This is a genomic window from Paenibacillus sp. BJ-4, assembly GCF_020404765.1.
GTDB lineage: Bacteria > Bacillota > Bacilli > Paenibacillales > Paenibacillaceae > Paenibacillus.
The window spans coordinates 1-57,671 of the sequence record NZ_JAIVEM010000014.1; the positions used below are offsets into that span (position 1 = coordinate 1).

At 46.2% G+C, this 57,671-nt stretch carries 46 protein-coding genes, 3 pseudogenes and 1 other annotated feature (1 of these 50 running past the window's edge); of the genes and pseudogenes, 36 read left to right on the plus strand and 13 right to left on the minus strand.

Annotation, left to right across the window (positions count from 1 at the left end):
* Window positions 1-22: 22 nt before the first annotated feature.
* The 5 genes and pseudogenes from LCF57_RS28095 to LCF57_RS04110 form a co-directional block, all read left to right on the plus strand.
* Window positions 23-169: pseudogene (locus tag LCF57_RS28095) on the plus strand (hypothetical protein); the annotation flags it as partial.
* A 141-nt stretch (window positions 170-310) separates the two neighbouring features.
* Window positions 311-6,340, plus strand: a complete 6,030-nt coding sequence (locus LCF57_RS04095) for an SDR family NAD(P)-dependent oxidoreductase (protein ID WP_225999572.1) — start codon at window positions 311-313, stop codon at window positions 6,338-6,340.
* A 533-nt stretch (window positions 6,341-6,873) separates the two neighbouring features.
* The gene (locus LCF57_RS04100) at window positions 6,874-8,334 is read left to right on the plus strand and encodes an MATE family efflux transporter (RefSeq protein ID WP_225999573.1); all 1,461 of its coding nucleotides are present in this window, start codon (window positions 6,874-6,876) and stop codon (window positions 8,332-8,334) included.
* A 251-nt stretch (window positions 8,335-8,585) separates the two neighbouring features.
* A complete protein-coding gene (locus LCF57_RS04105; protein ID WP_225999574.1) occupies window positions 8,586-10,049 on the plus strand; it encodes an FAD-binding protein in 1,464 nt (487 codons plus the stop codon).
* Window positions 10,050-10,064: 15 nt separating this feature from the next.
* Window positions 10,065-10,742: an MBL fold metallo-hydrolase gene (locus LCF57_RS04110; protein ID WP_225999575.1), complete on the plus strand. Its 678-nt coding sequence runs from the start codon at window positions 10,065-10,067 to the stop codon at window positions 10,740-10,742.
* A gap of 595 nt (window positions 10,743-11,337) precedes the next feature.
* Here LCF57_RS04110 and LCF57_RS04115 read toward each other — a convergent pair.
* Window positions 11,338-11,877: a LysR substrate-binding domain-containing protein gene (locus LCF57_RS04115; protein ID WP_225999576.1), complete on the minus strand. Its 540-nt coding sequence runs from the start codon at window positions 11,875-11,877 to the stop codon at window positions 11,338-11,340.
* Window positions 11,878-11,926: 49 nt separating this feature from the next.
* Window positions 11,927-12,010, minus strand: a pseudogene (locus tag LCF57_RS28100) (LysR family transcriptional regulator); the annotation flags it as partial.
* 20 nt (window positions 12,011-12,030) lie between these two features.
* Here LCF57_RS28100 and LCF57_RS04125 point away from each other — a divergent pair.
* A complete protein-coding gene (locus LCF57_RS04125; RefSeq protein WP_225999577.1) occupies window positions 12,031-12,195 on the plus strand; it encodes a hypothetical protein in 165 nt (54 codons plus the stop codon).
* Window positions 12,196-12,316: 121 nt separating this feature from the next.
* A pseudogene (locus LCF57_RS04130) lies at window positions 12,317-12,642 on the plus strand (transposase); the annotation flags it as partial.
* Window positions 12,643-12,967: 325 nt separating this feature from the next.
* Here LCF57_RS04130 and LCF57_RS04135 read toward each other — a convergent pair.
* From LCF57_RS04135 to LCF57_RS04150, 4 genes are all read right to left on the minus strand, one after another.
* Window positions 12,968-13,216, minus strand: coding sequence for a hypothetical protein (locus LCF57_RS04135; protein WP_225999578.1), 249 nt, complete (start codon window positions 13,214-13,216; stop codon window positions 12,968-12,970).
* A 16-nt stretch (window positions 13,217-13,232) separates the two neighbouring features.
* Window positions 13,233-13,436 carry a hypothetical protein gene (locus tag LCF57_RS04140; protein WP_225999579.1) on the minus strand — a complete coding sequence of 68 codons (204 nt, stop codon included), beginning with the start codon at window positions 13,434-13,436 and terminating at the stop codon, window positions 13,233-13,235.
* Window positions 13,433-13,786 carry a transposase gene (locus LCF57_RS04145; RefSeq protein WP_225999636.1) on the minus strand — a complete coding sequence of 118 codons (354 nt, stop codon included), beginning with the start codon at window positions 13,784-13,786 and terminating at the stop codon, window positions 13,433-13,435. Before LCF57_RS04145 ends, LCF57_RS04140 begins: the two co-directional genes overlap by 4 nt.
* 365 nt (window positions 13,787-14,151) lie before the next feature.
* Window positions 14,152-14,457, minus strand: a complete 306-nt coding sequence (locus LCF57_RS04150; RefSeq protein WP_010345522.1) for a rhodanese-like domain-containing protein — start codon at window positions 14,455-14,457, stop codon at window positions 14,152-14,154.
* A gap of 267 nt (window positions 14,458-14,724) precedes the next feature.
* Between LCF57_RS04150 and aroA the strand changes: the two genes are divergently transcribed.
* From aroA to ptsP, 4 genes are all read left to right on the plus strand, one after another.
* Complete coding sequence (aroA, locus tag LCF57_RS04155) at window positions 14,725-16,017, plus strand: 3-phosphoshikimate 1-carboxyvinyltransferase (protein WP_225999580.1); 1,293 nt, start codon at window positions 14,725-14,727, stop codon at window positions 16,015-16,017.
* A 33-nt stretch (window positions 16,018-16,050) separates the two neighbouring features.
* Entirely contained in the window at window positions 16,051-16,485 is a 435-nt protein-coding gene (locus tag LCF57_RS04160; protein WP_225999581.1) for a CoA-binding protein, read from the plus strand.
* A gap of 289 nt (window positions 16,486-16,774) precedes the next feature.
* Window positions 16,775-18,658, plus strand: a complete 1,884-nt coding sequence (locus tag LCF57_RS04165; protein ID WP_225999582.1) for a glucose PTS transporter subunit IIA — start codon at window positions 16,775-16,777, stop codon at window positions 18,656-18,658.
* On the plus strand, window positions 18,655-20,400 hold the full coding sequence (ptsP, locus tag LCF57_RS04170) for a phosphoenolpyruvate--protein phosphotransferase (RefSeq protein WP_225999583.1): 1,746 nt from the start codon (window positions 18,655-18,657) through the stop codon (window positions 20,398-20,400). The genes LCF57_RS04165 and ptsP overlap by 4 nt, the downstream gene beginning before the upstream one ends.
* Before the next feature lie 90 nt (window positions 20,401-20,490).
* Here the strand turns inward: ptsP and LCF57_RS04175 are convergent, their stop codons facing one another.
* Window positions 20,491-21,027, minus strand: a complete 537-nt coding sequence (locus tag LCF57_RS04175; RefSeq protein ID WP_225999584.1) for a type 1 glutamine amidotransferase domain-containing protein — start codon at window positions 21,025-21,027, stop codon at window positions 20,491-20,493.
* A 329-nt stretch (window positions 21,028-21,356) separates the two neighbouring features.
* Here LCF57_RS04175 and LCF57_RS04180 point away from each other — a divergent pair, with 329 nt between their 5' ends.
* The 4 genes from LCF57_RS04180 to LCF57_RS04195 all read left to right on the plus strand — a co-directional run bounded on the left by LCF57_RS04180 (window position 21,357) and on the right by LCF57_RS04195 (window position 24,175).
* Entirely contained in the window at window positions 21,357-21,803 is a 447-nt protein-coding gene (locus LCF57_RS04180; RefSeq protein ID WP_225999585.1) for a hypothetical protein, read from the plus strand.
* 101 nt (window positions 21,804-21,904) lie between these two features.
* Window positions 21,905-22,246: a bacillithiol system redox-active protein YtxJ gene (ytxJ, locus tag LCF57_RS04185; protein ID WP_225999586.1), complete on the plus strand. Its 342-nt coding sequence runs from the start codon at window positions 21,905-21,907 to the stop codon at window positions 22,244-22,246.
* 106 nt (window positions 22,247-22,352) lie between these two features.
* A complete protein-coding gene (ccpA, locus tag LCF57_RS04190; protein WP_025717807.1) occupies window positions 22,353-23,360 on the plus strand; it encodes a catabolite control protein A in 1,008 nt (335 codons plus the stop codon).
* Between the two features lie 116 nt (window positions 23,361-23,476).
* Window positions 23,477-24,175, plus strand: a complete 699-nt coding sequence (locus LCF57_RS04195) for a 5'-methylthioadenosine/adenosylhomocysteine nucleosidase (RefSeq protein ID WP_225999587.1) — start codon at window positions 23,477-23,479, stop codon at window positions 24,173-24,175.
* A 10-nt stretch (window positions 24,176-24,185) separates the two neighbouring features.
* On the opposite strand, the gene LCF57_RS04200 is transcribed toward LCF57_RS04195, so the two are convergent.
* Window positions 24,186-24,818 (minus strand): GNAT family N-acetyltransferase, encoded by a 633-nt coding sequence (locus LCF57_RS04200; RefSeq protein WP_225999588.1) that lies wholly within the window; start codon window positions 24,816-24,818, stop codon window positions 24,186-24,188.
* A 248-nt stretch (window positions 24,819-25,066) separates the two neighbouring features.
* Here LCF57_RS04200 and acsA point away from each other — a divergent pair, with 248 nt between their 5' ends.
* Entirely contained in the window at window positions 25,067-26,782 is a 1,716-nt protein-coding gene (gene acsA, locus LCF57_RS04205; protein ID WP_225999589.1) for an acetate--CoA ligase, read from the plus strand.
* Window positions 26,783-26,873: 91 nt separating this feature from the next.
* Here acsA and LCF57_RS04210 read toward each other — a convergent pair whose 3' ends face one another.
* Window positions 26,874-29,897, minus strand: a complete 3,024-nt coding sequence (locus LCF57_RS04210) for a penicillin-binding protein 1A (RefSeq protein ID WP_225999590.1) — start codon at window positions 29,895-29,897, stop codon at window positions 26,874-26,876.
* 135 nt (window positions 29,898-30,032) lie between these two features.
* Window positions 30,033-30,299: a binding site (T-box leader), on the plus strand.
* Between the two features lie 67 nt (window positions 30,300-30,366).
* On the opposite strand from LCF57_RS04210, the gene tyrS reads away from it, so the two are divergent.
* Both tyrS and LCF57_RS04220 read left to right on the plus strand, forming a co-directional pair.
* Window positions 30,367-31,620 carry a tyrosine--tRNA ligase gene (gene tyrS / locus LCF57_RS04215; RefSeq protein WP_225999591.1) on the plus strand — a complete coding sequence of 418 codons (1,254 nt, stop codon included), beginning with the start codon at window positions 30,367-30,369 and terminating at the stop codon, window positions 31,618-31,620.
* A gap of 205 nt (window positions 31,621-31,825) precedes the next feature.
* Window positions 31,826-32,695, plus strand: a complete 870-nt coding sequence (locus LCF57_RS04220) for an AraC family transcriptional regulator (protein WP_225999592.1) — start codon at window positions 31,826-31,828, stop codon at window positions 32,693-32,695.
* 78 nt (window positions 32,696-32,773) lie between these two features.
* Here the strand turns inward: LCF57_RS04220 and rpsD are convergent, their stop codons facing one another.
* The gene (rpsD, locus tag LCF57_RS04225) at window positions 32,774-33,373 is read right to left on the minus strand and encodes a 30S ribosomal protein S4 (RefSeq protein WP_007431033.1); all 600 of its coding nucleotides are present in this window, start codon (window positions 33,371-33,373) and stop codon (window positions 32,774-32,776) included.
* 436 nt (window positions 33,374-33,809) lie between these two features.
* Here rpsD and LCF57_RS04230 point away from each other — a divergent pair, with 436 nt between their 5' ends.
* The 5 genes from LCF57_RS04230 (at window position 33,810) to LCF57_RS04250 (ending at window position 38,806) form a co-directional block, all read left to right on the plus strand.
* On the plus strand, window positions 33,810-35,780 hold the full coding sequence (locus LCF57_RS04230) for a sensor domain-containing diguanylate cyclase (RefSeq protein WP_225999593.1): 1,971 nt from the start codon (window positions 33,810-33,812) through the stop codon (window positions 35,778-35,780).
* Window positions 35,781-35,995: 215 nt separating this feature from the next.
* On the plus strand, window positions 35,996-36,847 hold the full coding sequence (locus tag LCF57_RS04235) for a hypothetical protein (RefSeq protein ID WP_225999594.1): 852 nt from the start codon (window positions 35,996-35,998) through the stop codon (window positions 36,845-36,847).
* Window positions 36,848-36,923: 76 nt separating this feature from the next.
* Window positions 36,924-38,039, plus strand: coding sequence for an aminopeptidase (locus LCF57_RS04240; protein ID WP_225999595.1), 1,116 nt, complete (start codon window positions 36,924-36,926; stop codon window positions 38,037-38,039).
* Window positions 38,040-38,131: 92 nt separating this feature from the next.
* Window positions 38,132-38,374: an HPr family phosphocarrier protein gene (locus tag LCF57_RS04245; protein ID WP_007431029.1), complete on the plus strand. Its 243-nt coding sequence runs from the start codon at window positions 38,132-38,134 to the stop codon at window positions 38,372-38,374.
* A 141-nt stretch (window positions 38,375-38,515) separates the two neighbouring features.
* Window positions 38,516-38,806: a YlaN family protein gene (locus LCF57_RS04250; RefSeq protein WP_007431028.1), complete on the plus strand. Its 291-nt coding sequence runs from the start codon at window positions 38,516-38,518 to the stop codon at window positions 38,804-38,806.
* 335 nt (window positions 38,807-39,141) lie between these two features.
* Here the strand turns inward: LCF57_RS04250 and cax are convergent, their stop codons facing one another.
* Entirely contained in the window at window positions 39,142-40,212 is a 1,071-nt protein-coding gene (cax, locus tag LCF57_RS04255) for a calcium/proton exchanger (protein WP_225999596.1), read from the minus strand.
* Window positions 40,213-40,405: 193 nt separating this feature from the next.
* On the opposite strand from cax, the gene LCF57_RS04260 reads away from it, so the two are divergent.
* On the plus strand, window positions 40,406-40,771 hold the full coding sequence (locus LCF57_RS04260) for an Asp23/Gls24 family envelope stress response protein (RefSeq protein ID WP_025717795.1): 366 nt from the start codon (window positions 40,406-40,408) through the stop codon (window positions 40,769-40,771).
* Between the two features lie 88 nt (window positions 40,772-40,859).
* Here the strand turns inward: LCF57_RS04260 and ftsW are convergent, their stop codons facing one another.
* Window positions 40,860-42,116: a putative lipid II flippase FtsW gene (ftsW, locus tag LCF57_RS04265; protein ID WP_225999597.1), complete on the minus strand. Its 1,257-nt coding sequence runs from the start codon at window positions 42,114-42,116 to the stop codon at window positions 40,860-40,862.
* 253 nt (window positions 42,117-42,369) lie between these two features.
* Here ftsW and LCF57_RS04270 point away from each other — a divergent pair, with 253 nt between their 5' ends.
* The 9 genes from LCF57_RS04270 to LCF57_RS04310 all read left to right on the plus strand — a co-directional run bounded on the left by LCF57_RS04270 (window position 42,370) and on the right by LCF57_RS04310 (window position 51,623).
* On the plus strand, window positions 42,370-43,596 hold the full coding sequence (locus LCF57_RS04270; RefSeq protein WP_225999598.1) for a M20 family metallopeptidase: 1,227 nt from the start codon (window positions 42,370-42,372) through the stop codon (window positions 43,594-43,596).
* Window positions 43,597-43,670: 74 nt separating this feature from the next.
* Window positions 43,671-44,099: a CBS domain-containing protein gene (locus LCF57_RS04275; RefSeq protein ID WP_225999599.1), complete on the plus strand. Its 429-nt coding sequence runs from the start codon at window positions 43,671-43,673 to the stop codon at window positions 44,097-44,099.
* A 146-nt stretch (window positions 44,100-44,245) separates the two neighbouring features.
* On the plus strand, window positions 44,246-46,027 hold the full coding sequence (locus LCF57_RS04280; RefSeq protein WP_225999600.1) for a DNA repair helicase XPB: 1,782 nt from the start codon (window positions 44,246-44,248) through the stop codon (window positions 46,025-46,027).
* 6 nt (window positions 46,028-46,033) lie between these two features.
* The gene (locus LCF57_RS04285) at window positions 46,034-48,046 is read left to right on the plus strand and encodes a helicase-associated domain-containing protein (RefSeq protein WP_225999601.1); all 2,013 of its coding nucleotides are present in this window, start codon (window positions 46,034-46,036) and stop codon (window positions 48,044-48,046) included.
* Window positions 48,047-48,150: 104 nt separating this feature from the next.
* Window positions 48,151-48,591 carry a YlbF family regulator gene (locus LCF57_RS04290; protein WP_025717789.1) on the plus strand — a complete coding sequence of 147 codons (441 nt, stop codon included), beginning with the start codon at window positions 48,151-48,153 and terminating at the stop codon, window positions 48,589-48,591.
* A gap of 38 nt (window positions 48,592-48,629) precedes the next feature.
* Window positions 48,630-48,890, plus strand: a complete 261-nt coding sequence (locus LCF57_RS04295; protein ID WP_010345550.1) for a YlbG family protein — start codon at window positions 48,630-48,632, stop codon at window positions 48,888-48,890.
* Window positions 48,891-49,120: 230 nt separating this feature from the next.
* Window positions 49,121-49,558: a hypothetical protein gene (locus tag LCF57_RS04300; RefSeq protein WP_025717787.1), complete on the plus strand. Its 438-nt coding sequence runs from the start codon at window positions 49,121-49,123 to the stop codon at window positions 49,556-49,558.
* Window positions 49,559-49,791: 233 nt separating this feature from the next.
* The gene (locus LCF57_RS04305) at window positions 49,792-50,754 is read left to right on the plus strand and encodes a selenium metabolism-associated LysR family transcriptional regulator (RefSeq protein ID WP_225999602.1); all 963 of its coding nucleotides are present in this window, start codon (window positions 49,792-49,794) and stop codon (window positions 50,752-50,754) included.
* On the plus strand, window positions 50,754-51,623 hold the full coding sequence (locus LCF57_RS04310) for a PHP domain-containing protein (RefSeq protein WP_225999603.1): 870 nt from the start codon (window positions 50,754-50,756) through the stop codon (window positions 51,621-51,623). The genes LCF57_RS04305 and LCF57_RS04310 overlap by 1 nt, the downstream gene beginning before the upstream one ends.
* A gap of 89 nt (window positions 51,624-51,712) precedes the next feature.
* Here LCF57_RS04310 and LCF57_RS04315 read toward each other — a convergent pair whose 3' ends face one another.
* A complete protein-coding gene (locus LCF57_RS04315) occupies window positions 51,713-53,458 on the minus strand; it encodes an NFACT family protein (RefSeq protein WP_225999604.1) in 1,746 nt (581 codons plus the stop codon).
* Between the two features lie 229 nt (window positions 53,459-53,687).
* Between LCF57_RS04315 and LCF57_RS04320 the strand changes: the two genes are divergently transcribed.
* The 3 genes from LCF57_RS04320 to LCF57_RS04330 all read left to right on the plus strand — a co-directional run.
* The gene (locus LCF57_RS04320; RefSeq protein WP_225999605.1) at window positions 53,688-56,486 is read left to right on the plus strand and encodes a calcium-translocating P-type ATPase, SERCA-type; all 2,799 of its coding nucleotides are present in this window, start codon (window positions 53,688-53,690) and stop codon (window positions 56,484-56,486) included.
* 107 nt (window positions 56,487-56,593) lie between these two features.
* On the plus strand, window positions 56,594-57,427 hold the full coding sequence (gene dapF, locus LCF57_RS04325; RefSeq protein ID WP_225999606.1) for a diaminopimelate epimerase: 834 nt from the start codon (window positions 56,594-56,596) through the stop codon (window positions 57,425-57,427).
* A gap of 174 nt (window positions 57,428-57,601) precedes the next feature.
* On the plus strand, window positions 57,602-57,671 hold the 5' portion of the coding sequence (locus LCF57_RS04330; RefSeq protein WP_225999607.1) for a hypothetical protein. 956 nt of this gene lie beyond the right edge of the window; the window shows 70 of its 1,026 coding nt (coding positions 1-70); its start codon is at window positions 57,602-57,604; the stop codon falls past the right edge of the window.

Genomic DNA, 57,671 nt, shown 5'->3' on the forward strand with positions numbered 1-57,671 from the left:
CCCGGAGAAGCCGGCCATCATTGTGCTGTCGGCCAAGAATGAGGAAGGGCTGAAGGCGCAGGTCCAGAGATTGCTGGCCGCCATCGAGGAACAGCCATGGACGGATGCAGACCTTGCGGACATAGCTTACACCCTCCAGACAGGGCGCGAGGCCATGGAAGAGCGGCTGGGAGTACTGGCAGACAGCATCGGGCAGCTCAAGGCGAAGCTGTGGGGCTTTGCAGCCGGACAGGATGGAATTGAGAACCTGTACAGAGGGCAGGTAAAACGTAATAAAGATACATTGGCTGCTTTGGCTGTAGATGAAGAGATGCAGGAAACGATTGAGAAATGGATTCAACGTGGAAAGTACGGGAAAATTGCAGATCTATGGACGAAAAGTTTAGCTTTTGATTGGAACAAGCTCTACCGCTCGGCTAAACGCAGAAGAGTCAGCCTTCCCACCTACCCGTTTGCAAAGGAACGCTACTGGATCGATGGAATCGGTGAACATAACGGCAATAACCGGGAGGTCCCTACGGTAGAGACCTCTGTGATTCATCCTCTGCTGCACCGGAATACGTCCGACCTGCTGGAGCAGAGATTTACTTCAACCTTCACGGGCAAGGAGTTTTTCCTGGAAAGCCATGTTGTTAAGGGACAGCGGGTGTTACCCGGAGTCGCCTATCTTGAGATGGCCCGGGCTGCGGTTGAGCATGGGGCAGGGGCATTGATGGAAGAGGATACAGGGATAAGACTAAAGAACATCGTTTGGGTCCGGCCTATTATTGCGGGAGCCCAGCCGGTTCAAATCCACATCGGCCTGTTCCCGGAGAAGGACGGAGAGATTTCCTATGAAATCTATAGTGACTTCAGCGACAAGGAACCGATCATATACAGCCAGGGCCATGCGGTGCTGAATGTGGTTAAAGAAATCACAACCCTGAATTTAACTGCCTTGCAGCAACAGTGCAATCAAGGAACTTTTACATCCGCCCAATGCTATGAAGCTTTCCGCGCTATAGGGTTTGACTATGGTCCGGGGCATCAAGCAATAGAAAATGTATATATGGGATCTGGTCAATTGCTGGCAAAACTATCTTTGCCTCCATCTGTTTCTGCTACGCGAGGTCAGTTTGTCATTCATCCAAGTTTGGCAGATGCTGCTTTACAGACATCAATGTGCTTAATGATGGGTTCACATGAGCTTAAGACAGCGGTACCCTTTGCTTTAGACGAAATCGAAATATTTGGAAGCAATACCGCTTCTATGTGGGCTTTTGTCAGGTACAGCAGGGGCAGCGAAGAAGGAGACAAGATCAGGAAGCTTGATGTTGACTTGTGTGATGATAACGGGAATATTTATATGAAATTGAGAGGATTTACCTCCAGAGTGTTTGAAGGTGATGCGGATTCTGAAGGAGCTTCAGTAAATACCGGTACTTTAATGCTAAAGCCCGGCTGGAATGAACAACAGGTTCTGCAAGGGGGCTTGGCACCTGTTTATGGCCAACATGTAGTTATACTTTGCGGGCAGGATGAAGCAGCCAGGGAAAAAATTGAAGCTCATATAAACGGAGTTCAGTGTATGATTTTGCAGTCTCAACAGAGCAACATAGATGAACTGTTCCAGATATATACTGTAGAGATCTTTGAAAAAATTCAAAGCATTCTGAAAGAAAGACCTAAGGATATGGTGCTGATCCAGGTTGTTGTTCCTGCCAGGGAGGAGCTGCAATTTTTATCCGGTTTAACCGGTCTTCTAAAAACGGCGCAGTTAGAGAATCCGAAGCTTATAGGGCAGTTAATTGAAGTAGAATCATGGGAAGGTTCAGAAGGAATACTTGAGAAACTGAAAGAGAACAGCCGCAGCCCGGTTGATACTCGCATACGATATCAGGAAGGTAAACGGTTCGTTACGGCCTGGAGCGAAATCGAAGCTATCCGCGAAACAGCGGAACTTCCATGGAAGGATAGGGGCATATACCTAGTTACAGGTGGTGCCGGCGGCTTGGGACTTATCTTTGCCAAAGAAATTGCAAACAAAGTAAAGAATCCTACACTGATTCTCACCGGACGATCCCTGCTTGGTGCGATCAAACAGGCTAAGCTTGACGAATTAAAGGCTCTGGATGCCAGAGTTGAATACAGGCAACTGGATGTGACTCAAAGAGAGGATGTTATTGATTTCATACGAAGCGTCCAGGCGGAATTCGGAGGCATCAACGGAATCATACACAGTGCTGGTGTAATCAAAGACAATTTCATACTAAGAAAAAATAAAGCAGATCTGCTAGAGGTTCTGAAGCCTAAAGTTAGCGGGCTGTTGAATCTGGATCACGCGAGCATGGAACTGCCGCTTGATTTCTTCATTCTATTCTCATCGACAGCAGGGTGCTTTGGCAATGTAGGCCAGGCTGACTATGCTGTAGCTAATGCTTTTATGGATGCCTATGCCAGATATCGAAATACTTTAATATTATCGAAGCAACGGCAAGGTCAAACCTTATCTATCAACTGGCCACTGTGGAAAGATGGCGGCATGAGTGTCAACGCAGAAATTGAAAAACGATCGGAACAAAACAAAGGTATAGTTGCCATGCAAACCAAAACCGGAATTCAAGCTTTATATAAAGGCTTAGCTTCGGGCGAACCGCAGGTGATGGTTATTGAAGGTGATATTAGACGTTTTCAGGAAACACTCGAAAGACAGTTGCCTCTAGCGGAGGTTGTAACAACGAAGCCTGCTGTAGAAGCGACAAAAGGAGAACCTGTAATAGAACAACATTTGCTTCATGAGAAAGCTGTAAATTATTTTAAAACCCTGCTTTCATCAGTGATTAAACTGCCTCCTCACCGTATTGAGGCAGATGCCCCTATGGAAAAATACGGCATAGACTCAATCATGGCAATGGAATTGACTAATAAATTGGAAAAGCCTTTTGGTTCATTATCCAGAACATTGTTTTTTGAATATCAAAGCATTCAAGAATTAACCGGGCATTTCCTTGAATCCCATCTGGATAAATTAATAGAACTTTTAGGAATTAAAGAGAATGCCATTGAGGACGGCAAAAATTCAAAGAAAAATGTTGCTGAGCCAGAGCCTGTAAAGCAATTGTTCAATAGTCACAGAAGGCTGAGGTTTACTTCCTCACGTATGAAATCGAAGCCGGAAAAATTACCTGAGGATAATGATATTGCTATCATAGGACTTTCAGGGCGTTATCCCGGAGCAAAAAATATTCAAGAATTCTGGAATAACCTGAGGGACGGGAAGGATTGCATTACAGAAATTCCTGGTGATCGTTGGGACCACAGTCTTTACTTTGATGAGGCTAGGAACACCATTGGAAAAACATACTGTAAATGGGGAGGATTTATTGAAGACATAGATAAATTTGATCCTTTATTCTTCAATATTTCGCCAAGAGAAGCGGAAATTATAGATCCTTTGGACCGCCTGTTTCTGGAGACAGTCTGGAATGCACTGGAAACCTGCGGATATACCCGTGAGAATTTACAACGCCTGTATCAGGCTAACGTCGGAGTTTTTGCCGGTGCGATGTATCATCAATACCATTCTTTTAATTTGGACATTTCCAAAGAATCAGCAATGGCAATATCATCCTACAGCTCCATTGCAAATAGGGTTTCTCACTTTTTCAACTTTCAGGGACCGAGTGTAGCGATTGATACGATGTGTTCTTCTGCCACGATCGCCATTCATATGGCTTGTGAAAGTCTTATAAAAGGTGAATGCCAATTGGCAATAGCCGGAGGTGCTAATCTTTCCATTCACCCTAGGAAATATTTAGGATTGAGCCAGGTGCAAATGCTTGGCAGTCACACAGACAGCAGATCTTTTGGTAAGGGTGATGGTTATCTACCTTCGGAAGGTGTTGGGGTAGTGCTGTTAAAGCCGCTGTCAAAGGCAAGAATGGATGGAGACTCCATTCTGGCTGTGATTAAATCAACATCAACCAATCATGGAGGACATACTAACGGATTCTCAGTTCCTAATCCGAACGCACAGGCTCAGTTGATTGAAAATAACTTTACAAAATCAGGGATTGATCCCCGTACAGTCAGCTATGTTGAAGCTGCGGCCAATGGGTCGGCATTAGGGGATCCTATCGAAATTACTGCCTTAAATAACGCTTTTCGTAAGTTTACAACCGACCAACAGTTTTGTGTAATCGGGTCTGTAAAATCCAATATTGGGCATCCGGAGGCTGTATCGGGAATGGCACAACTGACGAAGGTTATTTTGCAATTGCAGCATAAGAAATTGGTTCCGTCCATTAAGGTAGATCCGTTAAACCCTAATATCAACCTTGATCATACTCCATTTTATCTGCAAAAAGAGTTAATAGATTGGAAAAGACCAGTAATAACGATGGACGGAGTAGAACAGGAGTATCCAAGGCGTGCAACTGTAAGTTCCTTTGGAGCAGGCGGATCGAATGCACATTTAATTATAGAAGAGTATCTGCCCGTACAGGAGGATACAGTTCCAGGCCGGGATTCATCATCCCCTGAGCAGCATTTCATTGTCTTCTCAGCCAAGAATGTGATACGGCTTCAGCTTGTTGTCCGGCAAATGCTGGAGTTCCTGCAGCTTCAAGACGGACATCGCTTATCCGATATTGCCCACACACTTCAAGCAGGCCGGGAAGCAATGGAGTGCCGATTGGCAATGGTAGTAAGCAGCCGGGAAGAGTTGATCGAGGGTATGGAGGCGTATTTGAAATCCAAAACTGAAAATTCAAGAATTGATGCCTCTGTTCCTATGTATACAGGGAATTATGAAGAGAATATTTCAGCAGGAATCAGAAGCCTGCTCTCAGGAAAACTGGAGGAGGTCTTGCTGCAAGAACTTATAGCCGAGAATAACCTTGAGAAGCTGGCACTATGCTGGGTACAAGGAAGTAAAATTCCTTGGGAGCTGTTGCACAGCGGTAAAGGTGCGCGAATAGTAGCATTGCCGACCTATCCCTTTGAGAAACGGCGCTGCTGGGCAGAGCATCAGAAGGCTACAGGGCTGAGCGTTAAGCTTGAAGTGCCTGAAGAAGTCGCGAATGAGGATACCGCAACAGAATTTGAATCTCTTTCAGACCAAGTAATGGATATACTGTCCATTGTCCTGGGAATGAGTCCGTCAGAACTGGATATCAATAAGCCTTTGGAGCAATACGGATTTGATTCGATATTGCTGATGTCATTATTTCAACAACTGCAATCCAGGATGGAATTCTCAGTTACTTTGGACAATTTACGTGAAAGTAGAACGGCTCAGGATATTGTGAACATTTTGAAGGAAAAAAGTGCAGGAGTACATGAGCAGACTTCGATTCCTAAGGTAACAATTATCGTTCCAAAAGATTTATCCGAATATCCGGAAATAATTCACCTCAACGAGAGCGTGCATGGGCAGCCTGTGTTCTGGTTTCACCCGGGATTGGGTGGAGTAGAATCCTATCAGGGCATTGCCCGGAATTCACAAAGGCCATTCTATGGAATTCAGGCGCGTGGGTGGATGTCCGAAAGGGAGCCGCTGCAAGGGATACCCTCTATGGCTGAATACTACATTCAAATCATTCAGGCCGTGCAACCGGAAGGACCCTATGATCTAGGCGGGTATTCGCTGGGGGGAGATATTGCGTATGAAGTTACCCGAAAATTGCAAGAAATGGGACAAAAAGTAAATACTATTGTTATGCTGGACACACTGGATAGCAATGCATTAAATGCGTTAAAAAACAGTGATAAAGATTTAATTCTGCAAACAATAAACGTCGCCCTCATTTCTGCAATGAAGCAAAAATCAGATGAGCCGCCTATGTTAATACATCGCGATGAAACCAATTTAGAATTAAGTGATGAAGTCTATTTAAATGAGCTTATTGAACTTGCAAAGAGCCGCGGATTGAATAAAACTACTGCACAATTACACAAAATGATACAAAAACATTTAGATATTCAAAAATCCTATAAATTGGATAAATTTTCCGTTTTGCCATTATTATATCCGGAAGAAGTGACATGCTACTATTTCCGTAACAAGGGCGGGAAGGTTTATGGTGACCTGGAGCCCTATGCTTCTACAGTGCCTAATTTTTCACAGGCTGTAGATGGCTCAAAATACTGGGGAGACTGGGAACGGGAAATTCCAAAACTTTATATGATTGATGTGGATCCTAGCTGCCATATGACCATTTTTGATGAGCCGAATGTCTATGAAAAGATTCTTAAATTGTGTGAAAAATTATATTTTAAAAAGGTAGTTTCCGATAGGTACCTCAAGAATTTGATTGAAAATTTACAGTTAAGCGGTACTGGAAGTAAAGCTCCAGTATAATCAGTATTTAATGAATGGATTTAAGGTTCCCTGGCGGCAGAACGAGGGCCAGATAGGGTGTACACCGGAGCGGAGCGGGCCTGGAGCCTGCTTCGCCCATTCGGGAACGCCAGGCCTGCCAGAGGCTCTGGGTTAATCCCGGCACAACCGTTTGCGAGATCGACAGGTTAAAGTTTATATTTTTTATTTACAAACAATGAAAAATCTGGTATTGTGAATAAAGGAGCTTCGACGGGAGAATGCCAAGACCGACGTCATCTTCGGCATCGACCGGCCGGACACTACTGGTTTACCCCATCGGAATTTTTGCAAAATACGCCAGTCCCACCCCAGATGACCGCATGATTTAAACTTCAAATACTCATTTGTTAACCAACGCTCAGATTTTAGCAAACGACAACAAAAGCACGGAGCATCCACAGATTTATTTCCATAAGGGCCGCGACCTATGCTATCCACATCTCTTGAAAATCCAAGAAAGCGCGAGCATATGCAAGAAATGCATGGAATATTATACAAGGAGAGAATAGTAAATGGGAGATTTTAACTCAAATCTAAACGACCCTAGCCAAGGGGAAGCTCTGACTACGTCAGACAAAAGCAGGAAAGCAAGGAAATCAGACCCACAGTCACTAGATTTTTTTAATGGGCCCATTGCTCTTACTACGCTGAAACTAGGCATTCCAATATTGATTAGCCAGTCCGTGCTATTTGCCCATATGATGGTGGATACTTTTTTTATATCCCTGATTGACCGGAGTTCAACGGCTTTGCTGAGTGGTACAGGTTTAGTTTATAGCATATACTTGATTATTTATTATATATCCTGTTCCTTATTTATGGCAACAAGCTCCGTTACGGCCAGAGGCCTCGGCCAAAAAAATGAAGTGCTGATTAAAAGAACAGGGGACACCGGACTATTATTGGCATCGGTCATTTCGGTTATTACATTGGTTGTTTGTTCTATATTTGGGCGGAACATCATTGAGCATTTAGCGGGCAGCAAGATGTCAACTGAAGCTATTCAATATGGCGTTGATTATTTGTATTACATGATTCCGGGTATGCTATTCCAACTGTTAATGACAACTATTGGGGGAATACTGCAAGGGGAAGGTAAAGCAAAAGAAATTGGTATAGCTGTAACTGCTTCGACAATTATTAATATTATTTTAAACCCGATTTTGATTTTTGGTTTCAATATGGGAGTTAAGGGTTCGGCGTTGGCGACTTCAATTTCTGTCGGGTTAACTGTTGTATACTATTTATCTTTCTTTGTACGAGGAAAGACAACAATGCAAATTCAAGGGAAAATATTTGCGCCAGACAGTAAAATTATTAAAGAAATTCTGTATATTGGTATTCCTGCTTCCATAGGCTTCTTGCTAATCAATACAGCAACCATGATATTGAATAACGTAGTAGGATCTATAAGTGAAGCATCAATGAATGCCTGGGTTTTGGTCAGCAGAACGGATCAAATGTTTTTAATCCCGGCATTCGCTATTGGTTTGTCTACAATACCTATGATCGGACAAAATTTTGGAGGGGAAAACTTTAAAAGATGTGACAAAATATTCTCCACAAATATCAAAATATGCATGATATCCGGCTTAGTTCTTGCAGCACTGTACATGTTATTTGCGCCTGAGATCTTTCAGCAATTTTCTTCTGTACAGGATGTCATAGATAACAGTGTAAGACAGGTCAGGCTGTTAACATTGACCAGCATTGGGCTTGCCGGAATTATTGTCACTTCTTTCGCTTTTCAGGCAATTGGCAAACCGATGCCCAATTTAGTCAGTGACGCTTTGCGTATGTTAATCACTTCATTTCCGGTGCTGCTGCCATTGCTTCATTTTCCCATCAAGAATATGAATCTTATTTTCATATTCTTTGGAAGCGGAAATCTGATAGCATTTTTGCTTCTGTATTTGTGGGCAAAACGCGAGTTTATAAAACTGAAAAATAAACCAACAGCTACTGAGGCTTAAAACAAGGCGGGAGCGGGGCTTGCAGGCGCACAGTTCTGTTCACGGCTTATTCCTGCCGGAAGCTCGCTTTTTCGGATGAATAACTGCTTGCAGCCCCTGCTTCACATGGATTTTGCGAGTGTTCAAGATCGCATTGACACAAACATGCGAGTGATTGGCAATCTTACCCTCTTTCAATTTTCCACCGGGGCGCTGTTCGTCGGCAATCCTCGTAACTTTTCTACACATTTCCTAAAAGAGGAGATGAAATGATGAAACAAAATATAATATCCGTTGAACACTACACTCCAATTTTGATTGTCGGTACGGGTATCTCGGGGCTTGCTGTTGCTTATTATTTGTCAAAAAACCATATGAAGTACATGATAATAACAAAAAAGAATGCGCCCAAACAAAGCAACTCCTTCCTTTCAGCCGCTAATACGCGTGTTCCATCAGAGAATGAAATTAATGATATTATTAATCTTACTATTGATAAATGTGGGGCAGATCGGCCAGTTATTGAAACGCTATACAGGAATTCCGGTATAATTATAGATTTTTTTGAGGAACTAGGAATTCCTTATGAGAAAACCTCTTTTGGTATCATGCCTGAATGCTTGATTAAATCACATGGGGGAAAGAAATTAATCAATAGCTTGTTGCAGCATATTGAGCAACCGATGTGTAATAAAATTTTGATTCATTTGGAAAAGTCCGATCATGGAGTTATCGCATTATTTTATGACACACAATCAGATCAATTTATCAGAATCTATACTAATTATTTGGTATTGGCTACGGGAGGATATGCGGGACAATTTAGTTACAATGATAATTCGCCGGGTTCAACTGGTGAAGCGCATATTTTAGCTAAAAAAATAGGTGCAAGATTAAAGGGAATGTCAACAGTAATGTGTCATCCTTGGTCAATTTACAACGGAAGGCAAATTTTATTGGGCGGAGTTGTATCTATGAGTCAAGGGAAAATAGTAGATAAGGAAGGAGTTCAATTATTAAAAGATGACCATATCAGTGATGCAATTGCATGTGATGATTATCACGAAATGATTGATGAGATTTTAAAATTTCAACTCGATTGCATCAAACAAAAAAAGGATATGTACCTGGATCTGAGCCATGCTGATGAAAACTTATTGAATGAAAAATTCAAAAAATATGGATCGAGTCCTAATATTGTTAAAAATAAAAGAATCAAAATTACGCCAACGATGCACTATTCTTCAGGAGGAATCGAAATCAATGCTAATGCTGAGGTTATAAACTTAAATCGTGTTTTTGTTACTGGAGAAGCTCAATTTAATGGTGATCTTGGCATGGGAAGAATCCCTGGACAAGCCTTCGCATCGGGTATCGTCTTTGGTAAATTAATTGCCGACAAAATAACTAATGAAGGTGTTTTTAGTACGCAATATCAACCTTCATTTAAAAATCCGCCTGAAACAATGCGGCTGTATTCGAAAGAGAATAATGACTTTCCGATTGAAGAGTTTCAGAAGAAGTTGTCGGCTCTAATGATGGATCTGACCGCTTGCCATTCACCTGTTGTTTCTCTATTATTCCATAAAAAGGAATTACAAGAAAGTCAAAACATAATATTACGCCGAGCAAGAGGATGGGGAAAGCGGTACGAGGATATATTAACTTTATTTTTTGGATATTTTGTGGCAATGGAAATTATAGAAGATCTCGAAGGAAAGAATCAAAATATATGAGTTGGTGGTAGTCATGTGGACATAAGCTATGAAATTTACCAATTAAATACACGTTCCTATCGTTTTTCAAACTTTATATACATCATCATTGATAAGACGACTAGAAATGCATTGATTGTTGACCCGGCATGGGAGCTGAATATAATAGTCGACAAGTTAAATCAGTTGGATGCAGCTTTGCAGGGAATTCTTTTAACGCATTCGCACTATGACCATGTAAATTTGGTTGCTCCTTTAGAAGGGCTGTTTAACCCTTATGTATACATGTCGAAAGCAGAGATCGACTATTATGGATTTAGGTGCAATAATTTACAGGCCATAAATGATCTGGACAAAATCAGCGTTGGAGAAACAATGGTAACCTGCATGCATACTCCGGGGCATACGGCAGGTGGTGTGAGCTATCTCCTGCAGGACAGCATATTTACTGGAGATACAATTTTCATAGAGGGCTGCGGCATTTGTAATTCCTGGGGAGGCCTCCCGGAGCAAATGTTTGAGAGTATTCAGAGGGTTAAATCATCGGTATCTCCCCATGTGCGTGTTTATCCGGGACATTCTTACGGCAAAGCTCCTGGCCATACCCTGCAATACCTGATGAGAGAAAACATATATTTTCAAATAGACAATAAAGAAGATTTTATTAGATGGAGAATGAGAAAAAATCAAACTGGCCTTTTTGACTTTAAGTAAGAATACTCCAAATGTCCAGAAGGAACCGGCCGCGATGGTACCCTCGGCGCTTTTAAACGGAAATATATATAATTCCAAAAATAGGTACAATAAAATAATGTAAAAAAAGGAAGGTGATTCGATGGATGGCGGAACGAACAGAAATATAGCTTTTGAACAGCATCATAAGAGCCGCGTCTCAATTCAATACGATTTGGAGGTCAAGGAATGGTGCCCGTTCTGTGGAGAAGTGATAAGGGGTTATATTAGCTGCGAGCAAGGGATCATCCAACGGGTTCATTTCCGGCCATGCGGGTGCACTCATTCGAGCGAGTTGTTCAAGCTTACGCCATTATTCGAGGGTTAGCCATGCAATGGCTAGGGACGCCCCGTTTCGTATGTTCAATACATAACAGCCCATTTACTGCTTGACTCCATGACAGCATGAATACACGACTCTAATATTCGCAGATTTTCTACATCGCTCGCCCTAGGGTTACGCGGTTGAATCTGATAGCAAACCCGCTCAGGCGGGAGGGATTTCAGATGATAAATAAAGAATTCCCCTGTTTGTTCATACCGGCGTGCCAGAGACATCGGAACAATCGCCCGTTTTTCAGGAATCCATGAATGTTTCTATTAGTGAAGCAGCATCTAAACGGATAGGCGGGTAATTTCTGTCCCCAATCCACCTGTCATACCATGCCCGAAAGGAAGGGTTCCACTCAAAAAACAGCTGATTTGACGTATCCAACTCGTGATCGGTTAAGGTGTTGTTTGCAACCGGTAGTTTTCCTCTGCTTATCACAATCATTCGTTCAGCAAGGAACTTCTTAACAAGCATATTAGGCATAGGCTGTTCCAAATTGGCAAAAGCAATATCGATTTCACCGCGTTCCAACAATTGGTTTAGTTCCGTTGACTGCTGAGTGCGAATGCGTATCTCGATTTGTTTTGAATATTTGCTTAGTTCCTTGTACATGGCAGGGAGGACGTAAGTTTGTATGCTATCTGCCGCTCCGATCGAAAGTGTCAAATTTTTGGTGCGGGTACGGATCTGGCTGGTCTCCTGAACAAGGGCCTCCCATCTTCTGGCCAGCAATAAAAATTCCTGCCCGCTGGAAGTTAACGATAATGTTCGGAGTCCCTCTTCCACGGTCGATTAAGTTCATCCCGACTTCCCGCTCCAGTTGAGCCAAACGGTGACTTAGGCTGGATTGGGAGATAAATAAGGAACTGGCGGCTTCAGTTAAACTACCGTGTCTTACTATAGAAAGAAAAGCTTCGATTCCTAACCCTGTACCGTTGGATGGCCGAGTACAAGAAAGATGGGCAGCAAGCCTTCCTGGGCAGCGGGCAACTGAAGTCGGAGGACAAAGCTATACGCGACCTGCAGAAACGAATCCGGGATCTGGAAGAGGAGAATGACATCTTAAAAAAGACGATGCACTTCTTCGCCAAAGACCGGCGCTGATCTATGCGTTTATCCACGTCACCGCTTCAAGTGCTGGATCTCGAAGATGTGCGGTACTTTTCAAGTATCACAAAGCGGCTACTATAAATGGACCGGGCGGAAACCGAGCCAGCGTGAGCAGCGCCGGCCTCCGAAAGACCAGGTCCTGCACCACTCCGACCGCGGCAGTCAATACGCTTCCCATGACTACCAGAATCGGTTCGCACCTACAGCATTCAAGGAAGCATGAGCCGAAAGGGAAACTGCTACGACAATGCTTGTATTGAATCTTTTCACAGCGTCTTGAAAAAAGAGCTGATTTATCTGAACAAATTCAAGACACGCAAACAGGCAAGAAAGGCCATTTTTGAGTACATTACATGTTTTTACAATGGCAAGCGAATCCATTCCACGCTGGGATGTTTGTCGCCCAATGAGTTCGAACGTATGTACCGAAATGCTGCGTAATTTTCTCGATTCTATGTGTCTACTTTATTGACAGAGGTACAAGGTGTAAGGATGTGATTGAGAAATTCAATGGAGCAGTATCGAATGCCTTCGCCGCAATTGAGTAAATCCTTTAAATCTGTCTGCAAGACCTTGAGGATATATGTTGCACCTTGTTCTGTTTTTTTTATACAGAATATACATTGGCGGAAATACTAACTGTATTATCGTGAATAATACGTATACAAGCCAATTTGCCTGTTAGAGGATTTGTCGATTTCTATGAGCCAATATGGATGCTGTTGAACAAATCCGTACTCTCTTATCATTTTTTATGAGACATAATTCAAATAAAAATAAGAATTTTCAGTCTTTCATTTGGCAGCTTTCGTGATCCATCATAGCCCAGAGCAAATTGGTTTTCCGTTCCGATCTGCACATTGTATCCCGGCTTCAGTTGACCATTTCGCATGTGATCTTCCTTCATCCGCATAAACGTCGCGTCCGGGTCCGTTTTGCTGTAGCTGTTGCGCTCGCCTGCGGTCTGGATCTGATGTTCATACTTTTGGAGCCGAGGCAGCAAGTCCTTACGCAACTGGCGAACCGCTTTCTTAAGGTCTTGTTCTTGGTTTTTCTTGTAACTCCTCCTCCAGTTGCTGGACTGCCTGTTCCAGCCTCTCCGCCGGGAGGGCCGACGCTTCGTCGAGTTCGGGAAGGTCCGCTCCTTTGTGGGCGGCATTCTCTTGCTGTTCCGCTTCCTCGATGGCGGTGAACAGTGCTTTGACCTTCTCTTGAAGCTTGGCCTGGTGCTTCACAACAGCTTTTTTCCAGACGAAGTGTACCGATTGGCATTGGCTTCGAGCTTGGTGCCGTCCAGAAAGTAGTGCTCCAATGACACGTATTGTTCCTCCACAAGCAGTTCCAGGACCGCGGTAAAAATGTGCTCCAGGACGTCCTTCATCCGCTCGGAGCGAAAGCGGTTAATGGTACGAAAATCCGGCTGCTGCCGTGCGGCGAGCCACATGAACATGATATTTTCCCGAACCGCCTTGGAGATTTGACGGGAGGAGTAGATACGCTGGGTGTAGGCGTAAATGATGATTTTGGTGAACATTTTCGGATGATAGCTATGACGGCCGCCGCCAGGGTAAGCTGCGTCGAAGATGGAATCGCTGAGCTAATTCACGGCGTCGTTTACGATTCGCACGAGGTGATTTTCGGGGATCCCTGTTTCCAAATCCATTGGCAAAAAGAGTTGATCCATGGTATATTGAATGTACAAAGAAACTGTTCCTTTCGTAAAAGGTGGTTCGCACTTCCATTTTACCAAGAAACGGTTTCTTTTTGTTGTACATCTTTGAGAAAAGGGATGTCCCGTCATTTTTATACTTATGGGACATCCCCTTTTGATTTGTGTAACCTTTTAACACTGTGGTATGATAAGAACATATTTTAATGCGTTACCGCGTTTAAGCTTTGAGTTAAAATGAAAAAAGACGGGAAGACCCCGCCTCTTTTATTTAGCAGCTTTTACTGCTCTTGTGACCATTGCAGCATGCCGCCGGTCATGTTGGTACAGCCTTCATAACCGAGCTGTTGCAAATATTCGCAGGCCCGTTCGCTGCGATAACCGCTCCGGCAAATAAAGATGATTTCACCGGTACGTTCAATTTCTTCAAGACGGCCCGGAAGCTGTCCGAGCGGAATGTGCTTGGCACCTTCAATCATGCCTTCCGCTACTTCTTCCGCCTCGCGAACGTCGATCAATTGCAGTTGTTCTCCTGCTTGTAGGCGTGCGCGAAGCTCAGAAGGTTCAATCAGGGCGATTTGCGTCATGGCTGGACCTCTTTTCTGATGAAAAATTGTGTTGCTTATGTTATTGAGGTGTGCGAAACATCACACTCTCTATGTATGATAGCGAAGCTATCTCTAAGCTGTCAATTAGGCTATACCTAAAAACAGGTGAAGACTATCAAGCTGCAGGATTAAACTGCGGCAGCTCTAGATGAATATTCTATATTTTTTTGGTGGAGAAATGAACGCTACAACCTGTATAATTAATGTAAACTAGGATGGTTTGAATCGAAAAGGAGCATGTACAATATGGATGTTATCGTTAGACCTACCCCTTCCTTGCAGGGAGAGATTGGGGCCTTGTCCTCCAAAAACTACACGACTCGTTATCTGCTTACAGCGGCACTAGCGGATGGAAAAAGCACTATTTACTATCCAGCCCATAGCGAAGACAGTGATGCTATGCGTCGTTGTATCGCTGATCTGGGTGCAGTGCTGGAAGAGGATGACGAAAAAATAGTTATTAAAGGCTTTGGCAGCCATCCTCGATCCGTGAAGGAATTAAATGTGGGGAATGCCGGAGCGGTGCTCCGTTTTTTGATGGGAATTGCATCCTTATGTCCGGATGTTACTTTCGTTAATACATATCCTGACTCATTGGGCAAACGACCGCATGACGATCTGATCGATGCGTTAGGCCAATTGGGAGTGAGGGTGGAACATCGCGAAGGTAAGTTGCCGATTCGTATCCAGGGCGGTCAAGCTAAGGGCGGCAAAATTCAGGTGTCCGGTTCGGTTAGCTCACAATATTTGAGTGCCTTGCTATTCCTTACACCTCTACTAGAGGAAGACAGCGAAATTGAAGTGCTGCATGATTTGAAATCCAAGGTAGTTATCGGGCAAACGTTGGAGGTATTGCAAGAGGCCGGCATTGTCATTCATGCAAGCGATGATTACATGTCTTTCCGTGTTCCGGGGCGCCAATCCTATCAGCCACGTACGTATACTGTGCAGGGAGATTATCCAGGAAGCGCGGCAGTGCTGGCCGCGGCTGCAGTAACGAATTCCGATGTCACCATCCATCGGCTAAAAGAGCAGAGCAGGCAGGGAGAACGTGCCATTGTAGATGTGCTGCGTATGATGGAAGTACCGTTAACACACGAGAATGATACCGTTATTGTGAAGGGGAATGGCCGATTGAAGGCCATCGAATTTGACGGTGATGCTGCGACAGACGCTGTACTTGCCATGGTGGCTGCGGCTGTATTTGCTGAAGGTACGTCTCGTTTTTATAATGTGGAAAATTTACGGTACAAGGAATGTGACCGTATCACCGATTATTTGAATGAGCTGAGTAAGGCTGGAGCTCGGGTAGAGGAACGTCAAGCGGAGATCATCGTCCATGGCAGACCAGAGGGTGTCGAAGGAGGCGTTGAAATTAACGCGCACTTTGATCACCGTGTTATTATGGCTTTGACGGTTGTAGGCTTACGTGCGCAAAAGCCGTTATTGATCAAGGATGCACATCATGTTGCCAAATCGTATCCACAGTATTTTGACCATCTGACGACGCTTGGTGCTTCAGTAGAATGGGTAAAATAAAAGTAAGCTAAAATGCGAACAGGAGGGGACAGAATGGCTTTTGAAAACCCGTCCAGGGAAGAAATTAAAACCATTTTGGAACAAGTAGGCAATATTGCGGTAGTTGGTTTGTCTGATAAATCAGACCGAACCTCATATATGGTTTCTTATGCGATGCAAAAGCGGGGATACCGGATTATTCCGGTTAATCCTGCCGCTGCAGGGCAAACAATTCTTGGGGAGACTTGCTATGCCAGTCTTGCTGAAGTACCCGAGCCCGTCGAATTGGTCAATGTATTCCGTCGCAGTGAATACTGTGCAGAGGTTGCACGTGAAGCCGTTGCGATTGGAGCCAAGGTTTTGTGGCTTCAACAAGGGATTATCAGCCAGGAAGCTGATGACATTGCACAGGAGCATGGAATGACGGTCATTATGGATCGCTGCATTAAGGTAGAGGACTCAGTGACTCAGGCTGTACGTAAAGGATAATCATAAAGATGCACCAAAAACCTTCGACCCTATGAAGCTGGGGAAGAAGGTTTTTGGTGTGAAATGAGAACTTAATACAGTATATTATACTGACAGGAATCCATATAATGTATGTATGCATTGATTATGAATGATCTGGATGAATCATCAAATTAGTGATACCTGTTGTAGCAATAAAGATATTTTCACCTGTAGAAGCGTAAGTAAATATTTTTTGTCAGGCGGACTCATCGCTTTGACAAAAGTATTTATTCAGCTTACCATCAGGGATAGAAGGGAGAGGAATGCCATGAATTGGCTCGGATCCTTACAACAGCTTGGTCGTGCTGTCATGCTCCCGACGATGGTACTACCGGCAGCTGCTATATTGCTAAGTCTCGGCAGTCTTCCTTGGTCCGCGTGGGGATTCCCGATGGTGTCTGATATGGCTAATGCGGCGGGACACGGGATTTTTTATTTTTTGCCTTACCTGTTTGCGGTTGGTGTTGCACTTGGCATGTCGAATCAGGCAGGTCAGGCGGGACTGGCGGCGCTAGCTGGTATGGCTATATATGATCAGGTCACATTGAGATTTGGAAACGGACTCATTCAACCGGCGACGCTTATCGGTATTATTTTGGGGGTCATTTCAGGTATCGCCTATAATCGTTTTAAAAGTATTAAGTTGCCCGAGGTGCTTCAGTTTTTTGGGGGTACCCGTTTTGTTTTGCTGCTCATTGGCTTGTTCTCCGCTGTGTTTGCAGGACTTATGCTGGTTGTAGCTCCGTTTATTCAGAGGGGACTACAATTTATAGCAGGTCTGGAATCGAGCTTGGGTGGCTTTGGACTGTTTATTTACGGTATTCTGTACCGGCTGCTGGCGGCCTTTGGTCTTCACCATCTGCTCAATAATATATTTTGGTTTCAACTGGGTACATACAAAACGCCGTCAGGTAACGTCGTGCAGGGAGATTTGCCCCGATTTTTTGCCGGTGATCCGACAGCGGGCTATTTTATGTCCGGGTTGTTCCCAATTATGATGTTTGCGATCCCTGCCATTGCGCTGGCGATCATTCAGGAAGCGCGTGAAGATTTGAAGCCAAAGGTGCAAAAAACGTTTTTGACGGCTGCGCTTGTCTGCTTTTTTACCGGAGTATCGGAACAGATCGAGTTTGCCTTTTTGTTTGCAGCTCCTTATTTGTTCCTCGTTCATGCGGTCATGTCTGGGCTGGCTATGTGGCTTACCTTTGAACTGGATATTCATCACGGATTTTCCTATTCGGCGGGTTTTATAGATTATGTGCTTAATTTTCATCTATCACATAACGCCTGGTTGCTGATTCCGGTGGGAGTGGCGTATGGCCTTGTATATTATGTACTGTTTCGGTGGGCCATCCGGCGGTTCCGCATTCCAACTCCTGGCCGTGAGGAAGGTTCGGTTTTGGAGGATTGGGCCGGCAATATTCCTTACAGTGCTCCGCTTATTTTGGAAGCGCTCGGCGGGAAGGAAAATATTGTGCAGGTGGAGGCCTGCATTACACGTTTGCGGCTGACTGTCCACAATGACAGGCTGATTGATACCGGAGCGATGAAGGCTTTGGGATCGGCCGGGCTTATCAATCTGGGCGGGGGAAACTTGCAGGTCGTTTTTGGAACGTATTCAGAGCTGATTCGTGAGGAAATTGCGAAGTTGATGGAGCGTGATCTCCCTCAAATTTTGTTCAATGCTCCTGTACATGGAAAAATGCTGCCGATTCATGAAGTGCCTGACAAAATTTTTGCGACTAAGCTGGTCGGAGACGGTGTTGCTTTTGTTCCTGAACGCGGTGAACTTGTGTCACCGGTGTATGGTACTGTGATGCACCTATATCCGACGATGCACGCTTTAGGCATCTCTACACGAGAGGGACTTGAGGTTCTGCTTCACATCGGGATTGATACTTCACAGCTAAAAGGGAATTTTACTGCTATGGTAGAAGCAGGCGATACGGTGGAACCGGGACAATTGCTGATCAAATTTGATTTGCAGGCGCTGCGAGAGCAAGCTCCATCACTGGTGACTCCTATGGTCATCACGAATCCGGATCGCGTCAAGTCATGGAGCTTTGCTCCGTTTAAAACAGTGAAAAAAGGTCAGGCCTCGGTAATGTCCGTTGTGCTGCATGACAGGAATGTTGGAGGGGTAGAAACATGATAGAAGGCATCGGCGCCGCAGCAGGTGTGGCAATCGGGAAGGCATTTGTCCTGCCGAGCTGGGAGTGGGATTTACCTGAGCAAAAAATGGATGCGGTGGATCTTGCGAAGGAATTTGAACGGTTGTATGAAGGAATACGCACATCCAAAAGTGAGATCCAGTTTATTAAGGATGAGTTTCGAGAAATGGTGGGGCCGGAGGAATCCAGCATTTTTGATGCTCATCTTGCGATATTGGAAGATCCAGAGTTCATGAACGAAATCGGCGGAATAATTGAGCGCCAATACAAGGCAGCCGAGGTGGCTGTAAAGGAAGCTATTGATCATTTTGTGACGATGTTTGATTTATTGGATGATGAATATATGAAGGAGCGGGCGATCGATATTAAGGATGTGGGGAATCGGCTGCTTAAGCATCTACTGGGTGCACCGGAAGTCACTCTGCCGAAGGATACACAGCCTTATATATTGGTAGCCAAGGAGCTCTCCCCCTCTCAATCGGCTCACTTGAATCCTAGCTATGTGTTAGGCATTGTGACCATGAACGGTGGTAAAACGTCGCACTCCGCGATCATGGCCCGTGCACTAGGTATACCGCTCGTTTCGGGCTTGGAGAGCAATCTTAATTTGCCTGTCCAGACCGGAGATATGATGGTAGTCGACGGAGATCTGGGTAAGGTGTATGTGAATCCGGAAAAACCTGTTATTAATCACTATAAGGTATTGCGTGATGAGCAGCGGCGCAGAAAAGAACAGCTACAGGTACTTGCTTCCGTGGAAGCTGTGACCAAAGATGGAACCTCGCTGAGACTGGCGGCCAATATTAGTTCCGTGAAGGAACTGGAGGCAGCCCTGAAGCATGGCGCTCAAGGAGTGGGACTGTTCCGAACGGAATTTTTATATATGGATCGAAAATCTGCTCCAAATGAAGATGAGCAGTATGAAGTATATCGTCTGATCGCGGAAAAGGCAGGGAGCCACGCTGTAGTCATCCGAACATTGGATATCGGCGGAGATAAACCGCTGGATTATCTTCAACTGCCTGAGGAGGAAAATCCTTTTCTAGGCTACCGAGCTATACGGATCAGTCTTGATGCGAAGGAGTTATTCAAAACTCAGCTGACTGCAATTTTGCGGGCCAGTGCAGCAGGAAATATCAAGGTAATGTATCCGATGATCTCATCCGTCGAGGAAATCCGCCAGGCAGATGCTCTCCTGAAGGAAGCTATGGAGGATTTGGATGCGAGAGGGCTTGCCTACAATCCGAACATTCAGCGCGGGATTATGATTGAGGTACCGGCTGCAGCGATGATCGCTGATCTATTGGCGGTTGAAACTGATTTTTTTAGTATCGGAACGAATGATCTGGTTCAATATGTGTTGGCAGTGGACCGCATGAACGAGCAGATTGCACATATGTACCATCCATACCATCCGGCTGTGCTGCGGATGCTCCGTATGACAGCACAAGCGGCACATCAAGCGGGCATTGATGTGAGCGTGTGTGGTGAGATGGCTGGGGATGAACGATCCATTCCTCTGTGGCTGGAATTGGGTATACATCAGCTCAGCATGTCCCCACAATCTTTATTAAGGGTTAAGCATCGTGTGCTGAATACGACCGCATCCGAGGCGAAGAGCGTCGCTCAGGCTTGCTTCGGCATGTCTACTGGTACAGCGATCGAAGACAAGCTGACCGAAGTTAATGTCAACTGTATCCCGGCTGGACCTGGACAGCAGTAATATTGTGTAATGCATCGAGAGCCATAGCCGTCGCTCAGGACGAAAAAGCACCTTCAAACCAATATATTTTTGGCTTTGAAGGTGCTCTTTTTATTTCTGACTGTTGTCTGCTAACAGATCACAGAACGCTTTTCCGTAAGGTGGAAGGTCGGGTGGACGACGAGCAGATACAATATGTCCGTCTGTCACAACAGCCTCGTCCTTCCAGATAGCCCCTGCATTCTCCATATCATCACGGATACCTGGTGTGGAGGTTACCGTAATGCCGTCCAAAATTTTGGCAGAAATCAGTACCCAGCCTGCATGGCAGATTTGTCCGATCGGTTTACGCGCGGCGTGAAATTCTTGTACGAGTTGAATTACCTTGGGATAGCGGCGTAGTTTATCAGGTGCCCAACCGCCAGGGACAAGAATCCCATCGTAATCACTGCTGTTCAGTTCTTCAAAGGCATATTCTGCTTCAGCAGGTACACCATATTTTCCAATATATTTTTTACCCTTTTCAGCACCGGCTAAATGCACTTCTGCGCCTTCTTCACGAACGCGGTAAACCGGGTACCATAGCTCCAGATCCTCGAATTCCTCATCCACCAGGGCGATAATCTTTTTTCCGGCAAGTCTCGACATCTAACCATCCTTTCGCGCGTCATATGATGACACTGCTGTTTTTGTAGCTGCCTTTATATCTTAAGAAAAAGAACGCCCGAAGTCCATTCTTTCGGGACAACAATCAGAGTTATCTTATTAATAAGCTGGTCATCATGAACTCCACCAATCCTTTGGTAATTTGTTCATAGCTGCAAACTGTGGAAGGATTTGAAGCCCCTAAAGTCGAAATAAAACAAGGCATGAAAGGTTTTATAGAGTTAACAAAGCTTTTATAGACTAGTAGATAGATATATCTGGATTCTGATGAGATCCTCATATAGCTTGATCCTACGTAATGAGGTGGTTAAATGCATAAGCAATGCCAATGCGGTACAACGATGGGATTGGAACTTCGAAAGGTGATTTATGCCGGTAAGGTTGAAATTATGCACGTTCCTGTATTTTCATGCCCGTCCTGCTTTTCCAGTGAGGTTTTGCAACATGTGACGAAGGACATCAAGGAGCTGCTACAAAGTCTAGGAGATAAACCCTCGGCCCGGCGAATTTCCTTTGCTCGAAATAATGAGCTTGCCGAGATTATTCGCAAGCTGGTGCTGGAGGAAGCAGACAATCCCCATGTGGACTGGCAATCCTCTCTGGAGGAGCGAATGGAGCTCCGGATTAATCTCTTGCTGGATCTTTATCGTTATGCGAGAAGTCTCGGAGATGAGGATTGGATGAGTGATGTAGAGAAAAGATTGACTCAATTATCCGGTTTTACCAGTAAATCGGTATTTACGAATACAAAAAACTAAAAAATATGAAAATTTTCATGGTCACCATTGGATTTTACATGTTCTTTTTGTTACGATGTGAATAGGCCATACGACAAGACACAGAAAGGAATGTATATCCAATGGCGACGATGACGAAAATGACTACTGTTCAACAATTAAATTCGGCTCTGGAAGCGTCATCAGACAAGCCGTTGCTTCTCTTTAAACATAGCACGCGTTGTCCGATTAGTTCAGGTGCATACCAGGAGATGGAGTCCTATTTGCAAGCCGCTCCCAACGAAAGTATTGAATACGGTATCATTTATGTAGTAGAAGACCGGCCGGTATCCAATGAGGCTGCGGATCGGCTTCAGGTAAAGCATGAATCGCCGCAGGCCATTTTAATCAAGGACGGAGAGGCTGTTTGGCATACATCGCATTCGAATATTACAGCCCGCACGCTCCACGATCATCTCACCTAAGTGATGAAGTGCTGTCGTTGCATAAAGTAGTATTTTGTCGTATCATGGTTCTAATTAGTTGATCTAGGATTCGGTTGAAAATTTATTGGCAATGGAGAGAAGGAATGTGACGGTAACGATCTATGATGTAGCTCGCGAAGCCGGTGTCTCAATGGCTACGGTGTCTCGTGTAGTTAACAATAACCCTAACGTAAAACCTCAGACACGTAAGAAAGTGTACGAAGCGATTGAGCAATTGGGATATCGCCCAAATGCGGTGGCTAGAGGTCTGGCCAGCAAGAAGACAACGACTGTTGGCGTGGTTATTCCGGATATATCGAACTCAATTTTTGCAGAGATTGCGCGCGGTATTGAGGATATTGCGAATATGTATCACTATAATATTATTTTGTGTAATGCCGATAAGCGGAAGGAAAAAGAGATTCGTGTCATCAATACGTTGCTTGAAAAACAAGTAGATGGACTTTTGTTCATGGGCGGCACAGTCACGGACGAGCATATTCAGGCATTTCATACAGCCGCGGTTCCTATCGTTCTGTGTGCAACGAGTGATGAAAAAGGTAGCTACCCTTCAGTCGATATTGACCATGAAGCAGCTGCTTTTGATGCGGTAAACACATTGATTCGCCACGGTCACCGTCAAATTGCAATGATCAGTGGTACGCTTCAAGATCCTGCAAATGGCTATGCACGTTTCCAAGGTTACAAGAGAGCATTGGAAACTGCTGGAATTGATTATCAAGAGGATCTCGTTCGAATCGGGAACTACCGCTATGAATCAGGTGTTGAAGCTATGAAATACTTCCTGGGCTTAAAGAAGAAGCCAAGCGCGATTTTTGCTGCTACAGATGAAATGGCGATTGGTGCTATTCATAGCATTCAGGATGAAGGCTTGAAAGTACCTGATGATTTTTCCGTGATCAGTGTGGACAATATTCGCATGGCTTCCATGGTACGTCCTCAGTTGACAACCGTAGCACAACCGATGTACGATCTGGGCGCGGTAGCGATGCGATTGCTGACCAAACTGATGAAAAAGGAAAATGTGGATAATTCTCGTGTCATTTTACCGCATGAAACGATTTTGCGGTTGTCCGTTAATTATCTAGACTAAGCGCAGTACGCAACAAGATATATTTGATGAAAGCTCCTTTAATGGAGCTTTTTTCACGGATACATAATTTTTCGTGTGAATATACCATCATCAAACTAAGAATAGAGGGATGCGAAATGAGCCGGATTTATGGATTAATGGGTGCTATGGATGAAGAAATTGAATTGCTGCTGGCAGCGATGACAGAAGCAAGCAAGACCATCAAGGCCGGAATCACGTACACTACAGGAATCATTCACGGACGGAAGGTGGTCGTATGCAAATCCGGTGTCGGCAAGGTCAATGCTGCGGTAACTACCCAAATCCTGATTGATCGCTTTGGCGTGGACCAGATTATTTTCACGGGCGTAGCAGGGGCAGTACACCCCGATTTAAACATTGGGGATATTGTCATCTCATCAACATGTATGCAGCATGATGTGGATGTGACGGCTTTGGGTTATGCCAGAGGGGTCATTCCTTATCAGGATACGTCGGAATTCGCCGCTGATTCCGAGCTTGTCCGCCTGGCTGAACAAGCCTGCATATCGTTTGATGATCGTTATATTGTCGGCAAGGTCCTTTCCGGCGATCAATTTGTCGCAAGTCGTGAGTTGGTAACTGCACTGCATCAGGAAATGGGCGGCGCTTGTACCGAGATGGAGGGTGCGGCTGTGGCTCAGACGGCTCATATGAACGCTGTGCCTTATATTGTCCTGCGTTCGATGTCAGATAAGGCCGACGGCTCGGCTCACGTTAATTATGCCGAATTTACGGTAGAAGCATCACATCGCTCGCATCGTATTGTAGAGTACATGCTCAAGCATTTAGGCTAAGGGTGCCATTTTAGTACATGAATCTTCGTACAAACCGGATGCGGTCAAACTGTTCTCGTGAAGCGAGAGGGACATCTTCTCCCATTCGTACCATCAGACAGTTCGCTGGATGTGAGCATATTTCAGGATCATCCGTGGCGTACCAGACCATATCTACGGTTTTCATCAGACGTTCCATCATGCGGCGGTACTCCCATACGGAGAGGCCGCTGCCCTTTAAATCCCAGTGCCAATAGTACTCGGTCGTAAAAATAATATAGGATTCAAGCTGTCCGTCCTCAAAGGCAATCCGAATCATCCGACTACCCAAGCCCAGTCCGCGATAGTCGTCAGCGACCTCAATGGCTCCAAGCTCCAGCAAGTCCTTCATGCCTGCTTCGGACCAGCGTTCCAGCTCATCCGGGTAGTGGAAGGTCACGTATCCCAGAAGGGTTTCTCCATCATGGGCAATGACAATTCTGCCTTCCGGCAGTTCCGAAATTTCCACCAGCGCTTCGAATTGTTCCTTTGGTTTACGAAAGGCGTCTAATTGTGTATGCATTTGAAATGAACGCAGTTGATCAGCGGATACCGGTCCCTCTACATAGATTGTTTGTCCGTTATGATCCAGCGTGTCCAAGTGGTACAGTTTTAAATGCTGCATGCGTGTAGCCTCCTTGTTTACCATCAGCTAGCTCTCCATATCCCCTACTTATAACAAAAAAACAAATAAATGAAAAGTATGGTCGTCACATCCTCATCTATGATATACTGTTTTAAACATAAAATGTTCACAATTAGATCCTTTAAATTAGTTATTAAACCAAAGGGGTACATTTGCTTTCGTTGAATTTGTAAGCGTTATCTTGTTCTGTGCAATTCTCAATATCCTATTATGAGGAGGCTGTATGCATGAAGATTGAAGAACTCCAGGCTGTAGTTCCCACATCCAACATGGGCCCGTACGAACAAGCTTACAACCGATTTCAGTGGGAAGACGCAGAACGTCATTTTACGTGGTATGAAACAGGCAAGGTGAACATGGCACATGAAGCCATTGATCGACATGTAGAGGAAGGCCGTGGTGAGAAAACGGCACTTTTGTATTGTGATGCAAGTCGTGATGAATCTTATACCTTTTCTCAGCTTCGTGCCAGCTCTAACCGGTTTGGTAATGTGCTGCGCAAATACGGTATTGGCAAAGGGGAGCGGGTGTTTATTTTCATGCCGCGCTCACCTGAGCTGGTGATTAGCTTGCTGGGTATTTTGAAGGTAGGGGCCGTTGTCGGTCCTTTGTTTGAGGCATTTATGGAAACAGCGGTCAAGGATCGGCTGGAGGATAGCGGGGCGGTGGCGCTAGTGACCACACCTGCACTTCTTTCACGGGTAAAACGCGAGGAGCTTCCTGAACTACGACATATTTTTGTGGTTGGTGATATGGACGAACGAGAGCAAGGGATTATTGATTTTGAAACGGAAATGCTTACATCCTCAGAAGAGCTTGAACCTGAATGGCTGAGTCGTGAGGATGGATTAATCATTCATTATACGTCAGGCTCCACAGGCAAGCCGAAAGGTGTATATCATGTACAAAATGCGATGATTCAGCATTATTATACTGGAAAGATGGTGCTGGATCTGCGAGAAGATGATGTGTATTGGTGTACTGCTGATCCAGGCTGGGTCACAGGAACATCATATGGCATTTTTGCTCCATGGCTGAATGGAGCGACGAATGTCATTCGTGGAGGTCGTTTCAGCCCGGAGGACTGGTACCGGACGATTGAGCGTCACGAAGTGACCATATGGTATAGCGCTCCTACAGCATTTCGGATGCTGATGAGCGCAGGTGAGCAGGTTGTTGCCAAGTATGATCTTGGCAGCCTGCGGCATGTGTTATCCGTGGGAGAACCGCTCAATCCCGAAGTGGTAAGATGGGGCTGGCAGGTGTATACGCAGCGCATTCACGATACATGGTGGATGACAGAAACGGGGGGGCAATTGATCTGTAATTACCCTGAGCTGCCGATTAAGCCAGGTTCGATGGGGAAGCCACTTCCTGGTATTCAGGCTGCCATTCTGGACGACAAAGGACAGGTGTTGCCTCCTAACCGGATGGGGCATTTGGCAATCCGTACACCGTGGCCATCCATGATGAGCCGTATATGGAATAACCCGAACAAGTATCAGGAGTATTTCCGCTTTCCCGGTTGGTATGTGTCTGGTGACTCTGCCTATATGGATGAGGACGGTTATTTCTGGTTTCAGGGACGGATTGATGATGTCATTAATTCCTCGGGGGAGCGAATAGGTCCTTTTGAGGTCGAGAGCAAGCTTCTGGAGCATCCGGCTGTAGCGGAGGCTGGAGTTATTGGAAAACCAGATACCGTGCGAGGAGAGATTATTAAAGCGTTTGTCGCACTGCGTGAAGGCTATACACCTTCTGAGGCTTTACAGCAGGATATCTACCGCTTTGTCAAGGAGGGGCTGTCTGCCCATGCTGCTCCACGCGAAATTGAATTTAAGGAAAAGCTGCCCAAGACCCGTTCCGGCAAAATTATGAGACGTGTGTTGAAGGCCTGGGAGCTTAATCTTCCTACAGGTGATTTGTCTACCATAGAGGATTAAATATTGCTATTTATAATAGAGTAAAAAAGGGGAGTCTCCAAAGCCATTTTGGCTAAGGTGACTCCCCTTTTGTTGGAAAGAACCATGAATCTTATGGACGGACAGCTCCTGAAGGAGCCGATTCACCCATGGCATTTATGGAAGTGATACGGAACCAGCCTTTGGGTTTTTTACGTCCTTTATATTCAAAGCTGTTAGATGCGGTAGAGCCTATGTTTGCAAAGGGTTCCGCACCGGTTTCACTGTAATACACGTTATAGCCTGTAACCGCGTCCGTAGGCTTTCCAGCACTCCATTGGAGCGCTACAGACGAGCCTGCTGCTTTAGCCTGAGGCTGTTCAGGAGCGGTAGGAACCTCTGTAGGCTGCTTACCGGTTCCATCTCCCTCACCCGGTACGGCTGGGGACTCAGAATCCACAGGTGGCACTACAGGTGCTGCGTTTGCATTGGCACTTGGCCCGGACTCATGTCCGCCTACATCCACGGCGGTCACGTAATAGCTGGAACTACTGCCCCCTGGACTGTCAGAGAACACCTTGGAGCCATCAGCCATGACGACCTTGCCAAGCCGTTGGAAACTGCCGCCATCCGTAGAACGGTAGAGACGATATCCTACGACGTCACTGTTTCCACTTGGACTAAAGCTGATCATAGCTTTTCCATCGCTGTAGCTAACGCTGACGTTGGATGGAGCATTAGGGGCTGCGCCGTCGTCTTTGCGTGGGTCTACGTGAGTAGGGGCTTCCTTATCTGCATCCTCAGGCAGATAGTAGGACAACGAGTTATGTCGTTTCATCACGGAAAAGGCCCGCTCAAGCTCTTTAATCAACTCTGAGATCGGTTTTTCCCTTTTTCGAACAGTTCGTTCATACACCATATCATCCGGTGTACCATCGCGTGGAATGTAATTCACACCTTGATAGGTAATATATTTGGCACGGGTAACACCATTTTCACTGTTTTTGGGTAAATACTTACTGTTGTAAATATCCGAACCATACGCAGATGCTGTACGGCTTACAATTCCGTCAGGTCTCTTGAAGCTGTCCGTTTGGAACAGCTGGGAATCTTTAGCCGTTACTTCATTCATAATAAGAGCCCATAAGCGACGTGCACGCTCTTTTTGTGCTTTTGTTTCAAGCTTATTAACTGGCTGCTTGTAACCGACCCATACACCCAGCGTAACGTCAGGCGTAAATCCCTCGAACCAAACATCGGTATAGGATTGTGTAGTACCTGTCTTGCCGGCAATCGGAATCTTGCCAGCTTGATTAAAGTTACGCTTTACCAGTCTGCCTGTACCTTCCGACACCGCTGTACGCAACATATCCGTCATCAGATAGGCCGTTTGAGGTGTGAAGGCTTGCACAGGATTAGGCTGATGCTTGTACACAATATTGCCTTGCGAATCTACAATCTTTTCAATCATATAAGCGTCGTTAAATACACCGCCATTAGGAATGGCTCCATAAGCATTCGTTAGTTCCTCAACGGTTACCCCGTGGGCCAAGCCGCCAAGCACACCCGTTTGGGCGTTATTATCACTCGGTTCCAAGGTAGTGATGCCCAACTTTTTGGCGAAAGCCCAGGCCTTGCTAATTCCTACTTTTTCGTTAAACAGCTTGAGCGCTATCGTGTTTAGCGATTGATTCAGTGCATAACGGGCTGTAACCAATCCTTGATAGCGATTGTTAGCATTTTTCGGGATATGATATCCGTTGCTGCCATCTTTCAAAATAATAGGAGCGTCGTCCACGATGCTGCCGGGCTGTACAAGACCACTGTCCAATGCAGGAAGATAGGCGGCAATAGGCTTCATAGCCGATCCCGGCTGACGCACCATCTGAGTAGCATAATTCATCTGTTCCTTTTGGAAGTCCCGACCTTCCATCATCCCGAGAATCGCGCCTGTCTTATGCTGAATCAAAATGGCTGCTGCTTGCTCATCACCCTTGGTTTTACTGGTGGCAGAGAAGTTGTCCTTATTTTCTGCAATTTGGCGCATGGATTTGTATACGCTCTTATCAATGGTGGTGTAGACCATATAGCCGCCCGTGCGAAGCTGTTGTTCAGCCTCTTTGAGCAAGTCGTTGTCATCCTTGGTCTTGGTATCTGCACCAGCATTGGCCGCTTGGCCCGGATTTGTGACGGACATAAGTGCCTGCGCGGCTTGCCGTTCTGTTTCCATCATAAGGTATGGATAGGTGTTATAAGCTTTAACAGTGCGAGGTGCAAGTGATTTTTTAATATCAAAAGCCATTGCTTCATCATACTGTGCTTTATTGATTTTATTTTCCTCCAGCATTCGACTGAGCACCAGGTGCTGACGGTTTAGTGCTCTTTTAAAGCCGGATTCATTAAACTCGCCCTTACCGTTGAAAGCAGAATATGAAGAAGGAAGCTGCGGCAGTCCTGCCAGATAGGCGGCCTGGGCCACATTGAGCTTATTTAGATCATTTTCGTTAAAAATACCTTTGGCGGCTGCTTTGATGCCAAAGACGTTGTAACCGCTTGAGCCGTTCCCAAAAGGTACTTTATTGAGGTAGGCTGTAATAATCTGCTGCTTACTCAGGAAACGCTCAAGGCGCAGAGACAGCAGAATTTCCTTGACCTTACGGTCATCCGTGCGATCGAGATTCAGAAAAACACGACGCGCAAGCTGCTGAGTCAGGGTGCTCCCCCCGGTTTGTACGGACTCATGCAGTGCTTTTTGTTTGACAGCACGTAGCGTCCCTGACAAATCGACACCATTATGCTCGTAAAAATGGTTATCCTCAATAGCAATGACTGCGTCAATGACGAGTTGGGGAATTTCCTTAAACGTTACAGGCCGACGATCTTCCTCTGTCCGGAGTTGTCCGATGGGAGAGCCATCATTGAAATAAGCGAAGCCCGTTATTGCATTCTTATTTACTTCCTGTTCAATCATGGATCTGGAACGGACCGGCTCGTTTTTGACAATAGAGGCTACATAGCCGGCGGCGGCTCCTCCTGCGAACAGTGCCCCCATACAACCGATGATGATGACCCACTTTATGACACGGCCGAGCCTTCGCATGGTTGTCCGTAAGCGGGAAGGCTTTGGCTCTGATACCCTGTTTTTTTCTTCAACCATTAAGTCTTCCTCCTTTATAACAGCCATTATTATAGCATAAAATTACAAAATGAACCCATATGCTAAAAAGCCTGTCTTTTGGTGTCGTTGACTACACAAAAGCAGTGTGTTATAAATAGGTCAAAGTAAATATCGTGAAAAGCAGAGAAAGACTTCAGTAGAAGGTGGAATCACGTTGTGCAGAGAGCCGATGGATGGTGTGAATCGGTAGCGTCCCATTTTCGAATTACCGTCTGGAGCTGTCTGGATGAATGGAAAGCCTTTGCAGATTTGCGAAGACGATGATAGTAATCCAGTACCGGGTGTAGACCCGTTATAGAAATGAAGTGAAAGAAACGCTTGTTTTGGCATACGTTTCTTTAATTAGGGTGGTAACGCGAGCAGCTCCTTCTCGTCCCTTGGGATGAAAGGGGCTTTTTGGTTTGTTTAATATGTAATATTTTGGATAATAAAACAGGAGGAATGCAGAATGAAATGGGAAGAATTGAAGCCTGAGCAACAGGCAGAGGTAGAGCGACAACTTGATGTGATTCAACGGGGTGTAGCGGAAATTGTGCCAGAGGATGAGCTGAAGCGTAAGGTCATCAAGTCGGTTGTAAGCGGTGAACCGCTCAAAATCAAACTAGGTCTTGATCCGTCTGCTCCTGATATTCACATCGGACACACAGTTGTTATGCACAAACTGCGCCAGTTTCAGGAACTGGGGCATCAGGTGCAACTGATTATTGGAGATTTTACCGGCAGAATCGGTGATCCGACAGGTAAATCGGAAACACGGAAGCAACTGACGGAGGAAGATGTACAGCGTAATGCGCAAACGTACAAAGAACAAATCTTTAAAATTCTTGATCCTGATAAAACAAAGGTATACTACAATTCCGAATGGTTGGGACCGATGTCTTTTGCTGATGTGGTAACCCTGTCCGCCAAGGTCACTGTTGCCCGCATGCTGGAACGGGATGATTTTACAAAAAGATACCAAAACGGCTTGCCAATCAGCATTCATGAGTTCTTCTACCCCCTGATGCAGGGTATGGATTCGGTAGCTCTGAAAAGCGATATTGAGCTGGGAGGGACGGATCAGAAGTTCAACCTGCTGATGGGCAGAACTTTGCAAAAAGAATACGGTGTAGAGCCGCAGTCGACCATCACATTGCCATTGCTTGAAGGGCTGGATGGCGTGCAGAAGATGAGCAAAAGCTTGGGGAACTACATTGGTGTTGACGAGGAGCCGAACGAAATATACGGGAAATCGATGTCCGTTCCAGATGAGCTGATGCTGAAATATTTTGAGCTTGCAACGGATATCAACAATGAGGAGCTTGCCAAGCTGGCACAAGGCATTGAGGATGGTTCAGTACATCCACGTGATGCTAAAATGAGGCTGGCCGGAACGCTAGTGCGCATGTATCATGGTGAGGAAGCGGCAGAAGCGGCTAAGCAGCATTTTGTAACTGTGTTCCAGCAGCGTGCGCTGCCTGATGACATCGAAGAGTTCACCTTGACGGCTGATCACTTGGAAGAAGGCGGAATTCGTATGATTCAACTACTGACTCTTCTGGGCTTTGCGGCATCTAATGGTGAAGCGAAACGTAGTATTCAGCAGGGTTCGGTCAAAATTAATGAAGAGAAGTGGGCCGATGTAAACGAGGCGTACACGCCGCAGGAAGGAGACATTGTTCAGGTAGGTAAACGAAAATTTGCTAAAATCAAGCTCGCTTAATTAGAATACATTTACAAGCAGCGCTGAGATCTGTATAGCATCTCTGCGTTGCTTTTTTTATTCCTTCAGCAAGAAAAGCCGTGGTAAACTTAGCACAAATAATCAAACAAGCAGGTCCAGAATTATACATAATGGTTGTGTGGGCTTGCACAATTTGGGTGTAGGGAAAGATGACCAGAACAAATACAATACGGGGAAGGGTTATATGGACTATTTTAAACGAATTCAGTGTGCGATTGAGTTTATTGAATTGAATCTTCGAGAGGATTTAAAAATTACCGAGATTGCTTCACAAGCTTGCTTTTCAGCCTTTCATTTCCAGCGGGTTTTTCAGGCCATTTCGGGTTTTACGGTTCAACAATATATAAGGAGGAGAAGATTGTCCGAGGCGGCTGGACGGCTAAAACAATCCAATCAAAAGGTATTGGACATCGCTATTGAGTATCAGTACAACTCGCAAGAAGCTTTTACCCGCGCTTTTGAAAAGAGTTTTGGTATCACCCCTGGGAAATATCGTAACGGTGATATTGAGTTTCCCGGGCAAAGCAAAATCAATTTTCTGGATTACCAAAAAAATACGAAGGGGGATTTGGATGTGAATAAGCCGATAATATTGCAACTCGAAACGATCAAAATTATAGGATATGAATATAAAACCAATCTGAACAATGAGCAGCATTATAAAGAAATCCCAGGATTTTATGAACACTTTGGAGCAAATGAATATTTTATGTGTATTCCGAACAAAGCCGCACCGGGAATGTCATATGGGATTGCCTGCCAATTTGAAGACAGCGGTGCATTTTCATTTGTGGTGGGCGAGGCAGTTGAAAAGGAATCGAAAGAACTGGCAGAAGGTTTCATATATATGGAGATTCCAGCAGGAAAGTATGCTGAATTTGACGCTTCAGGTTTAAATGGACGGGTTCAGAATATACGAAACTTTATCTACGGCACATGGCTTCCTAATTCTAATTTTGAACGGAGAGAGGGTCCTGATTTTGAAATTACGGACGTGATGAATTCCTCCTATCCTGATCATTTGAGTATGAAGGTATACATTCCCATTGAATAAAACCCTCAGGTTCGATGCATGGGGAATATAAAAAGCACCCGAACAAAGTTCGGGTGCTTTTCGGTGCTAATGCAAGGATTAGCGGTTGTAGAATTCGACGATTTGTTTTTCATCGATATCTTGGGACAATTCACCACGCTCAGGCAAACGAATGTATTTACCTTCCAGAGCAGCGTCATTGTACTCCAGGTAAGCAGCCAAGTGGTTGCGGTTTTCCAAAGCTTCTTTAATGGAAGACAGGGAACGACTTCTTTCACGAAGACCGATCACGTCGCCAGGGCTTACTTGGTAAGAAGCGATGTCAACTTTTTTACCGTTCACAGTAACGTGACCGTGAGCTACCAATTGACGTGCGCCTGCACGGGAGTTAGCAAAGCCAAGACGGAACACGAGGTTGTCCAGGCGGCTTTCCAGCAAGAACATGAAGTTCTCACCAGCGATACCATGCATGTGTTGAGCTTTGTTGAACAGGGTACGGAATTGTTTTTCACCCAAGCCGTACATGTGGCGCAGCTTTTGTTTTTCTTGAAGCTGCATACCGTAGTTACTGATTTTTCTCCGTTGGTTTGCACCATGTTGTCCCGGAGGGAAAGGGCGTTTCAATTCTTTACCTGTGCCGCTCAGGGAAATACCGAGACGACGGCTTAATTTAAATTTAGGACCAGTGTAACGTGCCATTATAGAGTTAACTCCTTCATAATTAAAATTTGAGTTGGGGCTCTCTTTGCGCTCCAATTTGTTCGGCGCTACCAATCAAGGTGAGACGCACTACTGACAGAAAAGTTCAGCCGCTGTCCTGTCAGCAACAAAAAAGATGAGGGTGACACAAACTGTTACGCCCAAAATTTAAGATCCGCACAGTAGATAATTCTGCCGCACAGTCTTTTTCAATAATATATACTATACGTAAGAGTGGGTCAATGTCAAGAAGAGAAAAAGAATGAAAACGTCAAAATTTGTCGATAGGGCTTAAGAACTAAAAAAATGGGACGGATTTCTGAAAAATGGATGCAAATTTCTAGAGTTGAGAGTAAAATAGAGCATATTACGAGCTATAGTGGTGTATAGCCGCTGTCTTGGTACAGCTAATTTTGCTGTGAAGGAGCGCCTTAATATGTCGGAATTTTCAACAACGGATCAGCAAACGCTTGACGGTACAACAGTCCAGGCTAGCGGTGCTCCGCTGTTTGATGATAAAGGATATACGTCTTTTGCCTGGCTCCAGATCATGGATATGACACCCTATGACTTCCCCTATATTAACCAGCTTCTTGTTCAAGGATATCGGAACTGGTTGCAGCAGAGCAAGGGTATATCTTGGATTAATGAAGAAGATACTGCTGTTTTTAATTTTACAGGTGTTCGGGTTACTGGTAGGGAAGAGGACGACGATGAGGATTTGGGGTTAGTCGAACGCTGCTGCTTTTCCAGAGAGATAGAAGTGAGTCAGCGCAAACTCCGCGACGGAAGTCTTGCATTTGTATACATGGTTCCCATACTTTGTCGAAATCATAAGAGGGAGCCATTCGCTGCTCTTCGTTTTACACGGTCCACACAGCATGTTTTTACTGAGCAAGATGCTTTGTTGGCGGCTGCTTTACATTTTAGATCCTGCTTTTATTCGAAGTTTGAGTATATATTTATGGAAGATATTCTTGGAGTGCAGAATCGAAGTGATCGTGAAGGCAGACGTCGCTCTATTTTATTTCAGATTGTAAAGCGGCTGCATGACAAAATTGATGTGGAAGGCGTGCTGGACGAAGTATTTGATAGCATCGCTTATTTCTTTCCCCATGTGGATATTACGTTGTACATGAGTCAGGATCGGCACAGTCGCAATCCACAGGTCAAACCATTGCTGCTGCATGAACGGGACGAAGATGTATGTGTGCTTGCATTTATGAAGGGGCAAATGACTGTGAATGAGCCTGTTGGCACACAAAATGAAGTGACTGAGATCGGCATCCCACTACGTGGGAAGCAAGGCGTATACGGTGTTTTCCATATGATTCTTCCATCGGGTTCGGATAGTATGAAGAAAGTGGATGTAGAACTGATCGCTATGATGGCGGATACAGCTGGCACTGCATTTGAAAATGCCAAGCTACTGGAGCAATCGAATGTACTTATCCATGAATTGCGTCTCATTAATGAGCTGGTTCAGCGCTTAAATCAAAGTCTGAAGTTAAATGAAGTGTTTGAGTTTGCCATGCAGGAGCTATTACAAATGTTCATGGCTGACTTTTGCTGTATTGTGCAGCTTGATCAGGAAGAAACTTATTATAAAGTCACGTCGAGCAATGTGGAAAGTATAAGGCTGCACAGTTACCCTTGTGATGAAGGTTTTGCTGGATTAGTGCGTAAAACAGGAGAACCTGTTATTGTGTCAGACTATAGAAAAGAAGGGAAGATATCCTCAAAGTTTATGGATTTGACGGATTCTCTATCTTTGATGGCTGTACCTATGAAAACCAGCGGCACTCCTAGAGGAGTTATCCTACTGTCCAGCAAGCTTCCGAACTTTTTCTCTTATGATAATTACAAGATGCTGCAAATGCTGGCTCCCCATATCGGGCTGGCGGTAACCAATGCCATGCTGCATGCTGAGGTGCGACGGTTGGCCAATATGGATATGTTAACAGGTCTGTATGTACGTCATTATGTGGATCAATGCATTCAGCAGCATCAGGAAAAGGATTTCTGTGGATCGCTTATTTTGGTGGATATCGATCAATTCAAACAGGTGAATGATACATATGGGCATCAGACGGGTGACGAAATTTTGAAAAGCGTTAGTGATATCGTCCGTTCCACGACTCGTGATGAGGATGTATGTGCCAGATGGGGCGGCGAAGAGCTAGCAATCTATTTGCCACAACTGGGTGTACAGCAGGCCCTCCAATATGCGGAGAAGATACGTTATCGCGTAGAGCATGAAACCGAGCCCCCAGTAACTGTTTCCTGCGGAATTGCTGAATGGAATTGGTTAGACGAGCAGATCAGCATGGAATCTTTGTTTTATAGGGCGGATATGGCGCTGTATGGGGCGAAAAATGAAGGGCGTAATCGAATAGTTTGCGATTGATAATGCAGGCAGTGCATAGAGAATGTTCCTTACGGAATGTTCTCTTTTTTGTCCTGCATAACTCATTGCAGACAGGAAATCCTAATCGTAGCTATAACGTGCATATGTATGAACTGGCCTTACCACCAATAAGTAAACCAGGAACATGACTGTCCTGAGCAGAATGCCTGCTCATGAATTCAGTGATGTTCAGGATAGAACAGGCGGATGATGAGATGCATTGGCGAAAACAATGGGTTATGCTGGTTTGTATATTTCTTGTGACGTGTTTGTTGAGTGGTTGTACGCTGATGGAGCGACAAAATACACCTGAGCAGATTTTTAAAAGAGCCGTTGCAGGAATAGCGGGCAAAGAGATGCTAACGTTTACTGGACGGACTGGGGTTAGAGTCGACAACGGTCTGCCTATGAATAAACAGTTTGAATACCGTGGGCAAGTAAGGAATCATGATGAACTGGTCATGGACTGGGGATCTACGGAGGTCTTTCGTAAGCACGGTGACTATGCAGCACTGAAACAAGGTAAATTCGAGCAAGGAGCGACACATGCACGTTTTCTTCGTCAACATGGAAAATGGAATGCGATGGCATACGGTTATAACTCTGTGGCTGGTGAAGGCGTGTTAAATCGCTTTAATCCGATTCAGGAGCTGGAGGAGCTAAACACGCTAAATAAAACGATTCGTATGGAGGCCAGCGCTGCGCGGGGAACCTGGGTAGTGCGGATTGAGCCAGAATCCGCCTCGGCAAAGCGTTGGTTGAAAGAACGCTTAATGAAAGAAATGAAAACAATAAATCAGCAAATTGTGATATTAGGCACGAAGCATAAACGTCCAAATCAAGAGGTGCAACGAAAGCTGAACCAAGTATGGACACAAAGCCGTGAGGATTTGAATCGCCAACTGGAGCATTCCGCCGTGCAGGCTGTGTATCATTTGACTATAGATCGCCAAACGGGCTTACCCTTAAAGCTGTCCTCGGAATGCCGAATTTCCCGACAGGAAGTGAATGAAGAAATGCATGAAGAAGCACTAATTACCAGAGTTGTTTTTAAGGACTACAAGTAACGCAAAGGTCGTGATACAATGGATTTTGAATTAACCATTGTTCAAAAAGAATGAAATAGAGAAGGAGAGACAATTCATGAAAGATCCTAGAATACTTAAATTGGCGGAAAACCTGGTAGGCTACTCGGTTGAAGTACAGCCAGGAGAAAATGTGCTGGTTGAAATGATCGGTGAGGAGCGCGACTTGCTTAACGCCATCATTCATGAAGTTGGCAAAAAAGGCGGCAATGTCTTTGTTCAGCTTACGGACCGTAAGGTACAGAGTGCCATGCTTCGCCATGCGACAAAGGAAATGCTGGAAACCTGGGCAGAAATTGACCTCAACCGGATGAAGCAAATGCATTGCTACATTGGAATTCGCGCAGGTGAAAATGTAAATGATCTGTCAGATGTGCCAGAAGAGAAAATGAAAATGTATAATTCCCTTTATCAGCATGTGGTACATAGCGAGCAGCGGGTGAAGCATACAAAATGGGTAGTGCTGCGTTATCCGAATGACAGCATGGCTCAATTGGCGAATATTAGCACAGAAGCGTTCGAAGATTTTTATTTCGATGTGTGTAATCTGGACTACGCTAAAATGGACAAAGCACAGGATGCATTGGCAGACCTGATGAATCGGACAGACAAGGTAAGGATCAAAGGGCCAGGTACGGACCTGAATTTCTCTATCAAGCAAATCGGGGCCGTCAAATGCTCAGGTCAATGCAATATTCCAGATGGTGAAGTCTACAGTGCGCCTGTACGTGACTCCGTTAACGGAACCATTAGCTATAATGCGCAGACACTATATAATGGTATCACCTTCGAGAATGTCAAATTCCGTTTTGAAAATGGTAAAATCGTGGAAGCAACGAGCAATGATACGAATCGACTGAATGATATTCTGGATTCCGACGAGGGAGCACGCTATATTGGCGAGTTTGCGATCGGGTTTAACCCGTACATTTTACATCCGATGAAGGATATTCTGTTTGATGAGAAGATTGCTGGCAGCTTGCATTTTACACCAGGTCAAGCTTATGAAACAGCGGATAACGGTAACCGGTCTTCGATTCATTGGGATTTGGTATTGATTCAGCGTCCGGAATATGGCGGCGGCGAAATTTATTTTGATGATGTTTTGATTCGTAAAGATGGCATTTTTGTACTGCCTGAGCTGGAGCCGCTAAATCCAGAAAACTTGAAATAATGATATCTCTTGTTGCTGAGTAAGCGATTTCAATGTATCATAATGAATGAGCAATGATACATGAAAATTCCAGTAAAGCGAGGGATCTTACTATGTCCAACAATAATGCGGCGGTTGTTGAAATTGCACAGACGGCGAGTAAATTCACTTCTTCCATCGTCCTTCATTCCGAAAATAAGTATATTGATGTAAAAAGTATACTGGGCTTGTTTACGACCTTGGTCAGCAGCCACAGTTATGAACTGCACGTTCACGGGCCTGATGCCGAGGAAGCCAAAGAAGCAATCATTGAGGTATTCAAGAAGCACGGGCTGCACATTTCAGTAGCTACCTAAATTTATTTATGAAGCAGAAGCATCCCTACCTGTAACTGTAGGGATGCTTTTTTTGTCAGGTTCTTGTATTAGCCTGCAATTTGGTCTAATATTAAGGTTAGGACGTCTTGTGCGACATTGAGACATAGGGGGGAAGAATCCATGACTTCATCTGATTTGCAGGAACAATTGAATATCAAGGCCATTAATCTGCTTCAGGAAGATGCAGATAAAATAAAGAAGCTTATTGAAGTACAGATGGAGAATCTGGCAACCCGTTATTGCCCTCTCTATGAGGAAGTGCTGGATACTCAGATGTACGGATTTTCCAAGGAAGTGGATTTTGCGGTTCGCGCTGGACTTCTTCCGGAAATGGTAGGTAAACAGCTGGTCAGTGAGCTGGAACGCAATCTGGCTATTCTATATGAGGCCATGAACAATAAGGCCAATTAAAAAGACGGTTTTGAATGAATGAGAGCATGCGGAGTCTGAGAGCATGCTTTTTTTGATGCCTTTTTATTTAAGGTGCTGCATTAGAACACTCCATATTTCATTTGATCTTAAGATCACTATTGCAGCAGGATTCATTTTATTGTCAAGTTATTTAAAGGTAGGAATCCTGCTGCAAAGGTGAACGCTATCGCTTTTCCAGACTCAAATGAACTGCTCCGCTATTGTCCTCGGATTTCCACCTTAAACAATAGGCTTTAGTTAAGAAATCCGGGGGCGATGGCGATAGGAAGCACCATCCGACTGCGCAGTGGCACGATAAGAAGCCTTTAAGTTCTTTAAACGAGGAAGAAGGATACACCTAACAAGATATACACGACCAGCAGCATAAGACCTTCATACCAGTTGGTTGAGCCGTCCTGAGTAATGGATTTGGCGATAAATACAGAGACGGCAATGGCAACCAGCTCAATTGTGGTGAACACGATATTCATTGTGTTTCCCATAAAGTAACTGACAAAAATCAGCACAGGGGCAACAAATAGCGCAATTTGCAGACTGCTGCCGACTGCGATTTCGACGGATGCGCCGATTTTGTTTTTCATTGCCAGCAAAATGGCAGCGCTGTGTTCGGCCGCATTCCCAATAATCGCGACGAGGAACGCACCTACGAACAATTCGCTGAGCCCAAACTGGACCGTAAATACCTCCAGTGTTCCTACCAGCCATTCGCTGACAAAAGCGACCATGACAGTAGCAAGCACTAAATAGGCTATGGACTTGTTTCTGGACCACACCGGGGCATGCTCATGCGGCAACTCTTCATCCTTTTGTTCGGTCACGTCGGCTAAATAATCTTTATGCGTAATCATGGAAAAAATAAGCCACGCAATATAAGCGACAATGAGCGTGCCTGCTACAATGAGGCTGAGCGTATCTGATTCGTTATCCGTGATGACATGTGTATTCAGAAAGACAGCCGGGACGAATAAAGCGATCACAGCCACAATCATCAGTGAACCGCTTAGACCCGCTAGCGAGACATTGAAATTTTGCACCTTGTATTTCAATCCGCCAGCGAACAGACTTGCTCCGAGAACCAGCAGCAGATTGCCAATAATGGAGCCGGTAAGACTGGCCTTTACCATATCGTAAAGACCTTCTTTGACAAGAAAGATGGCGATGATCAGTTCGGCTGCATTGCCAAAGGTGGCATTTAAAAATCCGCCCAGACGTTGTCCGGCATAATGTGCTACGCTTTCGGTTGCTCTGCCGAGAAAACCGGCTACGAACACGACAGCGATCGCACAAATGATGAATTGAGCGATGGCGTTCCAATGTGTGTAATGAGCGACTGCGCTAAGAGCAAATGTCGCGATAAGCAAAGCGGGAGATAACCATTTTTTCAATGAAGAGCACCTCGATATCGATAGATGTGTACAAGTTTGGCGAATGCTGTCACTTGTATGGATTTTCTAAATTAATATACCCAAAATGATATAGGTTGTAAACGAAAGTCGTTTTTCATACGTAAAGGTTTGCATTTGCAGTGGCAGAGGCTTTACAATACAAATAAAGGATGCATGAAGGGGGACATAGGTCATGGCAGAGCAAGTTCAACAACTGGAAGCAGGAAACATCAAGATTTCCAACGATGTCGTAGGTAAAATTGCGGGGATGGCCGCACTAGAGACACCGGGCATTGCTGCAATGTCAGGCGGCTTATCAGAAGGCTGGGCCAAAAGGCTGAGTGGTAAAAATGTGCAAAAAGGCGTATCTGTGGAGGTCGGACAGCTCGAAGCTGCCATTGATCTGCGTATTATTGTACTTTACGAAACACCTATACATGAAGTGTCCCGAATACTTCAGCAAAATGTGCGAGAAGCCGTCGAAAGTATGACGGGTTTGCGGGTCGTGGAAGTGAACGTAAAAGTAGAGGGTGTTGCTTTCAAGGACGACGCTGTGTAAAAGAGTCAATTATGAGTAGATTGACGTTTTCGTCATATGCAAAAGAACTTCCAAAGCCACTGTTGCAAGTGTCAATGGAAGTTCTTTTTTAACGATAACGGTTGGTTCTACGGGCTTGAAAGCGGTTGGGTACTTCGTTTCTGATAGCTACGCCTGTTGTGCGCTCCTGTACCGCCTGCTTGGTGTTTTCACGGGAAATGCTGAGCATAATGCCCATAGAGAACATCATGACAAGCAGGGAAGAACCACCAAAGCTGATAAAAGGAAGTGTTACCCCGGTAATTGGAATCGTCTGAGTTACGCCACCGATATTAATGAATGCCTGAATGGCGATTAATCCCATAATACCTGTACCCACCAACGTCCCGAACGGATCACGGCAACGAAGGGCGATAAGCATGCCTCGCCAAATGAAATACAAATATAGCATCAGGAAGATAGCTGTTCCGATAAATCCGAATTCTTCACCAATGACGGAGAAAATAAAATCATTAAACGAATTGGGCAAATAGTGAAGCTTGATAATGCCTTTGCCAAATCCTGATCCGCTTAGACCACCGTCGCCTATGGCTTGCAGGGACTGCACCAGATTATATCCGACACCCTGTTTATGGTCCATGGGATTGAGAAAGGCTTGAAAACGTCCAATTTTGTAATCTTGCTTCGCTACAGTTTGTCCATCTGCACCAGAATCTCCTCCAAATAACGACCCAATGCCAAAAACGATGGAAGCACCTAACACGAGCAGGGCGACGGATGCCGTAATATGCTTGATGCTGGCTCCTCCGGCATAAATAATCAGGCCACTGGTGGCTACCAGGATGAAGCAGGAGCCAAGGTCAGGCTGAAGCATGATGAGTCCTGCAACAAAGCCCACAATGACGGTTACAGGTATGTAGCCACTCCGCAAATCTCTAAAGCGATCTCCTTTTTTAACGATGAGTGCGGATAAGTACAGAATAATGGAGATTTTCGCAAGCTCCGTTGGCTGGAATCCAACACTGCCAAACCTAAGCCAGCTTTTTGCCCCGTTAAGAGAGCCCGTGAAAAGAACGATAACCAACAGTAGGATGGTTATGAAGAACAAAGGCACAAAAAGTTTTTTATATTTTTCCATCTTAATGTTCATGGCAACCAACATAATGAAAAGTCCTAGTATAGCAAATGCCGCTTGGCGCTTCACAAAATATAAAGAGTCAAAATTGGTTTCTTTATTCAGCAGAGCTACGCTGGAACTGGCGCTAAATACCATGATCACACCGAATCCAACCAGTAACAAAGTGAGGATCAGCAATTGGAAATCCGGTGTACCTCTTCTTCGAGTCTCCGGCTTCGTATTTCTCATATCAGCTTCCCCCGGTATTCGCTGCAAGGTATAATGCTTGCAGACGTTATCATTTTATCGTTTGTCCATTTATCATATTATGTTTGATAGGCTTCTGCAACCTCCATGGAGCATCAGATATCGCAACAATTCCATATCTGCTACAATAAGATAAATAATGAAGGCCTGAGGAAGCGGCACATACGCAAAAAGCTGCAAGATTTATCGGAAATCGGGAGTTTGCCCAGTGCTGTAAAAGGAGAGGTGGAGCAAAATGACACAACATTTGACAGACAAGTCCTGGTTTGATCAATTGCAGGCACATATGGTAGAGTGGCGCAGATATTTACATAAGAATCCTGAAATTTCTTTTCAGGAAAGCAACACTGCTGCTTTTGTGGCGGATAAGCTGGAGAGTTGGGGAATAGAGGTTCGTCGTCAGGTTGGAGGACACGGTGTTGTAGGTACTATTCGTGGCGTCAAGCCTGGACCTGTCGTGATGCTGCGTGCAGATATGGATGCTCTTCCGATTCAGGATGAAAAGGATTGTGAATATCGCTCCGACGTGGATGGGGCGATGCATGCTTGCGGGCATGACGGGCATACTTCCGTATTATTGGGAACGGCATACTATTTCAGTCTGAACCGTGACGAGTTGGCAGGAGAAATCCGGTTGTTGTTCCAGCCAGCGGAGGAATTGCTGCCTGGCGGTGCAGTTAATGTAATCAAAGAGGGTGTGATGGAAGGTGTTGATGTCATTTATGGCATTCATTTATGGACACCATTTCCGATCGGGACGGCTGCAAGCTGCGCAGGACCGCTGATGGCGGCAGCAGATGACTTTTATATTGAAATTACAGGTAAGGGTGGGCATGGTGGTATGCCGCAGTCCACTCATGATAGTGTGGTGGCGGGTTCAGCTCTCGTAATGCAGCTGCAAAGTATCGTGAGTCGTTCAGTCGACCCATTGCGACCGGCTGTACTGACGGTGGGGACCATTCAAGGGGGCTTTGCGCAAAATGTGATCGCGGAAACCTGCCGCTTGAGTGGAACGGTCCGTACGTTTGATGAGGAAACACGCACTGTGATGAAAGAGCGGCTGCATGCGGTGACAGAGCTTACAGCTGCAACATATGGCACAACATCAAAAATCCGCTATATTATGGGATATCCGCCAGTTGTGAATGATGCGCATGAAGCTTCTCGTTTCTTTAAGGAAGCTGGGCCTGTTGTTGGTGAGGGGAATGTAAAAGAGGCGTCGAAGCTCATGCCTGCTGAAGATTTTGCTTATTATTTGGAGCGCGTGCCAGGCTGCTTCATGTTCGTGGGGGCGGGAAACCCAACTAAAAATGCGGTGTACCCGCACCATCACCCCAAATTTGATTTTGATGAGGACGCCATGATCCTTGCGGTTCGTTTGTTTATTGCGATGTCCAGCGGATATGCAGCAGAACGAAATGCAGGTACGGATGTGCAGGGGCTAATGCCAAATATAAGTTGAATCGGGAACGGGCCAAATCGGAGTATGAGCTTAATAAAACGGGGTACCCTACTCTTGAAAAGGAGGGAGTACCCATGAAAAAGGTTCAGGAAGTTATGACTAAAAAATGCGTAACGGTGACCCCGCAAGACAATATTTATGAGGTTGCTGTTAAAATGAAGGACAATGATACTGGTTTTATCCCGGTTGTGGAAAGAGAAGGCAGTGACAAGCTGATTGGTGTAATCACGGACCGTGACCTTGTCGTTCGTGGTTATGCAGACAAACATTCCGGTTCCAGCTCAGTCGATGCGGTTATGACGACAGGCATTCGCACAGCCAGAGCAGACATGTCGGTGGACCAGGCAGCCGAACTGATGGCAGAGCAGCAAATCCGCCGTTTGCCTGTGACTGAGGGAGATCGTTTGATCGGGATTGTATCGATTGGCGACTTGGCTGTACGTAATATATTTGCAGACAATGCCGGTGAGGCGCTTAGCCAAATTTCCGAACAGGTTCACTAGAAGAAAAATAAGCTTAGGCATTGCTTAGAAGTTCAATCCGAATATGGATTGGACTTCTTGTTATTCCGGTTGGTCTGCGGATAATCGGGCAAGCTGTTTATGATATAAAGTCGAAAATGTTTGGTTAGATTAATGGGAGGAAACTGATGAATCCAGAATATCCTTGTATTGTACAACGCGATTTTACCATTCTACTGGAAATGGGCTTGCCTCGTTCGGAGTATGCTCGTTCACAACTGCAGGTTTACGCGGAGTTGGTTAAAAGCCCGTCCGCTTTTCATACATATCACATCACTCCATTGTCTTTGTGGAATGCGGCTGCCCTTGGGTGGAGTGCGGAGGACATTCAAAATAGTCTACAGTCCACGTCCCGTTGGGATATTCCGCTTGATTTGTTAAAGGATATCGAACAGCTCGTTTCTCGATATGGAAAGTTAACGCTGTCACGGGCGAGAGTGGAAGATGTACAAGCGACAAGTGAGGAAATGGAGAAGGGTACAGTCGACAGCTATACAGTGGGTGGTCACTTAATCCTGACAGCGGACACCCCAGCTTTACTGAAGGAGCTACTGATTAAGCAGGAGCTGAAGCAGCTTGGGTTGCATCGCACTGGTGAGGTGAGCGCTTCTGTACCGCCTGAAAATCGAGGCTTGCTCAAGCAGGAATTAATTCGATTGGGGTATCCAGTTGTCGATACGGCCGGATATCTTGAGGGAAATCAGCTCCGTTTTTCCTTGGGACAGGGACAAGCAAAGCTGCAGCTTCGTGATTATCAAGTTGAGGCTGCTGATGCGTTTGAAGGAGCTGACGGCTTGGGTGGCAGCGGGGTGCTGGTGCTTCCATGCGGAGCGGGAAAAACAGTGATTGGTATGGCGGTGATGGATCGGCTTCAGTGTGAAGTACTTATTCTAACCTCGAATACCACCTCTGTTCGGCAATGGATTGGGGAATTGAAGCAAAAGACGGATATTCCGGTAGATTCGATCGGGGAATACAGTGGTCAGAAAAAAGAGGTGCGCCCGATTACGGTGGCAACCTATCAGATTCTGACGCATCGTCGCAGCAAAGATGGGGAATTTGAACATATGAAGCTGCTGAGTGAGCGGAAGTGGGGACTTATTGTATACGATGAGGTGCATTTGCTGCCCGCGCCAGTCTTTCGGGCGACAGCAGATATTCAGGCCACCCGTCGTTTGGGCTTGACGGCCACGCTGGTTCGGGAGGATGGCTGTGAGCGGGATGTGTTCTCTTTGATTGGACCCAAGCGGTACGATATGCCCTGGAAGGAGTTGGAGCAACAGGGCTGGATCGCTCAGGTCGATTGTGTAGAGCTGCGGCTTCCGATGACAGCCGAACTGTTGGAACGCAGTATGCGTGCCGAGGGCAGACAGCAGTACCGGATTGCGGCCGAAAATCCGGCCAAGCTGGAAGCGGTGCACAGCCTGATGCAGCGGCACAGCGGCTTGCCTACGCTTATTATTGGTCAATATTTGGACCAATTGCGTACGTTGGCTCGGGAGCTGGACGTGCCATTGATTACGGGGTCTATGAGCCAGACCGAACGGGTACGTTGGTTCGATGCGTTCCGCAAGGGAACCATTCGGACCTTACTCGTATCCAAGGTAGCGAACTTTGCGGTGGATTTACCGGATGCGGCCGTAGCTATTGAGGTATCCGGCAGTTTCGGCTCTCGTCAGGAGGAGGCGCAGCGACTTGGGCGAATTTTACGACCAAAGTCCGGTGAGAATAAAGCTTATTTTTATGCGCTCGTGACAGAGAATAGTAAGGAGACCGATTTTGCAGCCCGCCGTCAGCTATTTCTGATTGAGCAGGGCTATGAATATGCAGTCCACAGATTCAATGCCGCAGAGGTTATGGGAAGCGCGGATGATGAGGCGGCCGAGGGTGGAAAGAAAAGGGAGGCGTAATCTAGGATGGGCGTAACGAACACGAAGGGCGACTGGAAGGAGCTTACATCGGATGAGTTGTTGGTGCTTAAACGATGCTTGATCCGGCACGCAGGACAGCCCATGAAGGAAGAGGAGCCTTTGCAGCTTACCCGGGGAGTGTTAAGCGGAGCCGAAACGAGGCTGGCACTGCACGGATTGCGTGCCCGAGGCTGGATGGAGGCAGTTACCAAATCGTGGGGGGAACGCATTTTATATATCCCGGCTCATCGGCTACCTGATTTGTACGATATGTTGTTGGAGCAAAATACAATGAATGTGATGCATACGGATTATCCAGTGACTGTACATGAAGCGATGACAGGGCTGGAGGCGGAGTTGCTGCACGCACTGTCACGTATTGCGGTGCAGGGAGTTCCTTTGACGGCCAAAGGAACCATACATAAGCGATCATTGCAAAAATTGAACGAATTGACTCCCTTTCATCCGGAGGATTTGGTGGGGCTTGGCTTGCAGTACGCGCATTCTGATCTGTATCCGGTGCAAACGGCGATAATGATGGATTTGCTGCTGAGCTTGGGTCTGCTGGTAAGGGAGGCGGTGTCTTTTTGTATTCAGGAAACAGAGCTGGCGGCTTGGATTCATTTGTCTGCTTGGCAAATGCGCAAGCATATTTTTAATACACTCATGGAAAGATACGGCAAGGCAGAAGCGTCTATGCAGCATCTTCGATACATGCTGTGTGCTGTCTCCCAGTATGCCGGAGCTGAGGGCTGGCTGCCTGTCAAGTCGTTGCTGCAATGGATGCTTCAGGTGGGCCTGATCTCACAGGAGAGGTTGAATGGAGCGGGCTCTCAAACCAGTGCCCCTTTGGAATTTGCTGTTGCACCCGTAAGTTCTGAAGGATTTGAGGATGAGATCAAAGGCTGGCTGAAGGCCTTGACCGCTTTTGGAATGGGTGATTGGGGACTAAACGCATTGGGCGAATTGTGTTTTCGCTGGAATATATCCCCTCTGGATATGCTTCGGCTATATAAGCATGAGGATAAGGAAGAGGTTGGGCATCGAGAGCAGGGAACCTTTTACATACAGCCAGATTTTGAAATATTGGTGCCACCAGATGTAGCTTATGATGTTCGCTGGCGGCTGGAATGCTGCTGTGAACGTGTGACAGGAGATCGGATGGCAGTATACCGTATCACGAGAGAAAGTGTTACAGAAGCAATTGAACTGGGCATGGAGGCTCAAGCAATTTTTGCCCTTCTGGATAAGTACAGCCGGACTGGTATACCTGATCATGTGCGTGTGGCTCTAGAGCAGTGGGCAGGTGATGTCGGACGAACGGCATTTGCGACGGTAACACTTCTGCGATGTGGTACACACGAGGATGCAGATACTGTTGCACGCCATCCCGGGCTGGAAGAGCTGCTTGAACGGATTGGCGAACGGGACTTTATTATTCCGGCACACTCGGCTGCCAAAATCCGCAAGACGCTTGCTGCCATTGGATTGAGTCCGCGCCGGGATACGGAAGGTGTGAACGAGCCCATTCACCGTTATCCACTGGTAGCGGAAACAGATCACACAAGCTCAGGCAGTCCTGACAGTGAAATTCGCCCAAATGAGATACCGGTTAATGATGACACAGCTGGGTCTATATTTTCCCAGGAGGGGAGAGCGGGTCTGGTTTATACCGGACGAACACTGCATTTTTATGAGCGTGAGCATACGCTGCCTGATCCGCTCGACTATTTTCCAGAAAGCTCCGCAGTGCCCTCCTCATGGACAAAAGAATGGAGGAGCTATCATGTGTCCACTGCCCGGCAGTTGATCGAACAGGCGATTCGTTGGCAGACAGCGGTGGGACTGCGGATCGATGGGAAAGAGGTTAAATGGATACCGGAATCGGTGATTCCCGGTGAACCTTGGAGTGTCATGGGCTGGTATGCGTCTGAAGAAGATGTTAAAGCACCAGCTCGCGCGACCCTGCAGCCAGGTGAATGGTCAGACATGCGACTGCTGGTTCCTTTTGCATTATAGAGCCAGGAAGTGTATGAAATTCCTTCTTCTCAAAAGGAGGATGTGGTATGATTAATGAGTCTACTTTACCAAGTAGAACTTTATATAAAGTGAGATGAACATTCATGAGCGTAGCCGAATTGAACACGGTCAATATGGCAGAAGTGCTTATTAACGCCTATGAATTGGGCGATATGGTCAACCGATCCTTCGAGGTATCGGATTATTTATATTGGAAGCAGCGTGTGGATATGAATCCGTCTATTCAGGCGTGTGTACGCAAGCTGGATGCCAAAAAGGAGTTATTCGCGGAAACGGAGCGCTTTGGACATTTTCACCCGAACTATCATGAGGCGAAAGACGCAGTGAAGGTCGTTGAGCTGGAACTGGAGCAATTCCAGGAAGTAATGGAGTTCAAACGGGCAGAAAAGGCGCTGGATGATATGCTTCATGCTATGTCCGAAACGATAGCATATTCCGTGTCTGACACGATTAAGGTGCCAAGCAATGATCCGAATGTGAAAAAGGGTGGATGCGGTAGCGGAGGCAAGTGCTCCTGCGGATAGGCCATAGCGATGATAGCGACGGAGGGGAGATGAAGCGAATGTTTGCCGAGCGGACAGGGTACATCATTTGGGTAAGCGATATCAAGGCTGCCCGCAATTTGGAGAAATACGGGAATGTCCATTACATTTCAAGGCGTATGCATTATGTAGTCATATATATGAATGCGGATCGGGCAGAGGATACCGTAAAAAATATTCGCAGACTTTCCTATGTGCGCAAGGTCGAACGCTCTTTCCGAAATGAGATTAGGACAGAGTATAACGACGATAAGGAAAAGATGAAAGAATATGAAATATAATCGTCAAATGTATATAATTGTAAATGAATTTTAAAAAAAGTCAGCCTAAGGGCTGGCTTTTTTTTATAAATCCAGGACTTTTGCATAATGGTCTTAATACTGTTAGACCTAAAAATCTTTAAAAATCAGCCATAAACTTCAATTTTGTAACTTGTAGTCCCGGGTCTGTTGAGGTAACATATGAATATATTGGTAGATATAAAGACCTATCTGGTGGGGAGAGTGATCCCGTGCGTGACAAGGCAATGCAGCGATGGAGTACATACGAACCGTTCTACGTAGAGATGGGCGATAAAAAAGTCGCTGATATCGTGATTACAAATCATGCGAAAACACGTTACTTAGATCGGGTAGAGCAGAAACAGTCCGAGACGAATCATATCGCCGCCTGGCTTTGGGAGTGTCTAAAGCAAAACAGGATGGAGTCCTACTATCATAACGAAGAGGATGTTTATTTAATTGATGGTGATCTGGTCGTCGTGGCCGAATTTGGTGAGTTGCCAGGCGAGATGGATATTGCGGGGAATCCGCTCCACAAGATGATTGTCATTACCTTTTTGGGCCGGATGTCGGAGACGATTGAATTAAGGGATTTGAAGTCCTACTATTCATGGCTACGTCATTCGCGGCGTATGACACTGATGAAAAGCACTCGCAAGCAAAAATAGTTGGTAAACATAATCGGTAATGGATCAGACGGTTCCGGATGAAAAAGTCTTCAAATTCACGGGAATACTGTCAGATGTGTAGAAGTATGCAGGTATCAGCTGCATACTTTTTTGTTTTTATGGATTGCAAAAGAATAAAGCCACCCAATTCGGTGAGTTTTCTTGGGAATTCGTGAACAGACGTTTTTCTTATGTTAAAATAGGGAGACTAGAGAGGGGAGAGGGCGGTCAGTATGAATTTTCATCAGCTGCACATCTTTTATACGGTAGCCGAGCGGGGAAGCTTCTCGGCGGCGGCGCAAGCGCTGCATATGACGCAACCTGCCGTAACCATGCAAATTCAGGCTTTGGAGGATTATTTTGGAACAAAGCTGCTACACCGATCGACTAAAAAAATCGAGCTTTCGGAAGCAGGAGCGACATTACTGCCTTTTGCTAAAAAAAGCATGCAACTCATCCGGGAAGCAGGCGATGCGATGTCTGCTTTTACTCACATGCTGGAGGGAAGATTGCATATTGGTGCCAGCCTTACGATTGGAGAGTATATTGTGCCAAGAATGTTGGGGCCGTTTGGTCAGGAGTACCCTCACATACGTATGGCGATGAATGTGATGAATACGACTCAAATTATGGATGACATACTAAAGCATCAGTTGAATTTAGGGCTAGTCGAGGCACCGGTCCAGCATCCGGATATCGTGGTGGAGCCTGTGATGCAGGACGAGCTGAAACTAATTGTTCCTTCGGGACATGTACTGGCGAAGGCTAAAAAAGTGGTACTGGAGGATGTGTTTAAGCATCCTTTTATAGCCAGAGAAAAAGGATCTGGTACACGTCAGGTCATAGAGGACGGACTGAAAAGTAGTGGTGCGGATGCCTCCCGGCTTGCTATCGTTATGGAAATGGGCAGCACAGGAGCGGTCAAATCGGCGGTAGAAGCTGGGCTCGGGATTACAATGCTGTCGCCTTCTTCAGTGAAGCATGAGGTTGCGCTCGGATTGTTGAAAATCGTAAATATTTCAGATATCACCTTCAAACGGGAATTTTATGCTATTCATCTGAAGTCGGCATTGCTGCCGATTCCGGTGGTGACCTTTCTGTCTTACTTGCGTCGTCACGATCAGGGTGGAGAGGTGTTCGGTGACCCGGTGGACGAGCATGCAGGGATGAAAGAGGAGGAGGAGGAGGACGTGTAATGAAGGAGCAGACCCACTTGAAACGGTATGATTTGCACACACATACTCAAGCATCAGACGGTATGCAGCCACCTGCGGATAATGTTCGCTGGGCTAAGGAAAAAGGACTGGCGGGTGTGGCCATTACAGACCATGATACGGTGGCTGGGCTGGAGGAAGCTCTTGAAGAGGGGCGACGTACAGGAATTACCGTGATACCAGGTGTAGAAATCAGTACACGGGCTGGCGGCAAGGATATTCATATACTCGGCTATTATATGGATTACCGCAATCAAGAGTTTTTGGAGCGGTTAGAAAAGCTGCGTCAGGCGCGGGATACCCGCAATGATTTGATTTTGAGTCGATTGCGGAGTCTGGGCGTGGACATCACCCTGGAAGAGGTGGTGGCTACGATGGGCAGACCGCTGGCACCGGATGAAAGCATTGGACGTCCGCATATGGCGGATACGCTGGTTCAAAAAGGATATGCGAAGGATATGCGGGATGCATTTGACCGATATTTGGCAGAGGGAGCGCCCGGCTACGTGTCTGTGCCTCGTGTAGAGCCTGCGGAGGCTATAAGCTGGATTCGTGAAGCAGGAGGAGTGCCTGTGGTAGCGCACCCCGGGTTGTACGGAGATGATGGGCTGGTTCGCTCCATCATAGAGGAAGCAAAGCCTGCGGGTTTGGAGGTACGACATTCGGACCATGATGCTGCGGCTGAGAGTCGATATGCCGCAATGGCGGCGCACTACGGGCTTATCGCGACTGGCGGATCGGATTTTCACGGCGCACGCCAAGGTATTATTTTCCACGGTGATCTGGGCAGTCGTAGTGTGAATGATCAGGTCGTCAAGCAATTGAGGAAGGCTACCGCTGAACAAAAGTAAAGGAAAAGCCCCTGCCTCATGGATGGAACACTTGAAGTGTACCCGACATAAGACAAGGGTTTTTTTGTGATTTCATACGCTAGTGATATTTAGCTGTTTTTGATACGATTGGGCAGCGATTTGACCAGTTCTTCATCTGGGGTGATAAAGAGCGTGCGCTGATGATCATAGATGACAAAGCCCGGTTTGGCTCCGTTCGGCTTACGCACATGCCGAATCAAGGTGGCGTCTACAGGCACGCTGCTGGACTGTTTGGCCTGGCTAAAGTAGGCAGCGAGCTGAGCTGCCTCCTCCAACGTAGCATCCCCGAATTGCTCAGCACGAATTACAACGTGTGACCCTGGAATATCCTTGGTATGCAGCCAGGTGTCATTTGGCCCGGCCAGTCGGTTTGTGACATATTCATTCTGCAGGTTGTTTTTGCCGACCAGTAGCTCAATACCTTCGGATGACGTATAAACGTGCAAGGTAGGACGGTCATTTTTCTTCTTTTTCTTCCCTTTTTTAACCCGGTCTCTGAGATATCCCTGCTGTACCAGTTCTTCACGTATTTCTTCAATGTCGTTCATGGAGGCATGGGCTAACTGCTGAAGTAGATTGTCCATATACTTGATTTCTTCGTGTGTTTTCTCCAATTGTTCGTCTATAACAGCCAGACTGTTTTTATATTTGTTGTACTTTTTAAAATACCGTTGTGCATTATCCGATGGGCCCAGTAACGGGTCTAGCGGAATCGTTACCTGACTCTGTTCCTCATCATAAAAATTGGTAAGCGTTACTTCTTTGTCGCCCTTTTTTACTTCATGCAGTGAAGCGAACAGCAACTCCCCGTAAATACGAAATTGATCGGCATCATCCGCCTCGGCCAAATCCTGATGAAGATAGTCGAGCTTTTTGACATTTTTGCTTCGCTCATTTTGCAGAAAACGCAGCAGGTCGCTGACCTTTTGCTTGACCGTATCCCTTTCTGCTTTTTCACCGAAAAAATCCTCCATACATTTACTAATCGTAGCGTATTCCTTGCGCTCTCCCTGAATCAATGTAAGAGGAACGACTGAAAATATGGCTTTTTCCTGTGCGTTCAAGCCGGATACTGGCTGAAAACGATGATTCCGCACGTCATCCATCATGTGACTGAATGTACTCCATAGCTGACGATGATCGTCATCAGATGCTTTGTTGGATACTCGGGTCAGTATTTCCTCCGCAATGAGGGGACTGAGTCCGGTAAAAGTATTCACCATCCAGCGTTTTGGCGCTTCTCCGGCCTCAATAGCTGTTTGATACAAGGAGGCGAAGGAGGCTTCCTCCGTTTCCAGCGGATTCAGCTTGTTTTGTTCAGGAGGCTCCGTATATTGAAAGCCTGGCATAATGACCCGATAGCTGCTAATCGATGGTGTGACATGATGGATGCCGTCCAATATAACGCCTGTTTCCGGGTCAAGCAAAATAATATTGCTGTGCCTGCCCATCAGCTCAATGATAATCCGCTTGAGTGAAACATCTCCGAGTTCGTCGCGCTGACGCACATCCATGTGAATGATGCGTTCCATACCCACCTGAGTAATTTTCTCGATGATGCCTCCTTCACAATGCTTGCGAAGAAGCATGCAAAACATAGGTGCTTCTGTCGGATTGAGAAAGCTTTGTTCTGTAAAATGTACACGCGGGAATGTCGGATTAGCCGACAGCAGCAGCTTTATGCTGCCGCCTTGTGCCCGCATATTCAGCACCATATCGTGATCGTTTGGCTGATGTATTTTGTTAATGCGCCCGCCCCGAATGCTTTGCAGCTCGTGTACGATAGCGCGGGTTACAATTCCGTCCAATGCCATAATGTATGTTCTCCTTTGAAGCCAATATATTTTTGCCTTCCTACTATGATACATAAATTTGGGACAAAACTTAAGCGGCTTTGTGATATTTCAGGCCCTGTCCGAATAGATTGAATCTAGAAAGTCTGTCCAGCTTATCAGCAATCGCGGCACAAAATGTAATAACGGGCAGCCATCCTAGGCACAACCGACGGAAACGGACTATCTGACCGGGAGGGAATTGGGGAGAATGGAACAAGCACATTGGCATCAATTAAGCAATGAACAGCTTTCAACAAGTCTGGAAGTCGACCCGAAGCAGGGTCTTTTGGAGGAACAGATTGCACAGCGTAGAGAAAGGGCAGGGTGGAATGAGCTTAGCGAGGGGAAGCGTGTTTCGGCTTTCCTGCTGCTGCTCAACCAGTTCAAGGATTTTATGATGCTCGTATTGATGGGGGCAACCCTGATCTCCGGCCTGCTCGGTGAATATTTGGACGCGATTACCATTATTGCTATTGTGGTGTTGAATGGGATTCTCGGCTTTGTGCAGGAATTTAGAGCAGAGCGTTCGTTGCGGGCTTTGAGACAGCTGTCGGCTCCAACCGCCAAAGTATTGCGGGGCGGCAAACGGGTGCAGATTCAAGCCAGAGAGCTGGTGCCGGGTGATATCGTCCTGCTGGAAAGTGGTGATCGTATTCCCGCCGATGTAAGATGGCTGAGTACGAACGGCTGTGATGTGGAGGAATCCGCCTTGACCGGTGAATCGGTTCCGGTAAGTAAGCATTGCCGTCCTATTCATGCCGCCGAGGTACCGCTCGGGGATCAAAAAAACATCGGATTCATGGGTACCATGATGACCAGAGGCACAGCGCAGGGCATCGTTATTCGTACAGGCATGAGTACGGAAATGGGCAAAATCGCAGACCTGATCGAAAATACGGAGTCGCAGGAGACACCGTTGCAGCACAGGTTGGAGCAATTGGGGAAAATATTGATCATCGTAGCGCTGGCGCTAACGGTGCTCGTTGTCGTAGCAGGCATATTGCATGGTCAGCCAGCCATGAGCATGTTCCTGGCCGGTGTGAGCTTGGCTGTGGCAGCTATACCGGAAGGGTTGCCCGCGATTGTAACCATTGCACTCGCTTTGGGGGTACAGCGTATGATCAAACGCAAGGCAATTGTGCGAAAGCTGCCTTCCGTTGAGACGCTCGGCTGTGCGTCTGTCATCTGCTCCGATAAAACCGGTACGCTGACCCAAAATAAGATGACGGTTACCAAGATATGGCTGGATGGTCGTTTCTGGGGAGTTACGGGGGAGGGCTATGATCCACACGGTCATATCATGGACAGAGATCTTCCTGCCGACCTTAAAAACGGACAATCATTGCGTAGGCTGCTGCAAGCCAGTGTACTTTGTAACAATGCGGAAATTGTTCAAGTCGACATCGATGAGCTGCGCGCGAGAAAAAAGACCAAAGAACCGACGCCGTCCGCCGTTTGGGAGCTGAAGGGCGACCCGACGGAGGGAGCGCTTGTCACGTTGGCTGCCAAGGGCGGAGTCACCCGACAAGCCTTGTATGAACTGTATACACGGGAACGCGAATTTCCTTTTGACTCGGAGCGGAAGCGGATGTCGGTGCTCGTGCGCCATCAGGGAGGGCACATTGTCTTTACCAAAGGTGCGCCGGATGTACTGCTTGGCCAGTGCTCTTATATTTTATGGGAAGGAAATGTCGTTCCCTTGACGGGTACGCTGCGCCAAAAAGTAATGGCAGCCAACGAAGGTATGGCATCAGAGGCGCTGCGTGTACTTGGCGTCGCATACCGTGATATCCGCTCCCATGAGCATGTCTCCACGGTCGAAGAGGCCGAAGCACAGCTGATCTTTATCGGCTTGACCGGCATGATTGATCCGCCGCGCCGCGAGGCTCGCGAGGCTATCGGCAGGTGCCGCCGTGCCGGCATTCGCACCGTGATGATTACGGGTGATCACGGCACAACTGCTGAGGCCATTGCCCAGCAGCTCGGCATTTTCCAGCGCGGCTCACATGTGCTGACGGGACAGCAATTATCTGCGATGGATGATGCGGCGCTGGACAAAGCCGTTGACAGCGTATCTGTATATGCGCGTGTGTCGCCGGAGCACAAGCTACGCATCGTCAAATCGCTGCAAAGACGCGGACATGTCGTAGCTATGACCGGGGATGGCGTAAATGATGCACCGGCAATCAAGGCGTCGGATATCGGTATTGCAATGGGCATGACGGGAACCGATGTGACCAAAGAAGCAGCTGCGCTTGTGCTGAGCGACGATAATTTCTCGACGATTGTGGCGGCGATTGAGGAAGGACGGAATATTTACGAGAACATTCGTAAATTTATCCGTTATCTGCTTGCCTCCAACGTTGGCGAAATTTTGACGATGTTTTTCGCAATGATGGCCGGGCTGCCGCTGCCACTGCTTCCGATCCAGATTTTATGGGTCAATCTGGTAACTGATGGCCTTCCAGCGATGGCTCTGGGTGTGGATCAGCCGGAAAAGGATCTCATGGAGCACAAGCCACGCGGTGCAAAGGAAAATATTTTTGCCCGTCGACTGGGCTGGAAAATCATTAGTCGCGGACTGTTAATCGGCTTATGTACACTTGCTGCCTTCTGGCTGACATTACGCATTGCACCGGATGACGCAGGACAACTGGTTAAAGCACAGTCGGTTGCCTTTGCCACGCTGGTGCTGGCACAGTTAATTCATGTATTCGATTGCCGCAGTTCCCGTTCTGTTTTCCACCGCAATCCGTTTCAGAACAGCTATCTCGTACTTGCCGTGCTGTCATCCATAGTACTGATGCTGGTGGTCATGTACGTGCCTATGCTGCAACCTATTTTCAAAACAGTGCCGCTGGGATTGCGTGAATGGGCGCTTTCGATCGTCGCAGCCGGGATTCCGACTTTCCTGATGGGGGCGGGAAGCGTATGGGGCGGTAGACGCAACCGTCGTCGTGGCGGAAATACCCGTTTTTCGACGGGACGTACGAAGTTTTCAGCCTAGCATCCAGGTTAGGTAATCACATGGCTTTCCCGCTTTTGCCCTGTATGCTATCATGGAATAAAGCTTTATGAAGAGCATGAGATCAGCAGCAACGGCGGAGGGAAGCTATGGAATTCACAAAAATGCACGGCTTGGGTAATGATTTTATCGTTTGGTTTGGACATCAGGAATTGCCGTCAGACGCTTCAGAATTGGCTGTTCGGCTATGTGATCGACATTTTGGTGTTGGTGCTGACGGTCTGGTATATATATTGCCTTCAGAAAAAGCCGATTTCCGCATGCGCATCATTAATTCGGACGGATCGGAGGCAGAGCAATGCGGTAATGCTATCCGCTGTGCAGCCAAATATGTATATGACCGCAAGCATATCAGCCGTGAGCGGATTACGATCGAGACGCTGGGTGCAGGTGTGCAGCAGGTCGAACTAACTGTAGAGAACGGACTTGTACGCATGGTAAAAGTAGACATGGGAGAGCCGATTCTGGAGGGCTTGAAAATTCCGACTACGCTGGATCTGGACCGTGTAATTCATGAGTCCATCGAAGCTGGAGGAAGCGGTTTTCGTTTTACGGCTGTATCCATGGGCAATCCGCATTGTGTCATCTATGTTGAAAATGCACCTGGCTTTGAACTGGAGGCCTGGGGACCGAAGCTGGAAAGCCATCCGCTATTTCCTAAAAAGACTAATGTTGAGTTCGCTACGGTGCGAAGTCGGGATCACATAGAGATGCGAGTATGGGAACGGGGAGCCGGCCCTACGCTAGCTTGCGGAACCGGGGCCTGTGCCACACTCGTGGCTTCTGTACTCAACGGATATAGTGACCGACGCGCCATTGTAAGTCTGAAGGGCGGCGATCTGGATATCGAATGGAACGAGGACGACAATCACGTGTATATGACAGGCCCGGCTGAAATTGTGTATGATGGTCGTCTGTCCTGAAATACATGGAGTATGGAAAAGAGCGTGCATTTGGTTTATGAATTGTATAAAAATGAGTGAAAAGGAGACCCTGTGAGGTCTTCTTTTTTGGTATTTAGCAACATTCTGTCTTTTTTTGACGTCTGAACGATGTATAATATAACAAATAAGAAAACAATAAGGAGGCCGTTCATAGTGCGGAAATTTCGTTGGATTTCAGCAGTTGCAGCCCTTATATTTGTAGCCACCGCGCTTCCGGCTCATG

Coding starts and splice junctions, on each gene's coding strand:
- LCF57_RS04165 (WP_225999582.1), top strand. CDS start 16,775: ATGAATTGGCTCGGATCCTTACAACAGCTTGGTCGTGCTGTCATGCTC.
- LCF57_RS04200 (WP_225999588.1), bottom strand. CDS start 24,818: ATGCAGCATTTAAAACTGTACCACTTGGACACGCTGGATCATAACGGA.
- dapF (WP_225999606.1), top strand. CDS start 56,594: ATGGAATTCACAAAAATGCACGGCTTGGGTAATGATTTTATCGTTTGG.
- LCF57_RS04160 (WP_225999581.1), top strand. CDS start 16,051: ATGGCTTTTGAAAACCCGTCCAGGGAAGAAATTAAAACCATTTTGGAA.
- LCF57_RS04275 (WP_225999599.1), top strand. CDS start 43,671: ATGAAAAAGGTTCAGGAAGTTATGACTAAAAAATGCGTAACGGTGACC.
- LCF57_RS04150 (WP_010345522.1), bottom strand. CDS start 14,457: ATGACGCAAATCGCCCTGATTGAACCTTCTGAGCTTCGCGCACGCCTA.
- LCF57_RS04180 (WP_225999585.1), top strand. CDS start 21,357: ATGCATAAGCAATGCCAATGCGGTACAACGATGGGATTGGAACTTCGA.
- LCF57_RS04310 (WP_225999603.1), top strand. CDS start 50,754: ATGAAGGAGCAGACCCACTTGAAACGGTATGATTTGCACACACATACT.
- ptsP (WP_225999583.1), top strand. CDS start 18,655: ATGATAGAAGGCATCGGCGCCGCAGCAGGTGTGGCAATCGGGAAGGCA.
- LCF57_RS04250 (WP_007431028.1), top strand. CDS start 38,516: ATGACTTCATCTGATTTGCAGGAACAATTGAATATCAAGGCCATTAAT.
- LCF57_RS04295 (WP_010345550.1), top strand. CDS start 48,630: ATGTTTGCCGAGCGGACAGGGTACATCATTTGGGTAAGCGATATCAAG.
- LCF57_RS04285 (WP_225999601.1), top strand. CDS start 46,034: ATGGGCGTAACGAACACGAAGGGCGACTGGAAGGAGCTTACATCGGAT.
- LCF57_RS04220 (WP_225999592.1), top strand. CDS start 31,826: ATGGACTATTTTAAACGAATTCAGTGTGCGATTGAGTTTATTGAATTG.
- acsA (WP_225999589.1), top strand. CDS start 25,067: ATGAAGATTGAAGAACTCCAGGCTGTAGTTCCCACATCCAACATGGGC.
- rpsD (WP_007431033.1), bottom strand. CDS start 33,373: ATGGCACGTTACACTGGTCCTAAATTTAAATTAAGCCGTCGTCTCGGT.
- LCF57_RS04230 (WP_225999593.1), top strand. CDS start 33,810: ATGTCGGAATTTTCAACAACGGATCAGCAAACGCTTGACGGTACAACA.
- LCF57_RS04245 (WP_007431029.1), top strand. CDS start 38,132: ATGTCCAACAATAATGCGGCGGTTGTTGAAATTGCACAGACGGCGAGT.
- LCF57_RS04235 (WP_225999594.1), top strand. CDS start 35,996: ATGCATTGGCGAAAACAATGGGTTATGCTGGTTTGTATATTTCTTGTG.
- LCF57_RS04260 (WP_025717795.1), top strand. CDS start 40,406: ATGGCAGAGCAAGTTCAACAACTGGAAGCAGGAAACATCAAGATTTCC.
- LCF57_RS04270 (WP_225999598.1), top strand. CDS start 42,370: ATGACACAACATTTGACAGACAAGTCCTGGTTTGATCAATTGCAGGCA.
- LCF57_RS04290 (WP_025717789.1), top strand. CDS start 48,151: ATGAGCGTAGCCGAATTGAACACGGTCAATATGGCAGAAGTGCTTATT.
- LCF57_RS04100 (WP_225999573.1), top strand. CDS start 6,874: ATGGGAGATTTTAACTCAAATCTAAACGACCCTAGCCAAGGGGAAGCT.
- aroA (WP_225999580.1), top strand. CDS start 14,725: ATGGATGTTATCGTTAGACCTACCCCTTCCTTGCAGGGAGAGATTGGG.
- LCF57_RS04240 (WP_225999595.1), top strand. CDS start 36,924: ATGAAAGATCCTAGAATACTTAAATTGGCGGAAAACCTGGTAGGCTAC.
- LCF57_RS04305 (WP_225999602.1), top strand. CDS start 49,792: ATGAATTTTCATCAGCTGCACATCTTTTATACGGTAGCCGAGCGGGGA.
- LCF57_RS04320 (WP_225999605.1), top strand. CDS start 53,688: ATGGAACAAGCACATTGGCATCAATTAAGCAATGAACAGCTTTCAACA.
- ytxJ (WP_225999586.1), top strand. CDS start 21,905: ATGGCGACGATGACGAAAATGACTACTGTTCAACAATTAAATTCGGCT.
- LCF57_RS04280 (WP_225999600.1), top strand. CDS start 44,246: ATGAATCCAGAATATCCTTGTATTGTACAACGCGATTTTACCATTCTA.
- LCF57_RS04195 (WP_225999587.1), top strand. CDS start 23,477: ATGAGCCGGATTTATGGATTAATGGGTGCTATGGATGAAGAAATTGAA.
- LCF57_RS04175 (WP_225999584.1), bottom strand. CDS start 21,027: ATGTCGAGACTTGCCGGAAAAAAGATTATCGCCCTGGTGGATGAGGAA.
- LCF57_RS04125 (WP_225999577.1), top strand. CDS start 12,031: ATGGCCGAGTACAAGAAAGATGGGCAGCAAGCCTTCCTGGGCAGCGGG.
- LCF57_RS04315 (WP_225999604.1), bottom strand. CDS start 53,458: ATGGCATTGGACGGAATTGTAACCCGCGCTATCGTACACGAGCTGCAA.
- tyrS (WP_225999591.1), top strand. CDS start 30,367: ATGAAATGGGAAGAATTGAAGCCTGAGCAACAGGCAGAGGTAGAGCGA.
- LCF57_RS04210 (WP_225999590.1), bottom strand. CDS start 29,897: ATGGTTGAAGAAAAAAACAGGGTATCAGAGCCAAAGCCTTCCCGCTTA.
- LCF57_RS04095 (WP_225999572.1), top strand. CDS start 311: ATGCAGGAAACGATTGAGAAATGGATTCAACGTGGAAAGTACGGGAAA.
- LCF57_RS04105 (WP_225999574.1), top strand. CDS start 8,586: ATGAAACAAAATATAATATCCGTTGAACACTACACTCCAATTTTGATT.
- ftsW (WP_225999597.1), bottom strand. CDS start 42,116: ATGAGAAATACGAAGCCGGAGACTCGAAGAAGAGGTACACCGGATTTC.